Raw genomic sequence first — 53,043 nt, 5'->3', positions numbered from 1 at the left:
CCTGGGTTTTCAGACCTTTGTCGTTCAGCTCTTTGATAACGTAGGTGGTACGCGCTTCAGCATCCGGATGGCCGGGTTCGCCTTTCAGCAGCACGAACTGAATCTGACCGTCTTTGTTCAGGTCCCAGTTCGGGTTTGCCGCCCAGTGTTTCGCGATCAGATCGCCCTGAATAATGCCGGACTCTTTGGAGTCGGTACCGACGTAATACGCTTTGTCGTAGCTGTCCAGCGCTTTACGGGAAGGTTCTTTGTTGAAGAAGACGATCGGCACGTTCTGGCCGCGCGCTTTTTCAATCACCGTGCCTGCTGCCGCCGGGTCAACCAGGTTGATAGCCAGAGCTTTCACGCCTTTCGCCAGCAGAACGTCGATCTGGTCGTTCTGTTTGGACTGGTCGTTCTGGGAGTCATTCATCAGCAGCTGAACGTCTGGCGCTGCTTTAGCATCTTTCTCAATTGCTTTACGCACAACAGACATGAAGTTGTCGTCGTATTTATAGATGGTCACACCAATACGGGTATCCGCAGCGTGCGCTGCTGCACCAAAAAGCATGCTTGCCATTACAGCAGACAGAGTCAACACCTTCTTATTCATGGTATCTCCGGTTTTTTTTATGCAGGGTAGTTCTTGTGAATAACGATCGGCGGGCAGGTGTTAATAAAACGTTACTGACAGCCGAAGTTCACTTATAAAATTTCTATCTTCCGTGTTCGGTAACGCTCCAGAAATGCGTTTTATTCGTTGTTTGCGGCACGTTGGCTATAGTGAAAGTGAATAATCACTGTTACATAGCGTTTCAGCCCCTAAAACGCTGACATCATAGTCAGCGCCTTGTTAAGATACTGTGAATTTACTCACAGATTGAAAACGGTTACATCACCCCATGTAATCAGTTAGTGATCGGAACCACAATTTGCCGGGCCGCAACGGAGTGACGACGTACTAAAGTCGGCATGAAACAATGTGTTGCCCCCGGATCCAGCAGCCCTGCTGCCCCCTGTAACGCCAGTTCAGTCGCCAGTTTCGCCATAGAGGCTATCGGGTAACGCACCGTTGTCAGCTGCGGGTCGGTGTAACGGGCAATCGGAATATCGTCAAAACCAATGAGTGATAAATGCTGTGGCACCGCAATGCCGTTATCCTTCAGCGCCGTCAGGGCCCCGGCCGCCATGCTGTCGTTATAGGCAAAGACCGCTGAAAGCTGGAGATTGCGGCCCAGCAGCTCAACCATTGCCGCCTCACCGCCCTGCATATCCGGCGTACCGGTTCCTACCCAGCTCTCGGATGGCGTAATGCCGTGCTCTTTCAGGGCGTTCTGCCACCCCTCGCGCCGCAGTTCGTCATCTTCTATCTGGTGGCTGGAGGCCAGATAACCGATCCGCTGATGGCCGTTGTTGATAAGCATTTTGGTGGCCATCATTGCGCCGCTGACGTTATCCAGCCCGACGCAGCGGTGGGCATAGCCCGGAACGATGCGGTTAATCAGCACCATGCCCGGGATCTGATCCATAAACCCGATTAATTCTTCGTCGCTCAGGGCTTTAGAGTGAACAATCAGGGCATTGCAGCGCTGACGGATCAGCACTTCGATGGCATAGCGCTCTTTTTCCGCCTCATGATAGCTATTGCCGATCAGGACATATTTCTGATGCTGCTGGGCGACCACATCGACCGCTTTCACCAGCGCACCAAAAAAGGCGTCCGATACATCCATCACCACCACGCCGATGGTGTCGCTGACCTGCGTCGCAAGCGCCTGGGCATTGGCATTTGGCCGGTACCCAAGCTGAGTCACGGCTTTCATTACGGTTTCACGGGTTTCAGGGCTGACCAGCGCGCTGTTGTTCAGGACACGCGAGACGGTAGCCACAGAAACGCCCGCCTGACGGGCGACGTCACGAATGGTGATCATATTCACCATCCTTCAAAGGATTGCAGCAACTCACAGACACCCCCTGTGTTTAGCAAGGTGGCTATTTTGGCAGTGAGAGAAATGGGACTACGTGAAGAAGCTCACACTCATGAAAACGCTTACATCCGTTTTGTTAATGATTGTGATCCAGATCGTTATCTGGATGTATTTTTCAATGATATCCCTGAAGCACGTGCGGTTAACTGACGCCATACCCACTCCAGCGGCCCCTGGCGGAAATAGCGTAGCCAGAGCACAGAAAACGCCAGGTTTACCGCCCAGACCGGGATAACAAACGCCAGCAGTTCGAGGCGGTCGAATTTCATAAACAGACCAAAGCGATAGAAAAGCGTGGTGCAGATAAGCGTTTGCAGGAGGTAATTGCTTAACGCCATGCGCCCCACGCAGGCGATAGCGCTGACCATCCACAGGCGAGAAAGCGTCGGCCAGAAGCCATAGATCAGCGCCGCATAGCCGATGGTCTGGAACGGTGCGCTCAGCTCACGTGGTACCTGGAGCAGGAAAGCGCACCAGCGATAATCCCAGTGAAGGTGCCACTGCGCCATCACCGCCGGAAGGTTAATCAGCACGCCGAGCAGCACCAGCCCGGTGCCGGTGCGGCGATAGTGGCGCAGGCTGAATTCGCCTTTCAGCCAGCCGGTGCGCATCAATGACGCGCCCATCAGCATCATTCCCGCCAGCTGCCAGCCGTATTGCGCGCCCAGCGCAAGGAGGCTATCGCCCAGCATATCCGCACGGTTGCTTATTGCTTCCGTACCGCCCTTTAGCTTCCAGTATTGCTCGTACTGCAGGTTAGCGGCATCCGGGATCCAGGAACGGTTTGTCGCCTCGCCCGAGATCATCCCCAACAGCAGCAGCACTGCCAGCCCCATAACATAGAGCATTACGCCGGTGTTAAAGAGGCTTTTTACGCTGTGCGCATCGCGTATGAGACGCCAGCAGATGAGCCCGACTAAGCCATACGCGAGGAGAATATCGCCATCCCAGAAGAACAGCCCGTGGATAAACCCCAGAATAACCAGCAGCGTCAGACGCGACTGGATCCAGCGCGTGCCGCGCCTGAGGAGGAGCTGCAGGCCTGCGCCAAACAGCAGGGCAAAGAGCGTAAGAAATTTGACCTGCGCGAAGAGATCGAGGATCGCCCACGTCCAGGCATCACTGCGCGTGATGTCGCCATACCACGCAGGGTTAAGATAGGCCGCCTTCGGCAGACCGAAGGCGCTGATATTAAGCAGCAGGATACCGAGAATGGCGACGCCGCGAACAAAATCGAGCGTGACGTTTCGCTCCATGGTCCCTGCCCTGTAAGACTTAGTTGTGGTGACGAACGGCGCGCAGGAACTCCTGGCGGGTATTCTGGCTCGATTTAAACAGCCCACCCAGCGAGGTAGTGGTAGTCGCACTGGTGGCATCACGCACGCCGCGCGCTTTCACGCAGTAGTGAACCGCGTCGATTGAGACGGCCACGTTATTGGTGCCGAGCAACGTTTGCAGCGCGGTCAGGATCTGCTGCGTCAGACGCTCCTGCACCTGTGGACGCTGCGCAAAGAACTGCACGATGCGGTTGATCTTCGACAGGCCAATCACCGTATCTTTGGGGATATACGCCACGGTCGCTTTACCGTCGATAGTGACGAAATGGTGTTCGCAGGTGCTGGTCAGCGTGATATCACGCACCGTCACCATCTCATCCACTTTCATCTTATTTTCGATGACGGTAATTTTCGGGAAGTTGGCGTAATCCAGGCCAGAGAAAATTTCGTCGACGTACATTTTCGCGATGCGGTGCGGCGTCTCCATCAGACTGTCGTCACTCAGATCGAGATTCAGCAGCTCCATGATATCGGTCATATGACCGGCAATCAGACGCTTGCGGGTTTCATTGTCCATATCCTGAACGGGCGGACGCAGTGGCGTTTCAAGACCGCGCGCAACCAGGGCTTCATGGACCAGGGCAGCTTCTTTACTGAGTGATGACATTTTATTCTCCTGCAGGTGTGGCGTCTTTTGCCCTCGTTGTGGCAAAAGTATGCGCTCATTGTGCGTGAGGCCGCGCACATAATCCAGTATTCACGACGATAATTATTGCAATTGCTGTTGCCTTTCAGCGTGACGATTCCACACCAGGGCACCGCCGACGAACAGCGCAACGCCCGCCAGGCCCAGTGCAGGCTCCAGCCGGTGGGTAAGCCAGGTCGATAACGCTGAGGTTACCGGCCCTACCAGCTGGCCTATGGCATACCCGGTCGTGAGCAAACCGGCCATATACCGCGTGTGCTCCGGAGCCAGTTCGCGGCCGTACAGCAGCGAGAGCTGAACGGCGCAGAGGAACCCGCCGCCCACCAGTAGCCCGCCTGTCAGCAATCCGCCAATTCCGGGTAGCAGCCAGGCCGCCAGCACGCCGGCCCCCTGGAGCCACAGCACGATAGCCAGCCGGCGGTTAGCCGTTGAGGTATGGCGCAAAAGAATGCTGAGCGCAATGCCCACCACGGCGGCGAGACCAAAAATCGGCCAGACAAACTGGGCAAACAGGCTGCCGGGAAAACGTACGGCCGCCATTTGCGATAAAAAGGTCGCCGGCAGAATGTACCCAAACCCGGCCAGGCTGTAGCTCCAGACCAGGCATTTTAAATCTGCGGTCAGCACCAGCGGCTCCGGTGCGGTGCCGGGTCGATGAAGTTGTCCGGCTCGCGGCAGGTAGCGCGCCACCAGCGCAATCAGCACCAGCGCCAGTACGCCGTAAATTTGCCATGCCGCACCAGCCGAAAGGGATTTCGCCTGAATATAGACGGCGAGCAGCCCGCTCAGGGCAATGCCTGCTCCGGGTCCAGCAAAAACGGCGGCGCTCAGGCCAGGTTTGCCAAGCTGGCCCAGGCGTTCGTTGGTCCAGGCAGCAATCAGCACCATCGACCAGCCGCTCATACAGCCAATCACAAAGCGCAGCAGGCCGTGTACAACGGCGTTATCCGCCGCGGCGGAGAGCAGCGTCAACGCCACCGCCCCCGCGATGCCCAGCCAGAGACGCATTTCAACAAAGCGGTGGGCGCGCATCGCATCCCACGCACCCACCAGATAGCCCAGATAGTTCATCGCCGCCACCAGACCCGCGCTGGTCAGCGTAAGCTGCCCGGCAGCTATCATCAGCGGCACCTGAGGCGTAAAGGCAAAACGCCCGATTCCCATTGCCACCACCAGAACGACGAACCCACTGAGCGCAATACGCAGCGCCATGAACGCTCCAAATGTTAAAGAAAAGTAAATTTATGATGCAGCATCTCGTCGTCTGACGAAAGTGAAAGTTGCTCACAGGTTAATGAAAACGCTGTATTATGGGTTCTATGACGGCACATTTTCATTAAGGAGCCCAGCATGGAACTGCTCGAAGAGCACCGTTGTTTTGAAGGTCGACAGCAGCGCTGGCGGCACGACTCCACCGTTCTGAACTGTGCGATGACGTTCAGCATTTTCCTGCCCCCGACGGAAAACCCGCCGGTTCTGTTCTGGCTTTCCGGCCTGACCTGCAACGATGAAAACTTCACCACCAAAGCGGGCGCGCAGCGTATTGCTGCCGAACTGGGTCTTGCGCTGGTCATGCCGGACACCAGCCCGCGTGGCGATGATGTGGCCGACGATGCGGGATACGACCTGGGCAAAGGCGCCGGCTTTTATCTGAATGCCACCGAACAGCCCTGGGCGCGCCACTACCGTATGTATGATTACATTCGTGATGAACTTCCTGCCCTCGTGCAGTCTGAGTTTGCGGTCAGCCAGCGCTGCGCGATCAGCGGCCACTCGATGGGCGGTCACGGGGCGCTGATCATGGCGCTGAAAAACCCGGGAAAATACGTCAGCGTGTCGGCATTTGCGCCTATCGTGAACCCTACCCAGGTGCCATGGGGGCAGAAAGCCTTTACCCACTATCTGGGTGACGATGCGGAAAAATGGCTGGCATGGGACAGCTGTGCGCTGATGCTGAACAGCAAACCGGAAGATGCCCTTCCCATCCTTATCGATCAGGGAGATGCGGATCAGTTCCTTGCCGGACAGCTACAGCCCGCGGTGCTGGCAGAAGCGGCACGCCAGAAAGACTGGCCGCTGACGATGCGCATTCAACCGGGATACGATCACAGCTATTACTTCATCGCATCCTTTATTGAGGATCATCTCCGCTTCCATGCGGAGCATTTGTTCGGGTAAGTGCGGCCTTTTTTGCCCGGTGGCGCTTCGCTTACCGGGCCTACAAGCTTGTGCCTTTTTGTAGGCCGGGTAAGGCGCAGCCGCCACCCGGCACCTGACTGGGTCAGAACCTGTAATCCACACCCACGAAGTAGCGACGGCCATCTTCTGTATAGCTGTAATCGTCACGGCTCAGGTCTTTATCCAGCAGGTTCTGCACGCCCGCGCGCAGCTTAACGGCTTTCGTTGCCTGCCACGCCGCACCGGTATTCCAGATGACATAGCCACCCGGCGTAGGGGCACTGCTGGTCAACGCGCGTTTCTCGCCGGTGTAGTTGCCCTGAACGTAGAACGACCAGTCCTGGGTCGCCTGCCAGTCAACGGTACCGTTGGCCGTGTGGAATGGCAGATCGGACAGCGGTTTGTTGCCGCCGTTACTGATATCACGACCATCGTTATAGGTGTAGTTCAGCGTCACTTTCCACTCTTCCGCCAGCGGGAATTTCAGCTCCGTCTCCACCCCGCGGATACGCGCCTTGTTAACGTTGTAATAGCGGAAAATCGGTTCACCGTCCGCATTCAGGCCAACATAGTTAGGGTAGCTCTGGGCCTGCTTCACATTGGCCGTACGGCTAATGCTGATGCGGTCATCCACATTATTCTGGAAGGTGGTAATGCTGGCCTGCACGCCCTCTAACCAGCCCTCTTCCCCGCTGTAGTAGAGACCGAATTCGAAGCTCTCACTGGTTTCCGGTTTCAGGTCCGGGTTACCGACAATCTCACAGGCACCGCGGCATGAGCCGCTGACCCAGTCCGGGCTCAGCTGCAGCAGTGATGGCGCTTTAAACGCGGTAGCCCAGCCCCCTTTCACTGTTACGGTATCGGTCGCGTTATACACCAGATACGCCCGCGGACTCCAGTGATCGCCATAGGTGTCATGGTCATCCATACGGATACCGGTGGTCAGCGCCAGAGGTTCAAAGATACGCCACTCATCCTCCAGGAACAGAGCATACTGGCTTGTCGAGGTACTGCTGCTGGAACCGCCAGTCAGGTTGACCGGATCTTTCAGCTTATCGTGACGCCATTCACCGCCGAAGGTCAGGAACTGATTGATTTCGCCCAGAGGCAGCACGTATTTCCCGTCCACTGCGTTGCTCTCGGAGGTGATAGGATTACTGTTGCCCGGGTTTTTGTTGTCAACCTTCTCGCCGTATACCTTCAGCTCACTGTTGCCGATGCCCCAGCGACCGTTGTGACTGAGGGAGTAGTTCTGACGCTCAAGGCGGTTTTTGTCGAGGGAATCCGAGTCGCGATCCTGACGGTCGAAACCATAGCCCGCCGTAAAGTCGTGATTTTCTGACGGCGTCCAGGCGAATTCGACATTAGCATCGCGGCTCGTGAAGCCTTCGATGCGCGGCGTTTCACCGCTCGCCGTGGTAGAGGATTTCTGCTGGCCGTCTTTCTCACGCTTCGCGAGGCTACCGTAGGCTTTCAGCCCCAGCAGACCGTCCACCAGCGGACCGCTGGTGTAAAACTGACCGTTGTAGGTGTCTCCACGGTCGCGATGTTCCTGAATCGTGGAATCGGCGCTCAGGGTGCCCGTCCACTTCTGACCGATTTTTTTGGTGATAATGTTCACCACGCCGCCCAGCGCGTCGGAGCCATAAAGCGAGGACATCGGCCCGCGCACCACTTCGATTCGTTCGATGGCGTCAACCGGCACCCAGCTGAGGTCGAAATCATTATGGCGGAAAACCGCGTTGCGGGAGTTAACGCGCTTGCCGTCGACCAGGATCAGCGTATAGCTGCTGTCCAGACCGCGAATACTTACCCCTTTACGGTTGTCCCCTTCGCTCGTGAGTTGTACGCCCGGCACATCCCGTAACACATCTTTCAGGTTCTGAACGGGTTTGCGCTGCAAATCTTCCTGCGTAATCACGCTGATGCTGGCTGGCGCATCTCTCAGGTTTTGCTCGGTCGCGGAGGCCGTTACAACCAGAGTGTCGCCGGATTCTGCTGCGATAACAGGCAGGGCCAGGGACATTGCGGACGCACAAAGTCCTCCCCTGACGAAGGGATTCAACCTAAACATTCCATATCTCCATGAGGTAAATACAACTACATCAAATCATCACTCACAGCGTCTTCCTTGCCGCCCACATCTGCGGTGGGTCGGTGACACGCTTACTTTTGATAACGATAAAGCAAACGATAATTATTATCAATTAAATTGTTAAAAAATATATCTTTGTTTCAGCCTACAGGGATAAAAAAACCCGCTCGAATGAGCGGGTTAAAAGAGAGGGAGTGCGGTTATTGTTTAAATCGTTCCGGGAATTCCATTTCACTGTAGCGAACGAAGTGTGTGCCTTTCGTCAGTTTGTAACCAAACCAGATGACGAGGAACAGCGGAATACCAATGTAGGTTGCCGTGACGGCGCCCCAGTCAATGGTATCCGCCAGGAACGCTTCATAGTTCTGTCCCAGCGTAATAATCAGGCACAGAATGAAGGCGAAAATAGGACCCAGCGGGAAGAAGCCGGAACGATACGGCAGCGAGTTAATGTCATAGCCCTGTTTGACATAGCCACGGCGGAAACGGTAGTGGCTAATGGCAATCCCCAGCCAGGCAATAAAGCCCGTCATCCCCGAGGTGTTCAGCAACCACAGGTATACCGTCTGGTTGCCAAACATGGAGGTCAGGAAGCACAGACCGGCGATTACCGTTGTTGCGTACAGCGCGTTACGTGGAACGCCGCCGCGGGACAGTTTCGCGAAGATACGCGGGGCTTTACCGTCGCAGGCCAGGGTGTAGAGCATACGGGTGGACGCGTACATCCCGGAGTTACCGGCAGAAAGCACGGCGGTCAGGATCACGGCGTTCATCACTGCCGCCGCAGACAGCAGACCGGCGTGCTGGAAGACCAGCGTGAACGGGCTGACGCTAATGTCTTTGACGTCATTGCGCAGCAGGCTTGGATCGGTGTACGGAATGATCAGGCTGATAATCAGGATCGCGAACACGTAGAACAGCAGGATACGCCAGAAGACCTGACGAACCGCACGTGGAATATTTTTTTCCGGGTTCTCAGACTCACCGGCAGCGATACCAATCAGTTCAGTCCCCTGGAAGGAGAAGCCGACAATCATTGCCACGCCAATCATTGCCGAAAGACCACCGGCAAACGGCGCATCGCCTGTTGTCCAGTTGCTCCAGCCCGCAGGTTCAGCACCTTTGAAAATACCAACGATCATCGCCACACCGACGACGATAAAGATGATGACGGTTGCCACTTTGATCAAAGAGAACCAGTATTCTGCTTCGCCGAAACCGCGCACGGAGATGTAGTTCAGCAGGAAAATGACGGTCAGGAACAGTGCGCTCCAGATCCAGCCCGGCGTATCCGGGAACCACCAGTTCATCACCAGTTGTGCGGCGACGAGGTCAACGGCGATGGTGACCGCCCAGTTGTACCAGTAGTTCCAGCCCAGCGCAAAGCCGAAACCTTCTTCAACGTATTTTTGACCGTAGGTCGAAAACGAACCTGACACCGGCATGTACGCGGCCAGTTCGCCCAGACTGGTCATCAGGAAGTACACCATCAGGCCAATCAGGATATATGAGAAAAGCGCCCCACCCGGGCCTGCTGCCGAAATCGTTGCGCCAGAGGCAACGAAAAGACCTGTACCGATTGAACCGCCAATGGCGATCATCGTCAGGTGACGCGCCTTGAGTTCACGACGGAGCGTGGGCGCTTCTGTGGTTTTAATTTCTGAAACCATATGAAAATGCTGTCCATTTAATAAATGAGGCGCGATTGTAGCAGACGATCCGGATTCCTTCCGGCAGAAATGCTCAGTTATAAGAGAGCTTCATGACGCGGCCAGGATTATAAGTAAAGGATAATTTTTCCCTCTCCCCTTTGGGGTGAGGGACGCGTTTAGATTTCGCAATAGCGCAGAAAACGCTGCAGCGAGCTGGAGAGGTGTTTCTGACGATGGTGAATGCGCCACAGCGTGCGCACCAGTTTCGGGAGCGGAACGGCAATTTCCACCAGCGACCCCGTCTCAAGTTGCTCAGAAATGACCCGCCGTGAAAGGCAGCTGATGCCCAGCCCATGACGCACCGCGTGCTTAATCGCCTCTGAGTTCCCCAACTCCATCCCCAGCTGGAAATGCGGCAGGTGGGACAGCAGCAGGTAATCGACAATTTCCCGCGTGCCGGAGCCCTGCTCACGCAGGATCCACTGCGCCTGCGCCAGCCGCTCCAGCGTCACTTCGCCCTGCAATAAAGACGAGGCCGGGGACGCAAAGACCACCAGCTCATCCTCCAGCCAGGGCTCGGCAATGATATCGACGTTATGGCAGGGACCTTCGATGAGACCGATATCCACGCGGAAATCGATCACCGCGTTGATGACGTCCTGGCTATTACCGACGCTCATTTCCAGCGGCAGGGTGGGAAAATCCCGACGGTAGCGGGCAATCACTTCCGGCAGGATGTAATTCCCGATGGTGCTGCTGGCGTAGACGCGGATCGCGCCGTTGTCTTCGCGGAACAGCTGTTCGATTTCGATAGCCTGCTCCAGCAAGGCCAGCGCGCGCGGGTAGAGAAGGCGCCCGTGCTCGTTGACCACCAGGCGCTTCCCTACCCTGTCGAAAAGCTGAACGCCCAGCTGACCTTCGAGGTCGGTCAGGGCTGCGCTGACCGCAGATTGCGAGAGCGCCAGCATCTGCGATGCCTGCGTCGTCGACCCGCTTTTCAGCACTTCGGCAAAGACTTCCAGCTGGCGCAATGTAATGTGCATGGTTGCTTACCACTTATATAGATTGATTATAAGTATATAATCAATTTTATTTTTAAGCCAGAGCGCCGTAACCTTTAGCCAGACAAAGGAGAAGGTTATGTCAGAACTCACCTTACAGCATCATCGTACATTGTGGCACTTCGTGCCGGGTCTTGCGCTCAGCGCCGCGGTGACCGGCGTGGCGTTATGGGGCGGAAGCATTCCCGCCGTTGCCGGCGCAGGTTTTAGCGCCTTAACGCTGGCGATATTGCTCGGCATGGTCGTGGGTAACACCGTTTACCCACATATCTGGAAATCCTGTGACGGCGGCGTGATCTTCGCCAAACAGCACCTGCTGCGTCTCGGGATCATTCTCTACGGCTTTCGTCTCACCTTTTCGCAGATTGCCGACGTTGGCGTCAGCGGGATCGCCATCGATGTCCTGACCCTGACCAGTACCTTTTTACTGGCCTGCTTTATCGGCCAGAAAGTCTTTGGTCTGGATAAGCAGACCAGCTGGTTAATCGGCGCAGGCAGCAGTATTTGCGGCGCTGCGGCGGTACTGGCAACGGAACCTGTCGTGAAGGCCGAAGCCAGCAAAGTGACCGTGGCGGTGGCGACGGTAGTGATCTTCGGTACGGTGGCGATTTTCCTCTACCCGGCGATGTATCCGCTGGTGGCCCACTGGTTTAGCCCGGAAACCTATGGCATCTATATTGGCTCAACCATGCACGAAGTGGCTCAGGTGGTCGCAGCAGGTCATGCGATTAATCCGGAAGCTGAAAACGCGGCGGTGATTGCAAAAATGCTGCGCGTGATGATGCTCGCGCCGTTCCTGATTTTCCTGGCCGCGCGGGTTAAACAGCTGGCTCCGGCGGGCGGCAGCGAGAAAAGTAAAATCACCATTCCGTGGTTTGCGATCCTGTTTATCGTGGTGGCGATTTTCAACTCCTTCCACCTGCTGCCGAAAGCCGTGGTCGATATGCTGGTGACGCTGGATACCGTGCTGCTGGCGATGGCCATGGCGGCGCTGGGGGTGACCACCCACGTCAGTGCGCTGAAAAAAGCCGGTGCGAAACCGCTGCTGATGGCGCTGGTGCTTTTCATCTGGCTGATTGTCGGTGGCGGCGCGATTAACCTGCTGGTGCACTGCGTGATGCGTTAATGCATTGATTCCAAAAACATTAATAAAATCTGAAAAATTCCTAATTGCCATCAACAGCTCAGTAGAGATGAATAATCTCTGCTGAACTGTTTGTCTTTGTGTCATTTTAAGGAAAAAGTCATTTTCGGAACTGGATATTCTTCCACCGGTAAAGATCTTGACTTCTGGAGGTGCATGGATCGTGCGTTTCGTTAATTTATTATTCACCCTCCTTGTAATAACGTCGACACGACAAGCATACGCTAATCCAGTTGATGATCTTGAAGCAGCACAACTTCGCGCCAGAGAAGTACTTGAGCATCGCCTAAATGTCTGCGATCGGTTTAGAAAAATTGAAGCCAACTGGTTTGACTTCTGGCTTCAATCACAGTCGGTTGAGGTTAGAAAAAAAGCAATCTGGGATTTATACAGAAGAGCCAACGAACGATGCTACGGTGCGGAGCGTGACGCCTACTCAATAGCGCTTATTAATTACACGGCTATAACGGGCGATAGAACACTGCTGGATGACTGGATATCGTTCTATGATGATCCAGGGCTAAAAAGGGATATCCAACTCCCCATTCCTGAAATCGAATACGAGAAACAACTCGAACGGCTTACACTGCTTCCTGCTTTCTACATGCCGTTTGATACGATCTCATCCAGAGACGCCATTGCCCCCGATCAAGAATGGCTACTGGACCAAACTGTCCAGCAGACATTCCAACGAACGCCCTATCTTAAAGGTCTCATCATCAACGGACTGCACATTCAATAACGTAAACCCCTTTTAGATCCGCTATTATTGCCCTTTTCGATGGTGGGTTTAACAGGAGTCCCTTTATGAAATATGTTGGAGCGCACGTCAGCGCTGCAGGTGGCCTTGCCAATGCTGCCATTCGCGCCGCCGAAATTGAGGCGACCGCTTTCGCCCTGTTCACCAAAAACCAGCGCCAGTGGCGCGCCGCGCCGCTCACCACGGATGTGATTGATGATTTCAAAGCCGCCTGTGAGAAATACCACTACGGGCCGGGTCAGATCCTCCCCCATGACAGCTACCTGATCAACCTCGGACATCCGGTACAGGACGCGCTGGAGAAGTCCCGCGAAGCGTTTCTCGATGAAGTACAGCGCTGCGAACAGCTGGGGCTGACGCTGCTGAACTTCCATCCGGGTAGCCATCTGATGCAGATCGACGAAGATGCCTGTCTGGCGCGCATTGCCGAATCCATCAACATCACCCTGGATAAAACCAAAGGCGTGACGGCGGTGATTGAGAATACCGCCGGTCAGGGCAGCAACCTCGGCTTTAAGTTTGAACATCTGGCGGCCATTATTGACGGGGTGGAAGATAAATCCCGCGTGGGCGTGTGCATTGATACCTGCCACGCCTTTGCCGCCGGTTATGACCTGCGCACCACCGAAGCCACGAAAAACACCTTCGACGAGTTCGGGCGCATTGTTGGCTTTAAGTATCTGCGCGGTATGCACCTGAACGATGCGAAAAGCGCCTTTGGCAGCCGCGTTGACCGCCACCACAGCCTGGGCGAGGGTAATATCGGCCATGATGCGTTCCGCTTTATCATGCAGGATGCCCGTTTCGATGGGATCCCCATGGTGCTGGAAACCATTAACCCGGATATCTGGGCGGAAGAGATCGCCTGGCTGAAGGCACAGCAGACAGAACAGGCGGTTGCGTAAGAATGAACGAAAGAGAGAAGCAGATACTCAAGATCCTGCGGCGTAATCCCCTTATTCAGCAAAACGAAATCGCCGATATTTTGCAGATCAGCCGTTCGCGTGTCGCGGCACATATTATGGATCTGATGCGCAAGGGGATGATCAAAGGTAAAGGATATATCCTCACCGAACGGGAGTATTGCGTGGTGGTCGGCGCCATCAATATGGATATTCGCGGCACGGCGGAAATCCACTATCCGCAATCTGCCTCTCATCCGGGCAGCATTCACTGTTCCGCTGGCGGCGTGGGCCGTAATATCGCGCATAATCTTGCCTTGCTGGGAAGAGACGTCCATTTAATTTCAGCGGTAGGCAGTGATTTTTACGGCGAAACACTGCTTGAGCAAACGCGTCAGGCGGGGGTAAATGTCTCCAGCTGTATCCGCTTACACGGACATAACACGTCAACCTACCTCTCCGTCGCAAACCAGCAGGATGAAACGGTGCTGGCGATAAACGATACACAGATTCTGCAAAAGCTGACGCCGCAACTGCTGGACAACTCGCGGGATCTGCTCCGTCACGCCGGGGTGATACTTGCCGATTGCAACCTCACCCCGGAAGCGATGGAGTGGGTCTTCACCATAGCGGATGATATTCCGGTCTTTATTGATACCGTTTCTGAATTCAAAGCGGAAAAAATTAAGACCTGGTATTCACGGATCCATACCCTAAAGCCGACCCAAAAGGAAATTGAGATCCTCTGGGGCAATCCCGTTATTACCGATGCTGACCTGGCCCGCGCAGCGGATTTTCTGCATCAGCAAGGGGTTCAGCATGTTTATGTTTACATGAAGGATGAATCGGTTTTTTGTAGCCAGAAGAATGGCGAACAATTTCGTCTCTTCCCGCCTGCGCATCCTGTCGTGGACGGTTTTGGCGCGGATGACGGTTTTATGGCGGGCCTTCTCTATAGTTTTCTGGAAGGGAGCGATTTTCGTGACGGTGCGAATTTCGCGATGGCGTGTGCTGCCTTATCACGCGCCAGCGTCAGCCTCAATAATCCTGCCCTTTCCGCTAATAACGCACTCTATCTGCTCAATACAACCCAGGCATAATGCCTGGGTCATTCTTTATAAACTGATGAAGAAACCCGCAATCGTCGCGCTCATGAGATTGGAAAGCGTGGCTGCTGCCAGGGCCCGCATTCCCAACTGCGCTATTTCGGGCGCCCGCTGTGGCGCAATGGCGGAAAATGCGCCGACGACAACGCCAATGGATCCAAAATTGGCGAAACCGCAGAGGGCGAAAGAGATAATAGCGATGGTTTTTACATCCAGAGAGCCTGCCGTTTGCAGATACGGTGAGAAATTGAGGTAGGCCACAAACTCATTGATTGCCAGCTTCTGACCGATCAGGCTTCCGGCAAGCGTTGCTTCATGCCAGTCAACCCCCATAATCCAGGCCAGAGGAGCCAGAACATAACCAAAAATCCCTTCAAGCGTGGCGTGTTCGTAACCAAACCAGCCACCAATGCCGCCAATCATGCCGTTGATCAGTGCAATGATAGCGACAAACGCCATCACTACCGTTGCAACACCCGCAGCAATTTTTAGCCCGGTCATCGCCCCGCTCGCGGCAGCTTCAATAATGCTTTTCGGTGGGGTTTCAGTGAATGACAGGTTATCAAAAGTGACGTTTGACGCTTCCGTAGCCGGACTGAGTATACGCGCAAACAGGATCCCCCCCGGAATGGCCATCAGCGATGCGGCGAGCAGATAATCAATCGGCACGCCCATTCCGGCATAACCAATCATCATCGAGCCAGCAATCGATGCCATACCGCTACAGATCGCGGTGAACAGTTCATTGCGGTTAAGACGCTCAATAAACGGCTTCACAATTGCCGGGATCTCGTTTTGCCCAAGAAAGATGGTGGTCACGGCAACAAAGGATTCGATCTTACTGATGTGCAGTGCTTTCTGGAAAATACCGCCAAGAAACCGGATAAGCAGCCCCATCACGCCGATGTAATAGAGCAGGCTGATCAGGGCGGTGACAAAAATAATGGCAGGTAACACACGAAACGCGAAGATGAACCCCGCCCCATCAAACAGAACATCCATTTTCGGCCCTACCAGCGAGCCAAAGATAAAGGCGCTCCCTGCATCACTGTAGGACATGACTTTGTGTACGCCCAGCGCGGCCTGCTCAACAAGCCATTTACCGGGAGGAAAATAGAGCATAATCCCACCGATGGCGATCTGCAGAACCAGCGCAGCCCCCACGGTACGCAGGCTGATACGCTTTTTATTGACTGACAACAGGAACGCAATTGCCAGTAAAATTACCATCCCCACAACACTTCTCATGATATCCATAACGAATTCCCTTCATGCCAGTAAACCCGGCGTTGTCGCCGGGCCTCAGTTGTGTTTGCCCCTGGTGGTCGACAGCATGCTGACTGAACGGCTTTAACAGGCGAGACGTTGATAGGCTTTCGCTATCTCGCAGGCCAGCACGGCGTTGTTGAAGACCAGTTGGATGTTGGACTTCAGGCTGTCGCCACCGGTCAGATCGGCCACCCGGGCCAGCAGGAAAGGCGTGCTTTCTTTGCCCACGATGCCCTGCTCTTCAGCTTCTCGTACCGCCTGATCGATGGCTGCGTTAATTTTGCCTTCTGCCATAGCGAACGATTCAGGAATCGGATTGGCCACCACCAGTCCGCCGTTCAGACCCGTCTGCCACTTCACGAGCATGGCGCGGGCAATCTCTTCTGCGGTATCGAGACGAATGCTCACGTCAAATGGACTGGTACGACAGAAAAATGCCGGAAGAGAGGTTGTCTGGTAGCCAATTAGCGGGACACCAAAAGTTTCTAAATATTCGGTGGTGAGCCCCAGATCGAGAATAGATTTCGCGCCCGCACACACCACCGTGACATTGGTATGTGCCAGCTCCTGAAGATCGGCAGAAATATCAAACGTGCGTTCAGCACCACGATGAACACCACCGATTCCCCCGGTTGCAAAAACTTTAATTCCGGCCAGCGCCGCAATAATCATGGTGGAGGCAACCGTTGTTGCACCATTTTTTTTGGCTGCTACGACAAACGGTAAATCCCGGCGACTGACTTTTGTGACGCTGTGCCCTTCGCGCCCCAATAACTCAATTTCATCTTTACTCAAGCCTACTTTCATTATTCCGCCAATAATGGCAATAGTTGCCGGAACAGCGCCATGCTGACGAATGGTTTGTTCGACCTCAATTGCCGTTTGTGCATTTTGTGGGAAAGGCATCCCATGAGAAATAATGGTGGATTCGAGCGCGACGACCGGCTTTTTATTTTTAAGCGCGTCCTGTACCTCTGGTGAGATTTGCAGTAATTCAGCATTCAGTGTTAATTCAGACATGCGGATTTCTCCAGTAAGGAAATAACGTTTTCAACAGATAAATCAGGGTTATTGGTATATTCACAGGCAAGCGCCATGGATGAGCAACCCTGCGCGAAACGTACGGAATCAATAAATGACAAACCATCCACCCAGCAGGAGACCAGCCCGGCCATCATGGCGTCGCCTGCACCGGTCACATTAATGACCTGCGTTTTAACAGGTAATGCCCACCCATGCTCCCCGTTGGCGTGACTGTAGTAAACACCATCCCCCCCCATGCTGAGTACCAGCCGCGTTAGCCCATGCGTATGGAACCAGGCGGCAACATCCGCAGCGTCGTCACGTCCGGAAAGCGCAATCCCACTGAGGGTTTCGGCTTCCAGTCGGTTGGGTTTCAGCGTGTGGATTTTGTCGAGATGATTGCGAATTTTGATACATTTCCAGGCGGATACCGGATCTACAAATACCGGTACGCCGCCGGCATTTTCGAGTATCCAGACCAGTGCCTCCTCACTGATATTACAGTCGGCAACAACTGCTGATGCGTGATGAATGAAATCGGCATGTTGCGTTAAAAAACGGGCAGAAATATGTTCGGAAATACTCATATCATTGATAGCTACTAACATTTCACCCGTGTTATCGAGCAGTGATAAATAACAGGATGTATTTTCACCGGGCACACACAGACTTTTTTCTACGTGGACACCACTCTGACTGGTTTGTGTTAATAACATTTCACCGTAAAAATCCTGGCCTACGGCAGTGAGTAGCCATGATGCTTTACCCAGCAATGAAAGATTATGGGCAATATTTCTTCCCACGCCGCCGGGAGAAAATTTTATCCGCCCTGGATTGGAGTCAGCATAATTGAGTGAATCATGTGAATATCCGGCCACATCCATATTGGCTGAACCGATTGTTACTATGTATTCCTTTTTGCGCATAGCACACCCTCCGGCAAAGCATTGCCATAGTAATGATGTCGCGATTAACGACACCAAAATCTATTAGAGCTTATGTTTGTAAACAAACATCTGTTTGTATTGCGCATGTTTTGATCAAACGGAATCTGGCTGCAAGCGCTAAAGCGAGTAGTTATGAACAGAATCACATTTTTTAGCGGATATAATTCGGGAAGGCAGGAAAACCTGAGAGACAGGGCACAAAATGCAGAAATAAAAAAGGGCAGAGAATTCTCTGCCCTGGGAGAGGGGATTTATATCACGCCGCTTTCGCCACCACGTCCGCTTCAGGACGTTTGAGCACCGCGTAAGAGAGACCTGCCACCAGCGTACCCGCAACAATCGCCAGCAGGTAACCCAGTACCGGTGTGATGGCGCCAGGGATCAGCAGGACAAACAGACCGCCGTGTGGTGCCATCAGTTTTGCGCCAATCGCCATGGAGATAGCGCCGGTCACCGCGCCACCAACGATACAGCACGGCAGAACACGCATTGGATCACGGGCGGCAAATGGAATCGCCCCTTCGGTGATAAAGCACAGACCCAGTACCAGCGCCGCTTTACCCCCTTCCTGCTGCGCTTTGTCGAATTTACGACGCGCGATAATCGTGGCCAGACCCAGTGCCAGCGGAGGCACCATACCTGCGGCCATAATGGCAGCCATCGGCGCGTAGGTCTGGGTACTCAGCAGGCCAACACCGAAAGCGTACGCCGCTTTGTTCACCGGGCCACCCATATCGGTACACATCATGCCCCCGAGGATCGCACCCAGCAGTACCGCATTCGCGGTACCCATGGTTTGCAGCCAGTGAGTCAGGCCCGCGAGGATACCTGCAACCGGCTTACCAATCAGGTAAATCATCGCCAGCCCGACCACCAGACTGGAAATCAGCGGGATAATCAGGATCGGTTTCAGCGCTTCCATACTCTGCGGCAGCTTCAGCTTCGCGCTGATAAGCTTCGCGACGTAACCCGCCAGGAAACCGGCAATGATACCGCCGATAAATCCGGAGCCGGTGCTGACGGCCAGCATACCGCCGATAAGTCCCGGCGTCAGGCCAGGACGGTCAGCGATGGAGAAGGCAATAAAGCCCGCCAGAACAGGTACCATCAGCGCGAACGCAGAACCACCACCGATCTGCATCAATGCTGCAGCCAGCGTCCCTTGTTCTTTAAACGCGGTAATACCAAATGCGAATGACAGCGCAATACACAAACCACCCGCGACCACCATTGGCAGCATGTAAGAGACACCGGTCAGCAAGTGACGATAGGCGCCTGCTGACTCTTTCTTCCCTTCCGTCGCGGTCTGCGCGGTACCGGTAGCCTGATACGGCTTCGCTTCCACCAGTGCTTTATCAAACTCCTGCGCGGTTTTTTTCAGCGCCAGGCCGGTTGAGGTACGGTACATCGGCTTACCGGCAAATTTCGCCAGATCCACTTCGATATCCGCCGCCACAATCACCAGATCGGCTTCCGCCACTTCTTCAGGGGTGATAGCGTTGCCCGCGCCCACAGAGCCACGCGTTTCAACTTTTACCCACCAGCCGCGTTTTTTCGCTTCGGTTTCAATGGCTTCAGCCGCCATGAAGGTGTGAGCCACCCCCGTCGGACAGGCCGTCACCGCGACAATGCGTTTCGGTCCTGCTGCAGCAACCGGTGCAGTGGCGACAGGCGCGCTGTAAACAGACGCATGACCTTTCGCTTCACTCAGGAACAGTTCCGGGTGGGCCACCGCACGATTAATATCGCCCAGCCACACTTTTTTGCCATTCAGCGCACTGTCAGCCGGGATTTTATCGCCCAGGACAATGGCCAGTTCTGCATCACCTGGATTATCGATAATCTCCAGATGCGCTTTTTGTGCCGCCGCGCCCAGCAGGGTCTTCGCCATATAGGCGCGAGCCTGTCCGAGACCGGAGTCAATGATCAGCAGCGTTTTCATTATTCCTCTCCTGCTGTTAGTTAAAAGGTTTTAAGTCAACGCGCGCCATCATCGCGGCTAACTGGGTACGATCGGTAATACCGACATTGCTCTGGCTGACGGCCAGGGCTGCAACGGCGGTGGCAAGACGTAAAGTATGTTCACTGGATTCACGCATCAGCAGACCATAAATCAGGCCGCCAACCATGGAATCCCCTGCACCAACGGTGCTGACAACGTCAACCGATGGCGGTTTGGCGATCCATTCGCCGGACGCGTTAACCCACAACGCCCCTTCAGCCCCAAGCGAAATCACCACATGAGCGATACCCTGCTCGCGCAGCGCATGGGCAGCGTCAATCACATCTTTTAATTCTGGCAGCTTACGACCGGCCCAGATCTCCAGTTCACGGCGATTTGGCTTCACCAGCCATGGAGAGGCTTTCAGACCCGCAACCAGCGCGTCGCGACTGCTGTCAAAAATAATGCATGGGCACTGGCTGCGCAGGCGCGTCATCCAGTCGGTGAACGCTTCCGGGCTCACGCCGGACGGCAGACTGCCGCTGACGCATACCATGTCGAACTGGCCCAGCCAGGTCAGGGAATCGTTCACAAAACGCTCCCAGTCGGACGGAGTCACCTCAAAGCCGGAGAAGTTCAGATCGGTCACTTCACCGTCTTTCTCCGTCAGCTTAACGTTGATACGGGTACGGCCCTGAACAACCTGAAAACGGTTAGCAATGCCCAGCTCGCTGAACAGCTGCTGGAAACCATCCTGGTTATCTTTACCGAGGAATCCCCCCACGGTGACATCGATACCGAGATCCTTGAGCACTTTCGCGACGTTAATCCCTTTACCCGCAGCATGCAGGCCAGTGGTACGCACGAGGTTTACTTCGCCGCGCTCAATTTCCGGGCAAAACCCCACCAGGTCATAAGCCGGGTTCAGCGTAATAGTCGCAACACGTCTGCTCATTATGCGCCCTCCCCCAGACCCGCGGCGATGGCATCGCCAATCGCTTTCAACGCCTGTTCAGCATCCGCACCCTGCGCGGTGAAGCGCAGACGGTGACCTTTCTTCACGCCCAGCGCGACAACTTTCATCAGACTACGGCCGTTGGCCGGTTTGCCCGTGCCATCAAGATTCGCCACGGTGATCTCACTTTCGAATTGTTTAATGGTATTCACCAGCATGGTGCCGGGACGGGCATGCAGGCCGTGTTCGTTACGCACCACGAACTCTGCGGTCAGCACGTCATCCGTCAGCGCATCATCACTGGTCAGCAGTGCCAGCAAGGTGGAGGCATCAGCGTTCAGCAGTTTTTCAGCTTTGTTGTTCAACAGCAGATCGCCCAGACGTTTCAGCACGGAAACCGGCTGTTCATCGTTCATCGCCACGGTCACCAGCATGGCCGCACGTTCGCCGTCTACGTCAAACGCGCTGGCCGCGCGGCTCACGGCGATAGCACTGCGCAAGTTGCCTTCAGCACTGTCGTTCAGCCAGATACCCTGCCCCAGATTCAACGGCTTATCGTTGATCACACGCGTTACGAAGGTGGCATCCGCCGCGCCGGCTTCCTTCAGGCGACCCGCGTTTAGCGCCTGCAGCGTCACCAGGTCGGAGGCAACCACGTCCAGCGTTAGCGTTTCATTATCCAGTTTCAGCGCTTCACTCTGTTTTTCGCCCATCAGCAAGGCGCGCAGCTCTTCCGCTGTCGTGGCGGATTTGAGCTGTTCAGCCACCGCGTCATCGCTCAGGACGTGCGTCAGCTGACGCAGCAGGCCTAAGTGTTCGTCGCTGCTGGCCGCGATACCGATAGCCACATAGGCCACCTGCCCCTCGCCCCAGAGCACGCCCTGCGGGAACTGATAAACCTTAACGCCGGTTTTCAGCACCTGATCGCGGGTGTCCGTCGTGCCGTGCGGAATGGCAATGCCGTTGCCGAGGAAGGTTGAGGTCTGCTGCTCGCGCGCCAGCATGCCGTTTACGTAGCCGTCCGCGACGTTACCCGCCTGCACAAGTGCAGCGGCAACCTGGCGAATAGCCTCTTCTTTATCCCCGGCCTGAGCGCCCGGGTGGATATCCTGAACAGATAACTGGAACATGGTTCTCCTCTCCTGCTGAACTTGAATCGTTTCAGCTTAAATGAGAAAAAATGCGCTAGCCTGCTCCGTTTGTTAAAACAAGATAGCGCTGAAACGTTTCAAAAAGTCTTGCGCTTTCTGCAATTCCTTGCAAGTAAACTCGTATTTCTGATGTCAGAATTTAGAGATACAGCACATTTCTTATTCCTTCAGCTGAATTTTGCTGAAGTTCAGCAAGTCAGTTTCAGCTAAGGTCAGCCGGGGAGGATGCAAGATGAAATGCCATTTTGATTTTTCGTGGCATCATTGACCGCAGCCACTGTTTATTTTTTAGCTGACGGCGTAAACTCCGCTCCCTCTCTGTTACTCGCTAATTATAAAACATGCATAACACCCCTGCGGCTGCCTCGCCGAAGCCCTTTGATTTGACCTCTGCGGCATTCCTCATTGTTGCCTTCTTCACGGGTATTGCCGGTGCGTTACAGACGCCGACGCTGAGTTTATTTCTGACCAATGAAGTCCACGCCCGTCCGGCAATGGTCGGCTTCTTTTTTACTGGAAGCGCCATCATCGGCATCCTCGTCAGTCAGTTTCTGGCAGGGCGCTCCGACAGAAAAGGCGATCGTAAAAGCCTGATCGTTTTCTGCTGCCTGCTCGGTGTACTGGCCTGCGTTCTGTTTGCCTGGAACCGTAACTATTTTATTTTGCTGTTCATCGGCGTGTTCCTGAGCAGCTTTGGCTCGACGGCGAACCCACAGATGTTCGCCCTTGCCCGCGAGCACGCCGACCATACCGGACGCGAAGCGGTGATGTTCAGCTCTGTTATGCGTGCTCAGGTGTCGCTGGCATGGGTGATAGGGCCGCCGCTGGCTTACGCGCTGGCGATGGGTTTTGGCTTTACGGTGATGTACCTGAGCGCGGCCGTTGCGTTTGTCGTCTGCGGCGCGCTGGTGTGGTTCTTTCTGCCGTCAATGCGCAAAGAGCCCAAAGTGTCAACGGGCGTGTTGGAAGCGCCGCGCCGTAACCGCCGCGATGCCCTGCTTCTCTTTATTATCTGCACGCTGATGTGGGGCACCAATAGCCTGTATATCATCAACATGCCGCTGTTTATTATTGATGAACTGCATCTGCCGGAAAAGCTGGCGGGCATTATGATGGGCACCGCCGCCGGGCTTGAGATCCCAACCATGCTCATCGCGGGTTACTACGCGAAGCGTTTCGGAAAGCGTTTTTTAATGCGTATCGCCGCCGTCGCTGGCCTGCTGTTCTATATTGGTATGTTGACGGCTCACACGCCGGGGCTGTTGCTGGCTTTACAGCTGCTGAACGCCATTTATATCGGCATTCTCGCCGGGATAGGCATGCTCTACTTCCAGGATCTGATGCCGGGCCAGGCAGGCTCCGCCACGACCCTGTATACCAATACCACCCGCGTGGGCTGGATTATCGCCGGTTCAATGGCCGGCGTCGTGGCTGAGATCTGGAACTATCACACCGTGTTCTGGATTGCGCTGGTGATGTGCACGCTGACGCTTGGCTGTCTGGCGAAGATTAAAGACGTTTAAGGCGCGGTGAGCGCTTCCAGCTCAAGCAGGTACGTCATCGCCTGCTCACGCGTGGTGCCGCACATTTCGGCTGAGGGCTGAAGCCCGGAACAGACCTTCGGGCGCAACGGTGAGCCAAAGATCATACACAGGTTAGTCTCTGAGAGCTGAACGCAGCGGGTATTGGCAGGCTTGCCTTCGGGCATTCCTGGAATGGGACTTGAAATGGACGGTGCAGTACAGCACGCGCCACAATCTGGACGGCAATCCATAAATGCTCTCTTCGCTGACGAACGCCCGCTCAGTCGGGCATCGCGCGCACAGTAACACCTTTTGTGTATTGATAGCAAAAGCCACGAATTCCTCTTGCCTGAAAGGCCGCGCACGAGTAATTTGGCGCGATATTTTTTACCTCCCGTAAACAGGATTACTGCAATGCCAAGAGCGAACGAAATTAAGAAAGGTATGGTACTGAATTACAACGGCAAATTGCTGATTGTGAAAGATATCGACATTCAGGCCCCGAGCGCCCGTGGCGCAGCAACGCTGTACAAAATGCGTTTCGCCGATGTCCGTACCGGCCTGAAAGTGGAAGAGCGCTTTAAAGGTGACGATATCGTTGATACCGTCACCCTGACCCGTCGCTACGTTGATTTCTCCTACATCGACGGCAACGAATATGTGTTCATGGACAAAGAAGATTACACCCCGTACATCTTCACCAAAGATCAGATTGAAGAAGAGCTGCTGTTCATTCCTGAAGGCGGTATGCCTGATATGCAGGTTCTGACATGGGATGGCGTGCTGCTGGCGCTGGAACTGCCTCAGACTGTCGATCTGGAAATCGTTGAAACGGCACCAGGCATCAAAGGCGCATCTGCGAGCGCCCGCAACAAACCGGCTACCCTGACAACCGGTCTGGTTGTGCAGGTACCGGAATACCTCTCCGCGGGCGAGAAAATCCGCATCCATATCGAAGAAAAACGTTATATGGGTCGTGCTGACTGATTGCGGCTTTTGCCCGGTGGCGCTACGCTTACCGGGCCTACGAAAAACCGGCCCTGAAGCCGGTTTTTGTGTTTTTGTAGGCCGGGTAAGGCGAAGCCGCCACCCGGTAATTTCGCTTACAGAAGCTCCGGATACTTCGTCATCTTCAGCGCCAGCTCCACACCGCGCACTTCCGCCATCCCTTTCAGACGGCCAATTGCCGAATAGCCAGGGTTGGTTTTCTTACGCAGATCGTCGAGCATCTGGTGGCCGTGATCGGGACGGAATGGAATAGGACGTACATCGCCCGCCTGCTTACGACGCGCCTCTTCCGCCAGAATAGCGTCCACCACCGCAACCATATTCACATCACCGCCCAGGTGCGCGGCTTCGTGGAAGGTTTTTGGGTTCTCTTCACGACAGGTCGCACGCAGATGCGTGAAGTGGATACGATCGCCAAAGGTTTCAATCATCCGCACCAGATCGTTATCCGCACGCACGCCGTAGGAGCCGGTACACATGGTAAAACCGTTGTAGATGCTGTTAACCGTCTCCTTCAGCCACTGCATATCTTCAATCGTGGAGACGATACGCGGCAGGCCGAGGATCGGACGCGGTGGATCGTCCGGGTGTACGGCCAGGCGAACCCCAACCTCTTCCGCCACAGGAACAATGGCGCGCAGGAAGTACGCCATGTTTTCACGCAGCTGGTGCTTATCAATATCGCCGTACTCCGCCAGACGCGCGCGGAACTGATCCAGCGTGTATCCCTCTTCCGCACCCGGCAGGCCAGCAATAATATTGCGGGTCAGCTTTTCAATGTCCGCGTCGCTTGCCGCGTTAAACCACGCCAGCGCCTGCTGCTGCTCTTCCGCGGTATAGTCCGCTTCGGCGCCCGGACGCTTCAGAATGTGCAGTTCGAATGCCGCAAAGGCAATCTGATCGAAACGCAGCGCTTTTGAACCGTCCGGCATCTGATATTCAAGGTCAGTGCGCGTCCAGTCCAGGATCGGCATGAAGTTATAGCAGACGGTATCAATGCCGCAGGCCGCAAGGTTACGAATGCTCTGCTGATAGTTCGCAATCCAGGTCTGATACTCCCCGGTATGGGTTTTGATATCCTCATGAACCGGAATACTTTCCACGACAGACCAGGTTAATCCCTTCTCCGCCAGCAGGGCCTGGCGCTGTTTAATTTCCTCCACCGGCCAGACCTGACCGTTAGGAATGTGATGCAGCGCCGTGACAACACCCGTTGCGCCAGCCTGACGCACATCATCAAGAGAAACCGGATCGTTCGGCCCGTACCAACGCCAGGTTTGTTCCATTACCCCACCCCTCAAGTTGTTATACCAATACATGTTAATGCGATGACGACTACCATACATGTTTGCCATAAAGGGTCAATACACCGCCACACATTGATTGATCAAACTCACAGAACCGGGATATTTACGGCTCACCAATTTTATTTGTTGTCATATAACTTTACACTGGCATTGTTAATTAATGGTTAATCAGGTGTGTATTTCATGAAGACAATTGCCTCCACCTCGCTGCCTGCTCACGTTCAGCAACCTCGCTACGATCGCGCGCAGTTACGCTCCCGCATCGTTCATTTTGGCTTTGGCGCCTTTCACCGCGCGCATCAGGCCTTGTTAACAAACCGGGTGCTGAATGAAAAAGGCGGCGACTGGGGGATCTGTGAGATCAGCCTCTTTAGCGGTGATGTGCTGATGAGCCAGCTGCGCGCGCAGGATCATCTGTTTACCGTGCTGGAGAAAGGTGCAGACGGCAATCAGCCGATTATCGTCGGCGCCGTCCATGAATGCCTGAACGCAAAGCTGGACTCCCTGTCCGCCATTATTGAGAAATTTTGTGAGCCGCAGGTCGCGATTGTGTCGCTCACCATCACCGAGAAAGGCTATTGCATCGATCCTGCGACCGGTAAACTGGATCTGCACAACGCGCGAATCGTCCACGACCTTGAAAATCCGACTGAACCGCATTCTGCCCCGGGGATTCTGGTCGAAGCGCTCCATCGCCGCCACGAGCGTGGCCTGCCCGCCTTTACCGTGCTCTCCTGCGACAATATCCCGGATAACGGGCACGTAGTGAAAAACGCGGTGCTGGGCATGGCGCAAAAACGTTCCGCTGCGCTGGCGGAGTGGATCGAAAGCCACGTCAGTTTTCCGGGCACGATGGTCGACAGGATTGTCCCCGCCGCGACTGACGCTTCGCTTGCGGAAATCACCGAAGCGCTCGGCGTTGAAGATCCGTGCGCCATCAGTTGCGAACCGTTTATTCAGTGGGTGGTGGAAGATAACTTTGTCGCGGGCCGTCCCGAGTGGGAAGTGGCAGGTGTCCAGATGGTGCAGGATGTACTGCCGTGGGAGCAGATGAAACTACGCATGCTCAACGGCAGCCACTCTTTCCTGGCGTACCTCGGGTATCTCGCGGGCTATGCGCACATTAATGAATGTATGGAGGATCCCTCTTTCCGTAATGCCGCCCGTCGGCTCATGCTCGACGAACAGGCGCCCACATTACGTATTCAGGATGTCGACCTCACCGCCTACGCCGATAGCCTGCTCGAACGCTTTGCTAACCCGGCTCTCCAGCACCGTACCTGGCAAATCGCGATGGACGGTAGCCAGAAATTGCCCCAGCGCATGCTGGACGGGATCCGCATCCATCTTGAGCGAAAAACGCCGTGGCCACTGCTGGCGCTCGGCGTGGCCGGCTGGATACGCTACGTCAGCGGCACCGACGACCGTGGCAACGCGATTGATGTTCGCGATCCCCTCAGCGATAAAATTCGTACGGTTGTTGATGCCAGTGACGAGGCCGATCGCGTCAACGCGCTGCTGGGGCTGAGTGAAGTCTTTGGCCACGATCTGGCGCAAAACCACGTTTTTGTTGAGGCGGTTAACCAGGCCTACCAGCGAATCAGCCGCCACGGCGCGCGTCAGGCTGTTATTGAAACGTTAAATATTTAACGTTTATTGCGCTTAACGCGAACGGAAAGGGTCTCCGTTCGCCCTTCCCCTTCTCATTGGTCACGTTTTTCGTCAGGATAAGAGAACAGTGTTATCGCATCACCCTTCTCTCCCGGAGCGCACGTGACCAAAACCAACCTCATCACCGGTTTTCTCGGCAGCGGAAAAACCACCTCCATTCTTCACCTGCTGGCAACTAAAGATCCGGCCGAGAAATGGGCCGTGCTGGTCAATGAATTTGGCGAGGTAGGCATTGATGGCGCACTGCTGTCATCCAGCGGCGCGATGATTAAAGAGATCCCCGGCGGATGCATGTGCTGCGTCAATGGCCTGCCAATGCAGGTGGGACTCAACACGCTGCTGCGTCAGGGCAAACCCGACCGCCTGCTGATTGAACCCACCGGACTGGGCCACCCGAAGCAGATCCTCGATCTACTGACCGCCCCGGTTTACGAGCCGTGGATCGATCTGCGCGCCACCCTGTGTCTGCTCGATCCACGCCAGTTGCTCGATGAAAAAGCCGTCGCCAATGAGAACTTCCGCGACCAGCTCGCCTCGGCTGACATTATCGTCGCCAATAAAGAAGATCGCGCCACGGCTGAAAGTCAGGCGGCACTGGAAGCGTGGTGGCAGCATTTCGGCGGTAATCGTACGCGGGTACAGACCACCCAGGGGAAAATAGACAGCGCCCTGCTTGATCTTCCTCGTCTGAACCTCACCGAGCTGCCCGCCAGCGCGGAGCACGCGCACAGTCATCCGGTTAAGCAGGGTCTGGCTGCCCTCAGTCTGCCGGAGCATCAGCGCTGGCGCCGCAATCTGAATAGCGGTCAGGGATATCAGGCCTGCGGCTGGATCTTTGATGCTGAAACAGTCTTCGACACCATTGGGATCCTGGAGTGGGCCAGACTTGCCCCCGTCGATCGCGTGAAAGGGATTATGCGCACGCCGGATGGACTGGTACGGATTAACCGCCAGGGCGACGATTTCTTCATTGAAACGCAAAACGTGGCGCCGCCGGACAGCCGTATAGAGTTAATTAGTGCGGTTAACACCGACTGGAATGCCCTGCAGTCCAGCCTGTTGAAGATTCGTTTAAGTTCGGGCGGCTAACGTTGCCCCAGTTTTCACTCTATGCTGAATGTTATGACAACGCGATTTCCCCTGATATTACTGCTTAATGTCGCCGGTCTGGCGCTTTTCTTCTCCTGGTATATCCCGGCGAATCATGGTTTCTGGTTCCCGCTGGATTCGACCATTTTTCACTTCTTCAACCAGGAGCTGGTTAAGAGCAACGCCTTCCTGTGGCTGGTGGCTCTCACCAACAACCGCGCCTTCGACGGCTTCTCTCTGCTGGCCATGGGCTGCCTGATGCTCTCATTCTGGCTGAAAGCCGATAACGCGGGACGTCGACGCATTCTGATTATCGGTCTGGTGATGCTGCTGTTCGCGGTCATCATTAACCAGCTGGCTACCGCGATTATTCCGGTTAAACGTTCAAGCCCAACGCTATTCTTCACCGATATTTATCGCGTCAGCGAGCTGCTGCATATTCCGACAAAAGACGCGTCGAAGGACAGTTTCCCCGGCGATCACGGGATGATGTTGCTTATTTTTTCCGCAATAATGCTTCGCTATTTCGGCAGAAAAGCCTTTGCAATAGCCCTGATTATTTTTGTGGTTTTTGCATTCCCGCGCGTAATGATTGGCGCCCACTGGTTCAGCGATATTGCCGTCGGTTCGCTCTCCGTTGCGCTGATTGCGTTGCCGTGGTGTCTGATGACGCCACTGAGTGACAGAATAATAGCCCTGTTCGATCGCTATCTTCCGGGCAAAAAGCAACAATAATTAAACAAACATCTAACTCAAATTAACGTTAATCATCAGGGATCGACATGATCCCTGATAGCCTTCCCGCCACGATCGTTTCGCGCTGTCATATTCCTGTCATCAGTTTCATGATAAAAATGAAGCAATTGCGCGATAACGCGTCGGATCTGACCGTATTTTAAGCAATTACGGATTTTTACTTTCTGTATCACAATTTCTTATAAAAAAAAGGCTTTTTTTACTCGCAATACCCCGGGCAATCGGTTAATCTCGAACTCGTTTTGCCCCATAGAGATAATGATTTCGCTGGTGAATAATTTTGTGCGCTGTGCCACAAATGTGATCAGAAAGAATTGTCTCAATGTGAACAGATAATTAGTCTCGTCACGTTTGGCATTTTTATAACGATATTTGTCGTTAAGGACTTCAAGGGAAAATAAACAAAATGGTCAAATCTCAACCGTTTCTGAGATATATCTTACGGGGGATCCCGGCGATAGCAGTCGCGGTACTGTTGTCTGCATGTAGTACATCGAACACCGCAAAGAATATGCATCCTGAGACGCGTGTTGTGGGAATGGAAGATTCCTCGTCACTGCAAGCCTCTCAGGATGAATTTGAAAATATGGTACGTAATCTGGACGTGAAGTCCCGCATTATGGACCAGTATGCTAGCTGGAAAGGCGTGCGTTATCGTCTTGGCGGCAGCACAAAAACAGGTATTGATTGTTCCGGTTTTGTACAGCGTACGTTCCGTGAGCAGTTTGGGTTAGACCTTCCGCGTTCAACGTATGAACAGCAGGAGATGGGCAAGTCGATTTCACGTACGAAACTGCGCACCGGTGATTTAGTTCTGTTCCGCGCAGGTTCTACAGGTCGTCATGTTGGCATCTACATTGGTAATGACCAGTTTGTACATGCCTCCACCAGCAGCGGTGTGACCATTTCCAGCATGAACGAACCGTACTGGAAGAAGCGTTACAACGAAGCGCGCCGTGTTCTGACCCGCAGTTAAGATGACAATTGTATCGTTGGTTATCCCTTGGCTGGCGATACGATGAAAAAAGCACTGCTTCGGCAGTGTTTTTTTTTGCCCGTTACACTGAATACATCCAGCGGCATTTCAGGAATCACGACGTCTATGTTCACCCGCTACTTTTCCAGCAATCGCAAGATTCTGTTCATCAGCATTATCACGGGTCTTATCGCCGCCCTGCTCCTCGGGTCATTGCAGTTTTTCTGGAGCTACCACAAGCGGGAAACCAAATTCGACACCCTGATTCACGATATCTCCATCTATATGGAGAGCTATTTCGATGAGTTAAAAAACGCTGTCGATATTCTCCAGCCGCTCACGTTGAACACCTGCCAGGAGGTCAATCAGGAGCTCACCTCGCGCGCCGCCTTTAGCATTAACGTTCGCGCCTTCCTGCTGGTAAGAGACAAAATGGCATTTTGCTCATCGGCCACCGGCCCGATGAATGTTCCGATGGAGGAGCTGATACCGGAGCTGCACATCGGTAAACCGATCGATATGGCGTTGCTACCGGGCACCCCGATGTTGCCCAATAAACCCGCGATTGCCATCTGGTACCGTAACCCGTTAGTGAAGGATGGCGGTGTGTTCACCTCGGTGAATATCAATCTGACGCCTTACCTGCTCTATACCGCGCGTCAGGACGAGTTTGCGGGCATTGCCATCATTATTGGTGATAATGCGTTGTCAACGCGATCCAGCAGGCTAGTCAAAGCGCATGATTTACATGATATCCCGGCCCGCACCGCGACGCTGAAAGAGGTCCCCCTGACCATAAAACTGTATGCGGACGCGTGGACCAGCGATGAAATTCTCTATGCCCTGTTCTTCGGGCTGGTATGCGGTATTGCTGCCGGATCGCTCAATTACTACATCCTCAGCATTCGGCTCAATCCGGGTAAAGAGATTTTAAGCGCCATTAAGCGTGGTCAGTTTTATGTGGTTTATCAGCCCGTCGTTGATGCCAAATCGCTCCGGATGACCGGGCTTGAAGTGCTGATGCGCTGGAAACATCCGACAATGGGAGAAATTCCGCCAGATGCATTTATCAACTTCGCTGAAGCGCAGAAGCTGATTGTCCCGCTGACGCTGCATCTCTTTGATCTGATTATTCACGATGCCCCCGTGTTACAGACCCTTCTTCCCCCTGGAGCAAAAGTGGGGATCAACATTGCGCCCGGACATCTGCATGCGGAAAGCTTCAAAGACGATATGCGCACCTTCAAAGCGCTACTGCCGCCGGATTACTTCCAGATCGTGCTGGAAATTACCGAGCGCGACATGCTTAACCATCGGGAAGCCAACAGCCTCTTCGAGTGGCTGCATAATGAAGGCTTTGAGATAGCCATTGATGATTTTGGTACGGGCCACAGTGCGCTAATTTATCTTGAGCATTTCACCATGGACTATCTCAAAATCGACCGCGGTTTCGTGAATGCCATTGGTACCGAGACCGTAACCTCGCCGGTGCTGGATGCCGTGCTCACGCTGGCAAGGCGACTGAATATGTCGACCGTCGCCGAAGGGGTGGAAACGCCGGAACAGGCCGCCTGGCTGCGTGAACATGGCGTCAACTTCCTGCAGGGATACTGGATTAGCCGCCCGATGCCGCTGGCACAGTTCCGTGAATGGCGACCGGACGTGTCACCCGACGGTGAATAATTTCACATTGCCTGCGGCGTCACTTATTATTCAGCTTAACCGAGCCGGTCTGTAAAAGAGGGAGCCGCCGCGAGATGCTTATGCGCGTTATGTTGCTGATGTTGGCATTCACGAGCCTGTCCAGCCAGGCGCAAGCCATCAAAGAAAATATCGCCTTCGCGGTGATTGGCGAGCCGAAATACGCCGTCAATTTTACCCACTTCGATTACGTTAACCCTGACGCGCCGAAAGGCGGAAAGGTCACGCTTTCCGCCACGGGAACGTTCGACAACTTTAACCGCTTCGCCCTGCGTGGGGTGGCGGCGGCGCGAACGGAATCGCTTTACGATACGCTCTTTGTCACGTCTGATGATGAGCCCGGCAGCTACTATCCGCTGATTGCCGGGAATGTGCGTTATGCCGATAACTTCGCCTGGGCGGAAATCACCCTGAACCCCCGGGCACGTTTTCACGATGGCACACCGGTTAAGGCCAGTGACGTCGCCTTCACCTTTCATAAATTTATGACCGAAGGCGTTCCCCAGTTCCGCATTGTCTATAAGGGGGCGTCAGTCAGAGCCATTGCGCCGCTGACCGTACGCATTGAGCTGAGCGAACCGAACAAAGAGAATATGCTTAGTCTGTTCTCGCTGCCCGTGATGCCTGAATCGTTCTGGAAGAATCATAAGCTAAGCGACCCGCTCTCGACGCCACCGCTGGCAGGCGGTCCCTATCGCATCACCGACTGGCGCATGGGGCAGTATGTGGTCTACTCCCGCGTTAAAGACTACTGGGCGGCTGACCTGCCGGTAAACCGCGGGCGCTGGAACTTCGACACCCTTCGCTATGACTACTACCTTGACGATAACGTGGCGTTTGAGGCGTTCAAAGCCGGTGCCTTCGATTTACGCGTAGAGAGCAGCGCCAAAAACTGGGCGACCCGCTATATCGGGAAAAATTTCGCCAAAGGCTATATCGTTAAGGACGAACACAAAAATGCGTCTGCCCAGGACACGCGCTGGCTGGCGTTTAATATTCAGCGTCCGGTATTTACTGACCGCCGGGTGCGGGAAGCCATTACCCTGGCCTTTGATTTTGAATGGATGAACAAAGCGCTGTTTTATGGCGCTTACAGCCGCGCTAACAGTTATTTTCAAAATACCGAGTATGCCGCGCGTGATTATCCGAAAGCGGACGAACTGGCCCTTCTGACGCCGCTGAAAGCCGAGCTCCCCCCGCAGGTGTTCACCCGTGTCTTTCAGCCGCCCGCGTCAAACGGTGACGGTTACGATCGCGACAACCTGCTGAAAGCCAGCAAGCTGCTGGATGATGCAGGCTGGCACCTGAAGAATCAAAAACGGGTTAATGCCAAAACGGGTCAGCCTCTCAGCTTTGAACTGCTGCTTTCGTCGGGGGGTAACGATCAGTGGGTACTGCCGTTTAAGCATAATCTTGAGCGTCTGGGCGTAACCATGAACATTCGCCAGGTCGATAACGCCCAGATCACCAGCCGCATGCGCAGCCGGGATTACGACATGATGCAGCGCCTGTGGCCCGCGCACCCGTGGCCCAGCTCGGACCTGCAAATCTCCTGGGCCTCCCGCTACATCGACTCCTCGTACAATGCTCCGGGCGTAAAAAGCCCGGCGATTGATGCGCTGATTGCGAAAATTGTGGCGGCGCAGGGAGATAAAGAAAAGCTCGTGCCGCTTGGGCGCGCCCTCGACAGAGTGTTAACCTGGAATTACTACATGCTGCCGATGTGGTACATGGGCGAAGACCGCCTCGCGCGCTGGGACAAGTTCTCCGTGCCTGCCGTGCGCCCGGTCTATTCCCTCGGCTTTGATACCTGGTGGTATGACGTCAACAAAGCCGCCAGACTTCCCGCTGAGCGGCGATAAGGAATCATCATGGGTGCGTATCTTCTCCGCCGTCTGCTGCTGGTCATCCCCACCCTGTGGGCCATCATCACGATTAACTTTTTTATCGTGCAAATCGCCCCCGGTGGGCCGGTCGATCAGGCGATTGCCGCCATTGAATTTGGCAACAGCGGCGGCATGCCCGGCGGGGGCGGTGAAGGCATGGGCGCGAGCCATGCGCGAACCGGCGTGGGGAATATAAGCGAAAGCCATTACCGCGGCGGACGCGGTCTGGATCCGGAGGTGATCGCCGAGATCACCCATCGCTACGGCTTTGACAAACCGATTCACGAGCGCTATTTCAAAATGCTCTGGGATTACATCCGCTTTGATTTCGGCGACAGTCTGTTTCGCAGCGCGTCAGTGTTGACGTTGATTAAGCAGAGCCTGCCGGTTTCGATAACGCTGGGGCTATGGGGAACGCTGATCATCTATCTGGTCTCGATTCCGCTCGGGATCCGCAAAGCAGTTTATAACGGCAGCCGCTTTGATATCTGGAGCAGCACATTCATCATCATCGGCTATGCCATTCCGGCGTTTCTGTTTGCCGTCCTGCTGATCGTCTTTTTTGCCGGGGGAAGTTATTTTGACCTCTTCCCACTGCGAGGGCTCGTCTCCGCCGATTTCAGCACGTTGCCCTGGTACCAGAAAATAACCGACTATCTCTGGCATATCACCCTGCCGGTTCTGGCCACCGTCATAGGCGGGTTTGCCGCCCTGACCATGTTGACCAAAAACGCCTTTCTCGATGAAATTCGTAAGCAGTACGTCGTCACCGCCCGCGCCAAGGGCGTGAGCGAAAAGCAGATCATGTGGAAACACGTGTTCCGCAACGCCATGCTGCTGGTGATCGCCGGATTTCCAGCCACGTTCATCAGTATGTTTTTTACCGGCTCGCTGCTGATAGAGGTGATGTTCTCGCTCAACGGCCTGGGTCTGCTGGGCTATGAGGCCACCGTGTCGCGTGATTATCCGGTAATGTTTGGCACGCTCTATATTTTCACCCTGATTGGCCTGCTGCTGAATATTGTCAGCGATATCAGCTATACGCTGGTCGATCCTCGAATCGATTTTGAGGGCCGCTGATGCCGCGTTTAAGCCCCGTCAACCAGGCCCGCTGGGCCCGCTTTCGCCACAACCGCCGTGGCTACTGGTCGCTGTGGATCTTTGCCGTGCTATTTGTGTTGAGCATGTTTTCGGAACTGATCGCTAACGATAAGCCGTTGCTGGTGCATTTTAATGACCGCTGGTACGTGCCTGTTCTGGTCAGTTACAACGAAAGCGACTTTGGCGGCCCATTTGCCACGCCGGCGGAGTATCAGGATCCGTGGCTTCGCCAGCAGATTGAGCAACACGGCTGGGCGCTTTGGGCCCCGGTGCGCTTTGGCGCAAACAGCATTAACTTCGCCACGACGACCCCCTTCCCTTCTCCGCCCTCCGCGCAAAACTGGCTGGGAACGGATGCCAACGGTGGCGACGTGCTGGCGCGCATCCTGTATGGCACCCGTATTTCGCTTCTCTTTGGGCTGATGCTGACCATTTTCTCCAGCGTGCTGGGCGTCGTGGCGGGTGCCGTTCAGGGCTACTACGGGGGAAAAATCGACCTCTGGGGCCAGCGGGTGATTGAAGTCTGGTCAGGCATGCCAACGCTGTTTCTCATCATTCTGCTCTCCAGCGTGGTACAGCCCGGCTTCTGGTGGCTGTTAGGCATCACCGTCCTGTTCGGCTGGATGGCACTGGTAGGCGTCGTGCGCGCGGAATTCCTGCGTACCCGCAATTTCGACTATATTCGTGCCGCGCAGGCGCTTGGGGTCAGCGATCGCGGGATCATCTTCCGCCATATGCTGCCGAATGCCGTGGTAGCCACACTCACCTTCCTGCCGTTTATTCTGTGCAGCTCCATCACTACCCTCACCTCACTCGATTTCCTGGGCTTTGGTCTCCCGCTGGGTTCGCCGTCGCTCGGCGAACTGCTGCTGCAGGGTAAGAACAACCTGCAGGCGCCGTGGTTAGGCATCGCCGCTTTTCTCTCCGTGGCCGTGCTGCTTTCACTGCTGATTTTTATTGGCGAAGCCGTGCGCGATGCCTTCGACCCTAACAAGGCGGTATAAGATGACCCAGCCTCTTCTCAGTATTGATAACCTGTCGATTGCTTTTTCAACGCAGGGCGAGACGCGCACCGTGGTCACCGATCTGTCGCTGCAGATCCAGCGCGGTGAAACGCTGGCCCTGGTGGGGGAATCGGGGTCCGGCAAGAGCGTATCTGCCCTTTCCATCCTGCGCCTGCTGCCGTCTCCGCCGGTGAGCTACCCGCAAGGGGATATTCTGTTTCACGGCAGTTCACTGCTGCATGCCGATGAACACACCCTGCGGGGCATTCGCGGCAACAAAATCGCCATGATCTTCCAGGAGCCGATGGTTTCGCTCAACCCGCTGCACAGCCTGGAAAAACAGCTCTATGAAGTGCTCTCCCTGCACCGGGGGATGCGCAAAGAGGCGGCGCGGGGAGAAATTCTGGATTGTCTTGAGCGAACAGGCATACGCAATGCGGCCAAACGGCTCAATGATTTTCCGCACCAGCTCTCCGGCGGCGAACGCCAGCGCGTGATGATTGCCATGGCCCTGCTCACGCGCCCGGAACTGCTGATAGCCGACGAGCCCACAACGGCGCTCGACGTGACGGTACAGGCTCAAATATTAACGCTGTTGCGGGAGCTGCGTGACGAACTCAATATGAGCCTGCTGTTTATCACGCACAACCTGAGCATTGTGAAAAAGCTGGCCGACAGCGTCGCGGTAATGCAAAACGGGCGATGTGTGGAACAGAATATCGCCTCCACGCTGCTGAACGCGCCACAGCATCCTTATACGCAGCGCCTGCTCGACAGCGAACCCGCCGGCGATCCGGTTCCTCTCGATGCGGACAGCGCGCCGCTGTTGCGCGTTGAGGATCTGTCCGTCTCGTTCCCGATCCGCAAAGGTATTTTGCGGCGCATTGTCGATCGAAACCCGGTGCTGAAAAACCTCCGCTTCTCGCTGCGTCCTGGCGAATCCCTGGGGCTTGTGGGCGAATCCGGTTCGGGTAAAAGCACCACCGGTCTGGCGCTGCTGCGCTTAATTGCCTCGCAGGGCGAGATCCTCTTTGACGGCATGCCGCTGCACCGCTGGAACCGGCGGCAGATGCTGCCCGTTCGTCCACGCATGCAGGTGGTTTTTCAGGATCCCAACTCCTCGCTTAACCCGCGGCTCAGCGTGTTACAGATCGTCGAAGAGGGCCTGCGCGTGCATCAGCCCGCCCTGAGTGCTCAGCAGCGCGAGCAGGAGGTCATGCGGGTAATGGTTGAAGTAGGTTTAGATCCCGAGACGCGTCACCGCTATCCGGCTGAATTCTCCGGCGGGCAGCGCCAGCGTATCGCGATTGCCCGCGCGCTGATCCTGAAACCAGAGCTGATTATTCTGGACGAACCAACGTCCTCTCTGGACAGGACCGTACAGGCGCAGATCCTGGCGCTGCTCAAGGGGTTACAGGAAAAACACCGGCTGGCCTATATCTTTATCAGCCATGATCTACAGGTGGTGAGGGCGCTGTGCCATCAGGTGATTGTGTTGCGACAGGGAGAAGTGGTCGAGCAGGGTGAGTGCCAGCGCGTATTCACCGCGCCAACGCAGCGCTACACGCGCCAGCTGTTGTCGGCAGACTAGCGCTCAGAAGGGGTACTGGCCAGAGAAAGGCTCAGCAATAGCAACGCCAAAATTCTTCAGACGGCAGGTGGCTGCAAACTCGTCCTGGCTTTTCACAAACAGGCACGGCTCGCCTTCGCACTCCAGCACGGAGCTGTCCACTTCGATATCGGTCAGGGCCTGGCTCAGACGTTCCATCACCCGCCATGCATTTTCGTCGCTCGGGCTCAGCAGTTTGAGTGCCACCAGGCAATTCTCGCAGCCCGCGACGTTTTGCGGAATCGGTTCAACTTTCGAACCTGCAAAACCCGCCGACCAGCGATAGCTCTGAGGCAAGCGATGGACAATGGAGAGTTGTAATGTATTCACGTTCGTTCCCCGGAAGTAAAATTCACTTCACAATTTATTTACATTTATAGTAACACATCATCGCCAGCCTGCACTATTCAGCGCTTTTTATTCGTTTCCAGGCTCGCGTCGGCGCTATATGTACCCGTTTCTGCGATCTAACTCAACCTTTTTGAATACAATGATGTGACTTTTTACACAAATAGATTTTACATAAAATAAACAAACACGGGGTAAACGAACACGGGTTTGGTTGATATGTATCAACAAAAAAGGCCCTGCCGGGCCTTCTCTGTAAATCAGTGAGCCGCTTTTCGTGGTCGACTGGCGTAAAGATAGAAAAGGATTGAGCTGGTTGCGCAAAAAGCCATCGCCCACAGCATTGGCCATGCCGTACTGAAGGTGGCCATAGCCAGTAACGCCCCGACGATCGCACCGATACCGAAGCGGAATGTCCCCGCCAGGGATGACGCGGTGCCTGCCATGTGCGGGAACTCATCCAGGATCACCGCCATCGCATTCGATGACACCATCGCCACGCAGCCGACAAAGGCCGCCACGCCAACGACCAGCGCCCAAAAGCCCACGCCCAGAAACGCGCTCACGACCAGCCAGACGGCCATCACAAACTGGATCCACAGACCGGCGCGGAACATGTTCAGCGCCCCCACCCGCCGGACAAAACGGCTGTTGATGATGGTCATGATAAACAGGAAGACGATGTTGAGCGCAAAGTAATAGCCAAAGTGCTGCGGTGAGACGTGGTTCAGTTCAATGTAAACAAACGGTCCGGCGCTCAGGAAGGAGAACATACCGGCGAAGCTGAACCCGCTCGCCAGCATATAGCTCAGCACGCGCTTATGACGAAACAGCGAAGCAAAGTTGCCGATTGTAGTGCGAATATGGAATTTCTGACGGCGCTCGACTGGAAGCGTTTCATCAATAAAGAAGAAAATCATCGCCGAGGCCAGCAGCGCGGCCAGGGCCAGGATCCAGAAAATCATATGCCAGCTAAACCACACCAGTACCGCACCACCAGCCATCGGGGCCACCAGCGGCGCAATCGTCGTCACCAGCATCACAAACGACATCATGCGGGAGAACTCTTCTTTCGGGTAGATATCGCGCATCAGCGCATTAATCACCACGCTTGCTGCCGCCGCCGCCAGACCGTGGAAGAAGCGCATGATAATCAGATGATCAATCGTCTGCGCCAGCGCACAGGCAACCGCAGCAACCGCAAAGACCAGCGTCCCGCCCAGAATGACGGGCTTACGTCCAAGGCTGTCCGCCATCGGGCCATAAAACAGCTGGCCGAGGGCAAAGCCGAGAATATAGGTGCTGAGCGTCATCTGCGCACTGCCCGCCGGGACGCCAAACTGCGCCGAAATGACCGGCAGCGCAGGCAGGTACATATCGATAGACAGCGGCATCAGCATGGCCAGCAGGCCAAGAATGAAAACAATTTTGAACGACGAGTGTGGCCTGGTGGTCACAGAGTTCTCCTGAAATTAGTGCGAAGGCAGACCGACGCTGGCGATCTCTTCTTCCGTTAACGGGCGGTATTCGCCTGGCGCCAGGTCGGGATCAAGTTCAATCGCACCAATCCGTTCGCGATGCAGGCCCACGACGTGGTTCCCCACCGCGGCAAACATACGTTTTACCTGATGATAGCGCCCTTCACTGATGGTCAGGCGGACTTCGGTCGGCGTGATCACCTCGAGCACGGCGGGTTTGGTCAGATCTTTTTCATTATGCAGCTGGACGCCTTTCGCGAATTGCTCTGCCGTGCCATCCGCAACCGGAGACTCCAGCGTCACCAGATAGGTTTTTTCGCAGTGGTGGCGCGGAGAGGTGATGCGGTGAGACCACTGTCCGTCGTCGGTCATCAGCACCAGCCCCGTGGTGTCGATATCGAGTCGCCCGGCGGCATGCAGCTTATGCGCAACCGGTTCGTCGAGGAAATAGAGCACCGTCGGGTGATCCGGATCGTCCGTAGAGCAAACATAGCCTTCCGGCTTATTGAGCATGAAATAACGCGGGCCGTGCTGCTGGGTCAGCGGATTGCCGTCATACTCAACCTGATGGTCAGGTTGCAGTTTGAACGCGCTGTCTCTCACAATGTCGCCATCCACGGTAACGCGGCTGGCGCGAATTTCGCGCCCGGCAATAGCGCGGCTTACGCCGAGTTGCTGAGCGATAAACTTATCAAGTCGCATGAAATCTTTTTAGCCTTAATGGTGCTGGAACTCGGACAACAGGTCCGAAAAAGACGCAGTCTGGAACGGCTCAGTATAATGGTCTGGTTGCGCCACTCAAGGGAAAAAGTTTCGTGGCATACTATGTGCGGAATAACGAAACCGAGACCCCATGACTTTTACACTTCGACCCTATCAGCAGGAGGCCGTTGACGCCACCCTCGCCTGGTTCCGTAAACATCGCGAGCCGGCGGCGATTGTGCTGCCGACCGGTGCAGGCAAAAGCCTGGTGATCGCCGAGCTGGCGCGCCTGGCGCGTGGCCGCGTGCTGGTTCTGGCGCACGTTAAAGAACTCGTTGCGCAGAACCATGCCAAATATTGCGCACTGGGACTGGACGCCGACATTTTCGCCGCCGGACTCAAGCGTAAAGAGAGCCGCGGCAAAGTGGTCTTTGGCAGCGTGCAGTCGGTGGCCCGCAATCTCGACCTGTTTCGCAGCGAATTTTCGCTGCTGATTGTCGACGAATGTCACCGCATCAGTGATGATAACGACAGCCAGTATCAGCAAATCCTCACTCACCTCAAAGAGGTGAACCCTCACTTACGCCTTCTGGGCCTGACGGCAACCCCGTTTCGTCTCGGTAAAGGCTGGATCTACCGCTACCATTATCACGGCATGGTGCGCGGGGATGACAAGGCCCTGTTTAGCGACTGCATTTACGAACTTCCGCTGCGCTATATGATTAAACATGGCTACCTGACACCGCCTGAACGGCTGGATATGCCGGTGGTGCAGTACGACTTCAGCCGTCTGCAGGCGCAGAGCAACGGCTTATTCAGCGAAGCGGATCTTAACCAGGAGCTGAAAAAGCAAAAGCGTATTACGCCGCACATCATCAGCCAGATTGAGGAGTTCGCCGCGACGCGCAAAGGGGTGATGATCTTTGCCGCCACCGTTGAGCACGCACGAGAAATCACCGGCTTACTGCCCTCTGGCGACGCGGCGCTCATCACCGGTGAGACGCCCGGCCCGGAGCGTGACGGGCTGATTGAGGCCTTTAAAGCCCAGCAGTTCCGCTATCTGGTGAACGTGTCGGTGTTGACCACCGGCTTTGACGCGCCGCACGTCGACCTGATCGCCATTTTGCGCCCGACCGAATCAGTCAGCCTGTATCAGCAGATTGTGGGTCGCGGCCTGCGACTGGCGCCGGGCAAAACCGACTGTCTGATTCTGGACTATGCCGGCAACCCGCACGATATCTATACCCCTGAAGTCGGGGCGCCCAAAGGGAAAAGCGACAACGTCCCCGTACAGGTTTTTTGCCCCGCCTGCGGGTTTGCCAACACCTTCTGGGGCAAAACCACCGCTGACGGCACGCTGATCGAACATTTTGGCCGCCGCTGCCAGGGCTGGTTTGAAGATGATGAGGGGCACCGCGAGCAGTGCGATTTCCGTTTCCGCTTCAAAAACTGCCCACAGTGCAATGCCGAAAACGACATAGCCGCCCGCCGCTGTCGGGAATGCGACACGGTGCTGGTTGACCCGGATGACATGCTGAAAGCGGCGCTAAAGCTGAAAGATGCCCTGGTGCTGCGCTGCTCGGGCATGGCACTGCAGCCCGGCGCCGATGAAAAAGGTGAGTGGCTGAAAATCACCTATTACGACGAGGACGGGGCGGACGTGAGTGAGCGTTTCCGGGTCCAGACGCCCGCCCAGCGCACGGCCTTCGAACAGCTGTTTATCCGCCCGCATACCCGCACGCCGGGCATCCCCCTGCGCTGGATAACCGTGGCCGATATCGTGCGCCAGCAGGGGCTGTTGCGCCATCCGGATTTTGTGGTCGCCCGTAAGAAAGGCCAGTTCTGGCAGGTGCGTGAGAAACTCTTTGACTATGAAGGTCGCTTCCGTCGCGCTAACGAATTGCGCGGTTAGGGGACTTTTCATTGATGTGCGGGGCATTTGAGTATAAAATGCCGCCCGCTTCACATCCGTGAGGCAGAACACTCACCTGCTGCTGGGTCGCCTGTAGTAGGGTTTTAAATACAGAGAGAAATCAATGTTTACTATCGAAGCAGAAGTACGTAACGTGCAGGGTAAGGGTGCGAGCCGCCGCCTGCGTGCCGCTAACAAGTTCCCGGCTATCGTTTACGGTGGCGAAGCTGCTCCAGTTGCAATCGAACTGGATCACGACAAACTGTGGAACCTGCAGACCAAAGCTGAATTCTACAGCGAAGTTCTGACCATCGTTGTTGGCGGTAAAGAAGAAAAAGTGAAAGTTCAGGCTGTTCAGCGTCACGCGTTCAAGCCAAAACTGACTCACATCGACTTCGTTCGCGCGTAATCGCAAACCTGTCGAAAAAAACCCCGCTTCTGCGGGGTTTTTTTATGGCTGTTATTTCCCGCCAGAGGTGCGGCGCTGAAGCTGATCGCGCAGGTTCGGCGGCGTCCCTTTGATGGTCAGCGTATCGGTGGCCGGATCCCAGAAAATGCGTTCACCCAGCAGCATCGCGTCAAAGTTGATGGTTAACCCACCGCCGCTGCCGGCAAATTTGGTTAACTGACGCAACGTGCTGCGATCCGCCGGGAAGCTCTCTTCAAGCTCATAGCCTTTATCCGCAGTGAATTCCTGGAAGCTGACTTCACTCACACCTGCCAGCTCTTTGGACAGCGACTCCAGCTCAATTTCTTCCCCTGCCTGCAGCTGTTCGTTGCAGTAGCTGTAAACCTGCTGACGTACGTTCTGACGCTCAGATTTATCAAGCTGTGCTTCAGCCGTGAAGTCGTCAACCGCCTGGAGCAGCCCTTTGTTTTGCGCTTTGGCGTTAAGACCTTCGCTGGCACCGAGGAAGTCCATGAAGAAATCCGCCACTTTGCGGCCCACACGCCCTTTCAGGAAAGTCAGGTAGCGGGTCGATTCCGGGTTCGTTTCCCACTCGGTCAAATCAATGCGCGCCACAATATCCGCATGGTTGATGTCCAGATAATGGGTGGAGCTGATATCCAGCTGCTCGTTCACGCGCATGCTGCTTAAGTTATTCAGCACGGTGACCAGCAGATACTCAACCGCCAGGTAGCGGTAGTGGCAGAACAGAACGATCCCGCCGTCGGCGAAGGGATATTTGGCCAGTTCGTCGCGCAGACGCCCGGTTGCGGCGCGGCTAAACGCCAGGAAATCCTCTTCGCCCTGACGCTGCAGACGCAGGCTATCAGCCAGTTCACTCTCTTCGCTGAACAGACCGTAGGCTTTATTTTTGGCGCTGTAGACGCGATGCAGCTCTGCCATCATCTCCACAACGGTCGCCGTGGGTTCCAGTAACGAATCGCGCAGCACCACTTCAAGGGTTTGCTCATCACGCTTGATAAGCTGGTGCAAGGCAATCTGGTTGATTTCCAGACTCATGATAAACTCTCCTTTTAGACCGGGCGGTATTCAACCACCACCAGGGCATGTGTGCAACAACAGATAAAAAAGGGGAAAAAAAGCTGTTGCTACGGTAATATGTTGCCCTTTCATCAACAAACTGATTTTGATTTATGCCACAACATTCCCGCTACAGTGATGAACACGTTGAACAACTGCTCAGTGAGCTGGTCAACGTACTGGAAAAACATAAAACACCGACCGATCTCTCCCTGATGGTTTTGGGAAATATGGTCACCAACCTTATTAACACCAGCGTTGCTCCGGCTCAGCGTCAGGCGATCGCAAAATCTTTCGCCCAGGCTTTACAGTCATCCGTCAGCAACGACCAGGCCCATTAAGGGATACGAACAACAGTTTATGGTGACGAATCGTCAGCGCTACCGTGAAAAAGTCTCCCAGATGGTCAGCTGGGGGCACTGGTTTGCCCTGTTCAACATTCTGCTGGCGACGGTGATTGGCTGTCGTTATCTGTTTGTCGCAGACTGGCCCACAACGCTAACCGGGCGGATCTACTCCTGGATGAGTGTTGTTGGTCACTTTAGCTTTTTGGTTTTCGCCACCTATCTGCTGATCCTGTTCCCCCTGACGTTTATCGTCATGTCGCAGCGTCTCATGCGGTTCTTGTCCGCCATCCTTGCGACGGTGGGGATAACGCTGCTGCTTATCGACAGTGAAGTGTTCACCCGCTTCCACCTGCATCTTAACCCCATCGTCTGGGAACTGGTGATTAACCCCGACCAGAACGAAACGGCCCGTGACTGGCAACTGATGTTTATCAGCGTCCCGGTGATCCTGTTGATTGAGATGCTGTTTGCCACCTGGAGCTGGCAAAAACTTCGCAGTCTGACCCGGCGACGCCATTACGCGAAGCCTGTCGCCACGCTCTTTTTCGTCTCGTTTATCAGTTCGCACATCATGTATATCTGGGCGGATGCGAACTTCTATCGCCCTATTACGATGCAGCGCGCCAACCTGCCGCTCTCCTATCCAATGACGGCCCGCCGCTTCCTCGAGAAACACGGCCTGCTTGATGCCCAGGAGTATCAGCGCCGTCTGGTCGAACAGGGGAATCCGGAAGCCGTCAGCGTTCAGTATCCTCTGAGCGATCTGCGTTATCGTGATATGGGTCGCGGGCAAAACGTCCTGCTGATCACCGTCGATGGCCTGAACTACTCCCGTTACGAGAAGCAGATGCCTGCGCTGGCTGAATTCGCCAGTCAAAACGTCACGTTTACTCAGCATATGAGTTCCGGTAACTCAACCGATGCGGGCATCTTTGGCCTCTTCTATGGTATTTCAGCCGGATATATGGATGGCGTGCTGTCGAGCCGCATACCTGCGGCGCTGATCACCGGGCTGAATCAGCAAGGTTATCAACTGGGGCTGTTCTCATCAGATGGCTTTAACAGCCCGCTCTACCGCCAGGCGCTGCTGTCAGATTTCTCACTGCCGCCAGCGCAGGACCAGTCCGATGCGCAGACCGCCAGCCAGTGGATAAACTGGCTGCAGCGCTACGCTCAGGAAGATAACCGCTGGTTCTCATGGGTGGCCTTTAACGGCACCACGCTTGCCAACAGCAATAAAAATGACTTTACGCGCCGCTATGGCCGCGCGGCGGGCAATGTTGATGCGCAGATAGCTCGCGTACTTGACGCGCTACGTGAGTCGGGCAAGCTGGAGAACACCGTGGTGATCGTGACCGCTGGCCATGGCGTCCCGCTGGGTGACGAAACGAAGAGTATGAACTGGTCACGTCCGAACCTGCAGGTTCCGCTGGTGATCCACTGGCCGGGCACCCCGGCTCAGCGCATCAATATGCTCACCGAGCATAAAGATGTCATGACCACCCTGATGCAACGTCTGCTGCACGTCAGCACGCCTGCAAACGAGTATTCGCAGGGGCAGGATCTCTTTAGCGCCGCGCGCCGCCATAACTGGGTCACGGCTGCCGGGAATGACACGCTGGTGGTAACCACACCGAAGCTGACGCTGGTGCTGAACAGCAACGGCAATTATCAGACCTATAATCTCGAAGGGGAGCGGTTGAAAGACCAGAAACCGCAGTTGAGTCTGCTGCTGCAGATCCTGACGGATGAGAAGCGCTTTATCGCTAACTGATTAATTATAAACCAGTTAGCGACAGATTCCCTTGCATTCGAAACGGAATCGAGTAGTATGCTTTCTATGCGTCGGCACGTAGCGCAGCCTGGTAGCGCACCGTCATGGGGTGTCGGGGGTCGGAGGTTCAAATCCTCTCGTGCCGACCAAAAATACATTGAAAACCAGCCTTTTATGGCTGGTTTTTTATTGCGCCTCGTCCGGCGTTTTGCGCAGATACACCAGTGTAACCAGGCAAATCACCGCTCCGGCATAAAATGTATATTCCGCACCAAACGTTTCCCAAATAACACCGGCTAGCACGCTGGCGATTAACAACCCAACACCGCTGACCAGGCTAAAAATACCGAAAGCCGTGCCGCGCAAATCCGCTGGCGCAGTTTTCGCAATCATTGCCGCCAGCAATCCTTGCGTCATCCCCATATGCACGCCCCAAAGCGCAACCCCTAAAATAATGCCCGCCCAGTGGGTGCTCAGCGCAAGCACAATGTCCGCCCCTATCAGCACCACCAGTCCCCACTGCAGTAACCGGGTGTGGCTCATGACGTCGGATAACTTGCCAAACGGATAGGCTGAGAGGAAATAGAGCAGATTCATGGCCACCATCACCAGCGGAATGAGCGCCAGCGGCACCCCGGACTGCTGGGCACGAAGGACCAGAAATGCCTCACTGAAACGGGCGAGTGTGAAGACAGCGCCTAACCCAATCACCCACCAGCAGCCTTTACCCAGGCGCCTGAGGTTCTCTTTTTTGATGGGATTCGTGCGTTTATGTTCAACAGGCGTTTTCGGCTCATGCAGCCCGAAGAAAAGCAGGGCAACGGCAAGTACACCGGGGATAACCGCAATCCAGAAAATAGTTCGAAAATCATCATTCCACAGTAGCATCAGGCCTACGGCCAGCAGCGGGCCGAGAAATGCGCCGATGGTGTCCATCGACTGACGCAGACCAAAGGCCGCACCGCGGAGTTCCGGTGGCGTGACGTCAGCGACCAGCGCATCACGCGGTGCACCGCGTATCCCCTTCCCTACCCGGTCGATTAAGCGTGCCCCCAGAATCATGCCGGACGAAGACGCAATAGCAAACAACGGTTTACTTAGCGCGCCAAGACCATATCCCAGTACCGCCAGCCCTTTACGTTTACCCAGATAGTCGCTAATTGCCCCGGAAAACACTTTGATAAACAGCGCAGTGGCTTCGGCCAGCCCTTCAATCAAACCGATGAAAATCACGCTGGCTCCGAGCGTCGTCACCATAAACAGCGGGAGCAGGCTGTGAATGATCTCCGAGGAGATATCCATCAACATACTGACCCCACCGACAACCCAGACGCCTTTCGGGATCCGGCTGAGCGTTGCAAACCGGGATAACATTACGCATCTCCTGCTGTATGTAGAACATTTTGCTCAAAACAGAATATCCTGGAAGCGCAGGTAAAATATCGTCAGGCATAAAAAAAGCCACCCCGCAGGATGGCTTAGTTATCGTGAATCGGTACTTAGTGCTTCTCGCGTCCGCCCAGGAAAAAAATACCCAGCGGTATGGCCAGCAGAACGGTGAACACCAGGCTATAGACGAAGATCATTGCCGATTGCAGCACGTACATGCTGGTTGTCCAGGCTGAGAGGGGGATATTGTACTGTTCGATCACACCCACAATGGTTGCCCGCCCCACGCACGCAGCAGCAATCATAAAGACCACCAGCAGCGCCAGGAGGAACTTACGGCCTTCAGGTGTTTTCAGTTTTGCACGAACCATCTCTCTTCCCTTCACAGATGAATAACATTATGTGAGGAATAAAATAACACGATCTGCCGCCCGATTCCATTCCAGCACAAAAAACCAATTCTCTGGCAAAATCGTAGTTTATTACGCTACTCATATTGAAAATGTAAGTAAATGAAGCTAATCATTCAGAATTGTTATGCTAATCTGGTTCTGCTCGTTTTGACATAAAGGAATGACAATGAAAAACGCACCTAAATTTGCCATCGCTCTGATCGCCGCCGCGTGCGCCAGCGCCAGTGCTTTTGCCAGCGAAACCCCAAAAGAACAGCCGCTGGAAAAAGTCGCCCCGTATCCGAAAGCAGAGAAAGGGATGAAGCGTCAGGTGATTCAACTGCCGGTTCAGCAGGATGAAGCCAATTTCAAAGTGGAACTGTTAATTGGCAAGACGCTGGAAGTGGATTGCAACCAGCACCGTCTGGGTGGCCAGCTTGAAAGCAAAACGCTGGAAGGCTGGGGTTATGACTATTACGTCTTTGATAAAGTGACCTCTCCGGTCTCCACCATGATGGCCTGCCCGGACGGCAAGAAAGAGAAGAAATTTGTGACGGCGTATCTGGGTGATAACAGCCTGATCCGCTACAACAGCAAGCTGCCGATTGTGGTCTATACACCTGAAAACGTCGAGGTGAAATACCGCGTGTGGAAGGCTGAAGAGAATGTCGGCCAGGCGGTAGTACGTTAAAACCAGGTCGGGTGCGCTCTGGCGCCCTCACCGCAACCCTCTCCCACCGGGAGAGGGAGAAAACACGAAAAACGGCAACGTATGTTGCCGTTTTGCTTTTACCTTACAGCGCGATATCCGCAACCGGTTTGTTTTCCGGCTGAGCCTTCAGCTCCGCTTTTGGTGCGGCATCTGCAGCAGCCTGCGGTTTGACGTATTGCAGTTGCAGTACGCGGCTGGTGTATTCCAGCTCCTGCTCCGTCGCGTCCACGTTACCGTTCAGCTTCGTGCCGTAGGATGGAATAATCGTTTTCAGCTTCGCCTGCCATTCCGGGCTGGAAACTTTATCTTTAAACACTTTTTCCATCAGGTGCAGCATGATTGGCGCAGCAGTAGATGCTCCCGGGGACGCCCCCAGCAGCGCGGCAATGGTGCCGTCCTTATCGCTTACCACTTCGGTACCCAGACGCAGCACGCCACCTTCTTTCGGATCGCGTTTGATGATCTGTACGCGCTGACCCGCCTGCCACAAACGCCAGTCTTCTTTTTTCGCCTGCGGATAGTACTCTTTCAGCGCTTCAAAGCGTTCTTCGTCTGAGAGCATCACCTGGCTAATCAGGTATTTCACCAGGTCGAAGTTATCCAGACCGACATCCATCATCGGCTTGACGTTAGACGTGGTCGTGGCGCTCAGCAGATCCCACAGGGAGCCATTTTTCAGGAACTTGGTGGAGAAGGTTGCGAACGGTCCAAACAGCACCACGCGTTTGCCGTCAAGCATGCGGGTGTCGATGTGCGGCACGGACATCGGAGGTGCGCCTACGGAAGCCTGGCCGTACACTTTTGCCAGATGGCGATTCACCACTTCCGGATTATCGGACACCAGGAACTGACCGCCCACCGGGAAGCCCGCATAGTCGTCAGCTTCCGGAATACCGGACTCCTGCAGCAGTTTCAGCGCGGCACCACCCGCACCAATAAAGACAAACTTCGCCTTGATGACGTGCTCAGCTTCGTTATTTTTCAGATCGGCAACGGTCACGCTCCAGCTGTTGTCCGCGTTGCGCTTGAAGCCACGCACTTCGGTGCTGAGCTGCAGGTTGAAGTTCTCTTTCTTCTTCAGAGAGGCTACCAGCTGACGGGTGATTTCACCGTAGTTGACGTCGGTACCAATCTCAGTGCGGGTCGCCGCCACTTTCTGGTTCGGATCACGACCTTCCATGACCAGCGGAGCCCATTCTTTGATCTGCGCGTGATCTTCAGAGTATTTCATGCCGCGGAACAGCGTGCTCTGCTGCAGAGCAGCGTAGCGCGCGCGCAGGAAGTTGACGTTCTGCTCGCCCCACACAAAGCTCATGTGCGGTACGGTGTTGATGAAGGAGTGCGGATCGTGCAGCACGCCGTTGTTGACCTGGTGAGACCAGAACTGGCGAGAAATCTGGAATGCTTCGTTGATCTCTACCGCCTTCTCGATACTAATGGAACCGTCCTTTTTCTGCGGCGTATAGTTCAGTTCCATGAGTGCCGAATGTCCGGTACCGGCGTTATTCCAGCCGTTCGAACTCTCCTGCGCCACGCCATCGAGGCGCTCGACCATGGTCATTGACCAGTCCGGCTGCAGTTCCTGCAGATAGGTTCCCAGCGTGGCGCTCATGATACCGCCACCAATTAAAAGGACGTCCGTTTCCTGCTCTTTTGGTGCGTCAGCTTTCGCCGCCATAGAGACGGTGTTAAGCCCCACGGCCAGAGAAAAGAGCATGGCAGTCATTTTTTTCATAATTTATGCCTTAGTGTAAAAGTGCTTGATGCGTGGAAATTGCAGGTGAAAAAAGCTGCGGGGGCACGGTAACAACTTTTAAATATTGTTTAAAGGTTACGAAATTATTGTAATTGTGAAATTTAATGATGGATTGTTTGTGGGGGATTACGCTGGCGGCTGGCAATAGGCGCTTTTTCTGGCTACTATCCTGCACTTTGTGATCGCGCGCACGGAAGCCTGCCCTAACCAGCGAAGTGTTATGTCCTTACCCCAACCTGCTTTACCCCGCGAAGGCCACGTCAGCACGGTCCTCAGCTCACCCAAACGTCTGATGCGTGAAACGCTGGCGGGGGTGATTACCGCTCTGGCGCTGATCCCTGAAGTGATTTCATTTTCCGTGGTTGCGGGCGTTGATCCAAAGGTCAGCCTTTTTGCCTCTGTGGTGCTGTGTCTCGCCCTGTCCGTACTGGGTGGTCGTCCGGCGATGGTCACGGCAGCGGCCGGCTCCGTCGCGCTGGTCATTGGCCCAATGGTGCATCAGCACGGCGTGCAGTACATTCTGCCGGCGGTGCTGATGGCTGGCGTGATTCAGATCCTGTTCGGGGTATCGGGCATGGCCCGTCTGATGCGCTTTATCCCGCAGGCCGTCATGACCGGGTTTGTTAACGCGCTCGGTATATTGATTTTCTTCGCCCAGGTTCCCCACTTCTGGAGCCGAAGCCCGCTGATTGTAGGCCTGTTTATGCTGACGGTGCTGATTGTGCTGTGGGTACCGCGCTACATCAAAAGTGTCCCTTCGCCGCTGATCGCCATTGTGGTGTTGACGCTGTATACCGTGAGCACCGGTCAAATCCTGCCGACCGTGGGTGATGAAGGCGCGATAAGTGGCGGTTTACCGGGGCTTACCGAATTGCGGGTACCGCTGAATTTACAGACGCTGAGCATTATCTGGCCGTGCGCGCTGAGTATCGCCTTCGTCGGCCTGCTGGAATCCCTGCTTACGGCAAAGCTGGTGGATGAGCTGACCGCAACGCCGTCGAGCAAGCGCCGTGAGAGCATCGGGCTGGGCGTGGGGAATATTCTGTCCGGTTTTTACGGTGGCATTGCGGGCTGCGCGATGATCGGACAAACCATCGTCAACGTCGAGATGGGGAAAGGACGAAGCCGCATTTCAACCCTTGCGGCGGGCATCGTGCTGCTGGTTCTGGTGACAGCGCTCAGTGACGTAATGGCCAAAATCCCGATGGCGGTGCTGGCCGGGATCATGGCGATTGTCGCCATTAAAACGTTCAGCTGGCACAGCCTCCAGCCTGCAACCGTAAAAAATGCCCCGATTGCGGAAACGGTGGTCATGCTGGTCACCGTGGCCGCCACGGTATCAACGGGCAACCTGGCGATTGGCGTACTGGGCGGGATCATCGTTATGGCGCTGCTTCCCGCCCGCGTTAAGCGTCGGCTTAAAGCAGAAAAATCGTTGCCAGGCCAAGAAAAATAAAGAAACCGCCGGTATCGGTGATGGCGGTGATCATCACGCTCGACCCCACAGCGGGGTCGCGCCCCAGTTTGGTCATTGTTAACGGAATAATAACCCCCATCATCGATGCCACCAGCAGATTCAACACCATCGCCAGCATCATTACTCCACCTAACGCCATATCGTCATATAGCCACCAGGTGATGCCGCCCATAATGCCGCCCCATACCAGGCCGTTAATCAGCGCCACGCCCATCTCTCTGAAAATCAGAAAGGCGAAGTTACCCGGCTGAATGTTCTCCAGCGCCAGCGCGCGGACGATCATAGTAATGGTCTGGTTGCCGGTGTTACCGCCAATCCCGGCCACAATCGGCATCAGCGAGGCTAAAGCCACCAGTTGCGAAATGGTATGTTCAAAGCCATCAATCACGCGGGAGGCGATGAACGCGGTACATAAATTTATGGCAAGCCAGGCCCAGCGGGTTTTGACCGCCTTGCCGACGGAGGCATGGACATCGTCTTCGGCGCTGATCCCCCCAAGGGCGCGCAGGTCGTTATCGGTTTCTTCATAAACAACGTCAACGATCTCATCGATGGTCAGACGCCCCATCAGTTTGCCGACGGAATCGACAACCGCCGCGCTCACGAGGTCATCACGTTCGAAGGTACGCGCCGCTTTTTCCGCATCGTCTTCCGGGGAGAAGACCATCGGCTCGTTTTCCATCACCTCGCTCACCTTCCGCTGGGTGCTGTTAAGCAGGATGGTTTTCAGCTCCAGCTCGCCGAGCAGGGTTTTATCCCGCGAGGTGACAAACAGTTTATCGGTGTTGTCCGGCATCCTGCCCAGGCGACGCAGGTAGCGCTGGACGGTACCGAGCGTGACGTCAGGACGAACGGTGATAACCCCGAACTCCATAATCGCGCCGACGCTGTTTTTCTCATAGTGCATCACCTGACGTACCCGCGCCCGTTCATCGGCAGGCAGGGAAGCCAGCAGGCGACCGGTCAGGTTTCGCGGCAGGTGCTGGACCAGGTAAATCTGCTCGTCGATATCCAGCGTTTGCAGGGCGTCGAGGATGTCCCGGTCGCTCATCTCATCAATGAGGTCATCCCAGACGTTTTCCGAGGCCTCAAGCAGCACCTGCCCGCGCTCGTGGTCCTGTACCAGCCGCCACAGAGCGTGACGCTCTTCCGAGGGAAGCGCTTCCAGGGTGTCCGCCAGGTCAGGTGGGGGTAAATGCGCAACCAGCGCCCCTACCTCAGCAATATCGTCGGCTAACGTGCCGACATCATATTGCTCAGCCAGGGTGAGTTTGCCTAATAACGTAGACGTGACCGCCTTATCGGTCGTGAGAAGCCAGATAAGTCGCGCGCGTTCCTGGTCGCGCTGTCTGGCGCTGTTTTTCTTTAATACCGACATCAATCATAAATCCATGAAATAAGTTGGTATTAAGCATAGCGCGGGGATATGTAAATAAGAATAAACAACGGGTCGGGATGGAGAAAAAATCGGCATTACGGCCATGATCTATCCCCTCTCCCT

47 protein-coding genes and 1 tRNA gene are annotated in these 53,043 nt (G+C 55.0%); 23 read left to right on the top strand and 25 right to left on the bottom strand.

From position 1 onward, the window contains the following. The 5 genes from C5687_RS16695 to C5687_RS16675 form a co-directional block, all read right to left on the bottom strand. A partial coding sequence (locus tag C5687_RS16695) for a substrate-binding domain-containing protein (protein WP_104557404.1) occupies positions 1 to 592 on the bottom strand: 592 nt, incomplete at its 3' end. Positions 593 to 887: 295 nt separating this feature from the next. Continuing rightward, positions 888 to 1,910, bottom strand: a complete 1,023-nt coding sequence (gene galS, locus C5687_RS16690) for an HTH-type transcriptional regulator GalS (RefSeq protein WP_047959102.1) — start codon at positions 1,908 to 1,910, stop codon at positions 888 to 890. Positions 1,911 to 2,065: 155 nt separating this feature from the next. Further along, positions 2,066 to 3,223, bottom strand: a complete 1,158-nt coding sequence (yeiB, locus tag C5687_RS16685) for a DUF418 domain-containing protein YeiB (protein ID WP_025756262.1) — start codon at positions 3,221 to 3,223, stop codon at positions 2,066 to 2,068. Between the two features lie 19 nt (positions 3,224 to 3,242). After that, positions 3,243 to 3,911 carry a GTP cyclohydrolase I FolE gene (gene folE, locus C5687_RS16680; RefSeq protein WP_025756263.1) on the bottom strand — a complete coding sequence of 223 codons (669 nt, stop codon included), beginning with the start codon at positions 3,909 to 3,911 and terminating at the stop codon, positions 3,243 to 3,245. A 102-nt stretch (positions 3,912 to 4,013) separates the two neighbouring features. Then, entirely contained in the window at positions 4,014 to 5,162 is a 1,149-nt protein-coding gene (locus C5687_RS16675; protein WP_104557403.1) for a YbfB/YjiJ family MFS transporter, read from the bottom strand. Between the two features lie 138 nt (positions 5,163 to 5,300). On the opposite strand from C5687_RS16675, the gene fghA reads away from it, so the two are divergent. Next, positions 5,301 to 6,128 (top strand): S-formylglutathione hydrolase, encoded by an 828-nt coding sequence (fghA, locus tag C5687_RS16670; protein WP_104557402.1) that lies wholly within the window; start codon positions 5,301 to 5,303, stop codon positions 6,126 to 6,128. 103 nt (positions 6,129 to 6,231) lie between these two features. Here the strand turns inward: fghA and cirA are convergent, their stop codons facing one another. The 3 genes from cirA to yieE all read right to left on the bottom strand — a co-directional run bounded on the left by cirA (position 6,232) and on the right by yieE (position 10,918). Next, a complete protein-coding gene (gene cirA, locus C5687_RS16665; RefSeq protein WP_104557401.1) occupies positions 6,232 to 8,202 on the bottom strand; it encodes a catecholate siderophore receptor CirA in 1,971 nt (656 codons plus the stop codon). Between the two features lie 221 nt (positions 8,203 to 8,423). Next, positions 8,424 to 9,893, bottom strand: a complete 1,470-nt coding sequence (locus C5687_RS16660; protein WP_025756267.1) for an amino acid permease — start codon at positions 9,891 to 9,893, stop codon at positions 8,424 to 8,426. Positions 9,894 to 10,051: 158 nt separating this feature from the next. Continuing rightward, positions 10,052 to 10,918 carry a DNA-binding transcriptional regulator YeiE gene (gene yieE, locus C5687_RS16650; RefSeq protein ID WP_104557400.1) on the bottom strand — a complete coding sequence of 289 codons (867 nt, stop codon included), beginning with the start codon at positions 10,916 to 10,918 and terminating at the stop codon, positions 10,052 to 10,054. A 97-nt stretch (positions 10,919 to 11,015) separates the two neighbouring features. On the opposite strand from yieE, the gene C5687_RS16645 reads away from it, so the two are divergent. From C5687_RS16645 to C5687_RS16630, 4 genes are all read left to right on the top strand, one after another. Then, positions 11,016 to 12,062 (top strand): YeiH family protein, encoded by a 1,047-nt coding sequence (locus C5687_RS16645; RefSeq protein WP_104557399.1) that lies wholly within the window; start codon positions 11,016 to 11,018, stop codon positions 12,060 to 12,062. Between the two features lie 181 nt (positions 12,063 to 12,243). Continuing rightward, positions 12,244 to 12,822 (top strand): hypothetical protein, encoded by a 579-nt coding sequence (locus C5687_RS16640; protein ID WP_104557398.1) that lies wholly within the window; start codon positions 12,244 to 12,246, stop codon positions 12,820 to 12,822. 65 nt (positions 12,823 to 12,887) lie between these two features. Beyond that, positions 12,888 to 13,745, top strand: a complete 858-nt coding sequence (gene nfo / locus C5687_RS16635) for a deoxyribonuclease IV (RefSeq protein WP_094919131.1) — start codon at positions 12,888 to 12,890, stop codon at positions 13,743 to 13,745. 2 nt (positions 13,746 to 13,747) lie between these two features. Further along, positions 13,748 to 14,842: a sugar kinase gene (locus C5687_RS16630; RefSeq protein ID WP_104557397.1), complete on the top strand. Its 1,095-nt coding sequence runs from the start codon at positions 13,748 to 13,750 to the stop codon at positions 14,840 to 14,842. A 15-nt stretch (positions 14,843 to 14,857) separates the two neighbouring features. Here C5687_RS16630 and C5687_RS16625 read toward each other — a convergent pair whose 3' ends face one another. From C5687_RS16625 to fruB, 6 genes are all read right to left on the bottom strand, one after another. Then, a complete protein-coding gene (locus C5687_RS16625) occupies positions 14,858 to 16,105 on the bottom strand; it encodes a NupC/NupG family nucleoside CNT transporter (RefSeq protein ID WP_045285156.1) in 1,248 nt (415 codons plus the stop codon). Between the two features lie 93 nt (positions 16,106 to 16,198). Then, positions 16,199 to 17,137, bottom strand: coding sequence for a pseudouridine-5'-phosphate glycosidase (locus C5687_RS16620; RefSeq protein ID WP_025756272.1), 939 nt, complete (start codon positions 17,135 to 17,137; stop codon positions 16,199 to 16,201). Then, positions 17,125 to 18,066 carry a pseudouridine kinase gene (locus C5687_RS16615; RefSeq protein WP_104557405.1) on the bottom strand — a complete coding sequence of 314 codons (942 nt, stop codon included), beginning with the start codon at positions 18,064 to 18,066 and terminating at the stop codon, positions 17,125 to 17,127. Before C5687_RS16615 ends, C5687_RS16620 begins: the two co-directional genes overlap by 13 nt. A gap of 277 nt (positions 18,067 to 18,343) precedes the next feature. Next, the gene (fruA, locus tag C5687_RS16610; RefSeq protein WP_059385231.1) at positions 18,344 to 20,029 is read right to left on the bottom strand and encodes a PTS fructose transporter subunit IIBC; all 1,686 of its coding nucleotides are present in this window, start codon (positions 20,027 to 20,029) and stop codon (positions 18,344 to 18,346) included. 16 nt (positions 20,030 to 20,045) lie between these two features. Further along, positions 20,046 to 20,984 carry a 1-phosphofructokinase gene (gene fruK, locus C5687_RS16605; protein ID WP_014170919.1) on the bottom strand — a complete coding sequence of 313 codons (939 nt, stop codon included), beginning with the start codon at positions 20,982 to 20,984 and terminating at the stop codon, positions 20,046 to 20,048. Next, positions 20,984 to 22,114, bottom strand: coding sequence for a fused PTS fructose transporter subunit IIA/HPr protein (gene fruB, locus C5687_RS16600; protein WP_104557396.1), 1,131 nt, complete (start codon positions 22,112 to 22,114; stop codon positions 20,984 to 20,986). Before fruB ends, fruK begins: the two co-directional genes overlap by 1 nt. Positions 22,115 to 22,476: 362 nt before the next feature. Here fruB and setB point away from each other — a divergent pair, with 362 nt between their 5' ends. Continuing rightward, positions 22,477 to 23,658, top strand: a complete 1,182-nt coding sequence (gene setB, locus C5687_RS16595) for a sugar efflux transporter SetB (protein WP_104557395.1) — start codon at positions 22,477 to 22,479, stop codon at positions 23,656 to 23,658. On the opposite strand, the gene C5687_RS16590 is transcribed toward setB, so the two are convergent. Further along, on the bottom strand, positions 23,655 to 23,909 hold the full coding sequence (locus C5687_RS16590; RefSeq protein ID WP_025756276.1) for a YkgJ family cysteine cluster protein: 255 nt from the start codon (positions 23,907 to 23,909) through the stop codon (positions 23,655 to 23,657). The two genes, setB and C5687_RS16590, sit on opposite strands and share 4 nt — an antisense overlap. Positions 23,910 to 24,072: 163 nt before the next feature. Between C5687_RS16590 and yeiP the strand changes: the two genes are divergently transcribed. Then, a complete protein-coding gene (yeiP, locus tag C5687_RS16585) occupies positions 24,073 to 24,645 on the top strand; it encodes an elongation factor P-like protein YeiP (RefSeq protein WP_008500940.1) in 573 nt (190 codons plus the stop codon). A 116-nt stretch (positions 24,646 to 24,761) separates the two neighbouring features. Here the strand turns inward: yeiP and uxuA are convergent, their stop codons facing one another. Further along, a complete protein-coding gene (gene uxuA / locus C5687_RS16580; protein ID WP_025756277.1) occupies positions 24,762 to 25,952 on the bottom strand; it encodes a mannonate dehydratase in 1,191 nt (396 codons plus the stop codon). Between the two features lie 204 nt (positions 25,953 to 26,156). On the opposite strand from uxuA, the gene C5687_RS16575 reads away from it, so the two are divergent. From C5687_RS16575 to yejF, 9 genes are all read left to right on the top strand, one after another. Then, entirely contained in the window at positions 26,157 to 27,623 is a 1,467-nt protein-coding gene (locus tag C5687_RS16575; RefSeq protein ID WP_104557394.1) for a mannitol dehydrogenase family protein, read from the top strand. Between the two features lie 123 nt (positions 27,624 to 27,746). Continuing rightward, positions 27,747 to 28,733 (top strand): CobW family GTP-binding protein, encoded by a 987-nt coding sequence (locus C5687_RS16570; RefSeq protein ID WP_104557393.1) that lies wholly within the window; start codon positions 27,747 to 27,749, stop codon positions 28,731 to 28,733. A gap of 33 nt (positions 28,734 to 28,766) precedes the next feature. Next, positions 28,767 to 29,468, top strand: coding sequence for a phosphatase PAP2 family protein (locus C5687_RS16565; RefSeq protein WP_176472026.1), 702 nt, complete (start codon positions 28,767 to 28,769; stop codon positions 29,466 to 29,468). Between the two features lie 427 nt (positions 29,469 to 29,895). Continuing rightward, positions 29,896 to 30,465, top strand: coding sequence for a bifunctional murein DD-endopeptidase/murein LD-carboxypeptidase (mepS, locus tag C5687_RS16560; protein WP_047346578.1), 570 nt, complete (start codon positions 29,896 to 29,898; stop codon positions 30,463 to 30,465). Between the two features lie 126 nt (positions 30,466 to 30,591). After that, on the top strand, positions 30,592 to 32,148 hold the full coding sequence (locus C5687_RS16555; RefSeq protein ID WP_025756280.1) for a cyclic di-GMP phosphodiesterase: 1,557 nt from the start codon (positions 30,592 to 30,594) through the stop codon (positions 32,146 to 32,148). A gap of 74 nt (positions 32,149 to 32,222) precedes the next feature. Next, entirely contained in the window at positions 32,223 to 34,028 is a 1,806-nt protein-coding gene (locus C5687_RS16550) for an extracellular solute-binding protein (protein ID WP_104557392.1), read from the top strand. A 9-nt stretch (positions 34,029 to 34,037) separates the two neighbouring features. Then, positions 34,038 to 35,132, top strand: coding sequence for a microcin C ABC transporter permease YejB (locus tag C5687_RS16545; protein WP_059385226.1), 1,095 nt, complete (start codon positions 34,038 to 34,040; stop codon positions 35,130 to 35,132). Beyond that, entirely contained in the window at positions 35,132 to 36,157 is a 1,026-nt protein-coding gene (locus C5687_RS16540; RefSeq protein ID WP_025756283.1) for an ABC transporter permease, read from the top strand. Before C5687_RS16545 ends, C5687_RS16540 begins: the two co-directional genes overlap by 1 nt. A gap of 1 nt (position 36,158) precedes the next feature. Beyond that, entirely contained in the window at positions 36,159 to 37,748 is a 1,590-nt protein-coding gene (yejF, locus tag C5687_RS16535; protein WP_059385225.1) for a microcin C ABC transporter ATP-binding protein YejF, read from the top strand. 3 nt (positions 37,749 to 37,751) lie between these two features. On the opposite strand, the gene C5687_RS16530 is transcribed toward yejF, so the two are convergent. The 3 genes from C5687_RS16530 to rsuA all read right to left on the bottom strand — a co-directional run bounded on the left by C5687_RS16530 (position 37,752) and on the right by rsuA (position 40,294). Then, positions 37,752 to 38,096 (bottom strand): YejG family protein, encoded by a 345-nt coding sequence (locus C5687_RS16530; protein ID WP_008500952.1) that lies wholly within the window; start codon positions 38,094 to 38,096, stop codon positions 37,752 to 37,754. A 278-nt stretch (positions 38,097 to 38,374) separates the two neighbouring features. Beyond that, positions 38,375 to 39,571: a Bcr/CflA family multidrug efflux MFS transporter gene (locus tag C5687_RS16520; protein ID WP_045285143.1), complete on the bottom strand. Its 1,197-nt coding sequence runs from the start codon at positions 39,569 to 39,571 to the stop codon at positions 38,375 to 38,377. A gap of 15 nt (positions 39,572 to 39,586) precedes the next feature. Next, a complete protein-coding gene (gene rsuA, locus C5687_RS16515; protein WP_047959126.1) occupies positions 39,587 to 40,294 on the bottom strand; it encodes a 16S rRNA pseudouridine(516) synthase RsuA in 708 nt (235 codons plus the stop codon). 151 nt (positions 40,295 to 40,445) lie between these two features. Here rsuA and radD point away from each other — a divergent pair, with 151 nt between their 5' ends. Together radD and rplY are read left to right on the top strand one after the other, a co-directional pair. Then, a complete protein-coding gene (gene radD / locus C5687_RS16510) occupies positions 40,446 to 42,206 on the top strand; it encodes a DNA repair helicase RadD (RefSeq protein ID WP_047959127.1) in 1,761 nt (586 codons plus the stop codon). Between the two features lie 124 nt (positions 42,207 to 42,330). Then, positions 42,331 to 42,615 (top strand): 50S ribosomal protein L25, encoded by a 285-nt coding sequence (gene rplY, locus C5687_RS16505; RefSeq protein ID WP_025756288.1) that lies wholly within the window; start codon positions 42,331 to 42,333, stop codon positions 42,613 to 42,615. A gap of 51 nt (positions 42,616 to 42,666) precedes the next feature. Here the strand turns inward: rplY and yejK are convergent, their stop codons facing one another. Next, positions 42,667 to 43,674, bottom strand: a complete 1,008-nt coding sequence (gene yejK, locus C5687_RS16500; RefSeq protein WP_047346586.1) for a nucleoid-associated protein YejK — start codon at positions 43,672 to 43,674, stop codon at positions 42,667 to 42,669. Between the two features lie 134 nt (positions 43,675 to 43,808). Between yejK and C5687_RS16495 the strand changes: the two genes are divergently transcribed. The 3 genes from C5687_RS16495 to C5687_RS16485 all read left to right on the top strand — a co-directional run bounded on the left by C5687_RS16495 (position 43,809) and on the right by C5687_RS16485 (position 45,965). Continuing rightward, a complete protein-coding gene (locus C5687_RS16495; RefSeq protein WP_014884596.1) occupies positions 43,809 to 44,036 on the top strand; it encodes a YejL family protein in 228 nt (75 codons plus the stop codon). A 19-nt stretch (positions 44,037 to 44,055) separates the two neighbouring features. Next, complete coding sequence (gene yejM / locus C5687_RS16490; protein ID WP_104557391.1) at positions 44,056 to 45,816, top strand: LPS biosynthesis-modulating metalloenzyme YejM; 1,761 nt, start codon at positions 44,056 to 44,058, stop codon at positions 45,814 to 45,816. A 72-nt stretch (positions 45,817 to 45,888) separates the two neighbouring features. After that, positions 45,889 to 45,965, top strand: a tRNA-Pro gene (locus C5687_RS16485). A 37-nt stretch (positions 45,966 to 46,002) separates the two neighbouring features. Here the strand turns inward: C5687_RS16485 and C5687_RS16480 are convergent. Together C5687_RS16480 and C5687_RS16475 are read right to left on the bottom strand one after the other, a co-directional pair. Next, a complete protein-coding gene (locus tag C5687_RS16480; RefSeq protein ID WP_025756295.1) occupies positions 46,003 to 47,190 on the bottom strand; it encodes an MFS transporter in 1,188 nt (395 codons plus the stop codon). Positions 47,191 to 47,315: 125 nt separating this feature from the next. Further along, positions 47,316 to 47,576, bottom strand: a complete 261-nt coding sequence (locus tag C5687_RS16475; RefSeq protein ID WP_008500962.1) for a DUF2534 family protein — start codon at positions 47,574 to 47,576, stop codon at positions 47,316 to 47,318. Between the two features lie 208 nt (positions 47,577 to 47,784). Between C5687_RS16475 and eco the strand changes: the two genes are divergently transcribed. Continuing rightward, positions 47,785 to 48,288 (top strand): serine protease inhibitor ecotin, encoded by a 504-nt coding sequence (gene eco, locus C5687_RS16470; protein ID WP_025756296.1) that lies wholly within the window; start codon positions 47,785 to 47,787, stop codon positions 48,286 to 48,288. Between the two features lie 103 nt (positions 48,289 to 48,391). On the opposite strand, the gene mqo is transcribed toward eco, so the two are convergent. Beyond that, complete coding sequence (gene mqo, locus C5687_RS16465; RefSeq protein ID WP_025756297.1) at positions 48,392 to 50,044, bottom strand: malate dehydrogenase (quinone); 1,653 nt, start codon at positions 50,042 to 50,044, stop codon at positions 48,392 to 48,394. Positions 50,045 to 50,231: 187 nt separating this feature from the next. On the opposite strand from mqo, the gene C5687_RS16460 reads away from it, so the two are divergent. Beyond that, on the top strand, positions 50,232 to 51,521 hold the full coding sequence (locus tag C5687_RS16460) for a SulP family inorganic anion transporter (RefSeq protein WP_104557390.1): 1,290 nt from the start codon (positions 50,232 to 50,234) through the stop codon (positions 51,519 to 51,521). On the opposite strand, the gene mgtE is transcribed toward C5687_RS16460, so the two are convergent. Both mgtE and C5687_RS25090 read right to left on the bottom strand, forming a co-directional pair. Further along, complete coding sequence (gene mgtE / locus C5687_RS16455) at positions 51,484 to 52,920, bottom strand: magnesium transporter (protein WP_025756298.1); 1,437 nt, start codon at positions 52,918 to 52,920, stop codon at positions 51,484 to 51,486. The two genes, C5687_RS16460 and mgtE, sit on opposite strands and share 38 nt — an antisense overlap. Further along, on the bottom strand, positions 52,841 to 53,043 hold a 203-nt coding region (locus C5687_RS25090; RefSeq protein ID WP_238380490.1), incomplete at its 5' end, for a hypothetical protein. The genes C5687_RS25090 and mgtE, both read right to left, overlap by 80 nt.

Source organism: Enterobacter sichuanensis (assembly GCF_002939185.1).
GTDB lineage: Bacteria > Pseudomonadota > Gammaproteobacteria > Enterobacterales > Enterobacteriaceae > Enterobacter > Enterobacter sichuanensis.
This window is presented reverse-complemented; position numbering and strand designations above follow the sequence as displayed.

Excerpts from the sequence above, each read along its gene's own strand:
- galS (WP_047959102.1), bottom strand. The coding sequence starts at position 1,910 with ATGATCACCATTCGTGACGTCGCCCGTCAGGCGGGCGTTTCTGTGGCT.
- yeiB (WP_025756262.1), bottom strand. The coding sequence starts at position 3,223 with ATGGAGCGAAACGTCACGCTCGATTTTGTTCGCGGCGTCGCCATTCTC.
- folE (WP_025756263.1), bottom strand. The coding sequence starts at position 3,911 with ATGTCATCACTCAGTAAAGAAGCTGCCCTGGTCCATGAAGCCCTGGTT.
- C5687_RS16675 (WP_104557403.1), bottom strand. The coding sequence starts at position 5,162 with ATGGCGCTGCGTATTGCGCTCAGTGGGTTCGTCGTTCTGGTGGTGGCA.
- fghA (WP_104557402.1), top strand. The coding sequence starts at position 5,301 with ATGGAACTGCTCGAAGAGCACCGTTGTTTTGAAGGTCGACAGCAGCGC.
- cirA (WP_104557401.1), bottom strand. The coding sequence starts at position 8,202 with ATGTTTAGGTTGAATCCCTTCGTCAGGGGAGGACTTTGTGCGTCCGCA.
- C5687_RS16660 (WP_025756267.1), bottom strand. The coding sequence starts at position 9,893 with ATGGTTTCAGAAATTAAAACCACAGAAGCGCCCACGCTCCGTCGTGAA.
- yieE (WP_104557400.1), bottom strand. The coding sequence starts at position 10,918 with ATGCACATTACATTGCGCCAGCTGGAAGTCTTTGCCGAAGTGCTGAAA.
- C5687_RS16645 (WP_104557399.1), top strand. The coding sequence starts at position 11,016 with ATGTCAGAACTCACCTTACAGCATCATCGTACATTGTGGCACTTCGTG.
- nfo (WP_094919131.1), top strand. The coding sequence starts at position 12,888 with ATGAAATATGTTGGAGCGCACGTCAGCGCTGCAGGTGGCCTTGCCAAT.
- C5687_RS16630 (WP_104557397.1), top strand. The coding sequence starts at position 13,748 with ATGAACGAAAGAGAGAAGCAGATACTCAAGATCCTGCGGCGTAATCCC.
- C5687_RS16625 (WP_045285156.1), bottom strand. The coding sequence starts at position 16,105 with ATGGATATCATGAGAAGTGTTGTGGGGATGGTAATTTTACTGGCAATT.
- C5687_RS16620 (WP_025756272.1), bottom strand. The coding sequence starts at position 17,137 with ATGTCTGAATTAACACTGAATGCTGAATTACTGCAAATCTCACCAGAG.
- C5687_RS16615 (WP_104557405.1), bottom strand. The coding sequence starts at position 18,066 with ATGCGCAAAAAGGAATACATAGTAACAATCGGTTCAGCCAATATGGAT.
- fruA (WP_059385231.1), bottom strand. The coding sequence starts at position 20,029 with ATGAAAACGCTGCTGATCATTGACTCCGGTCTCGGACAGGCTCGCGCC.
- fruK (WP_014170919.1), bottom strand. The coding sequence starts at position 20,984 with ATGAGCAGACGTGTTGCGACTATTACGCTGAACCCGGCTTATGACCTG.
- fruB (WP_104557396.1), bottom strand. The coding sequence starts at position 22,114 with ATGTTCCAGTTATCTGTTCAGGATATCCACCCGGGCGCTCAGGCCGGG.
- setB (WP_104557395.1), top strand. The coding sequence starts at position 22,477 with ATGCATAACACCCCTGCGGCTGCCTCGCCGAAGCCCTTTGATTTGACC.
- C5687_RS16590 (WP_025756276.1), bottom strand. The coding sequence starts at position 23,909 with ATGGATTGCCGTCCAGATTGTGGCGCGTGCTGTACTGCACCGTCCATT.
- yeiP (WP_008500940.1), top strand. The coding sequence starts at position 24,073 with ATGCCAAGAGCGAACGAAATTAAGAAAGGTATGGTACTGAATTACAAC.
- uxuA (WP_025756277.1), bottom strand. The coding sequence starts at position 25,952 with ATGGAACAAACCTGGCGTTGGTACGGGCCGAACGATCCGGTTTCTCTT.
- C5687_RS16575 (WP_104557394.1), top strand. The coding sequence starts at position 26,157 with ATGAAGACAATTGCCTCCACCTCGCTGCCTGCTCACGTTCAGCAACCT.
- C5687_RS16565 (WP_176472026.1), top strand. The coding sequence starts at position 28,767 with ATGACAACGCGATTTCCCCTGATATTACTGCTTAATGTCGCCGGTCTG.
- mepS (WP_047346578.1), top strand. The coding sequence starts at position 29,896 with ATGGTCAAATCTCAACCGTTTCTGAGATATATCTTACGGGGGATCCCG.
- C5687_RS16555 (WP_025756280.1), top strand. The coding sequence starts at position 30,592 with ATGTTCACCCGCTACTTTTCCAGCAATCGCAAGATTCTGTTCATCAGC.
- C5687_RS16550 (WP_104557392.1), top strand. The coding sequence starts at position 32,223 with ATGCTTATGCGCGTTATGTTGCTGATGTTGGCATTCACGAGCCTGTCC.
- C5687_RS16545 (WP_059385226.1), top strand. The coding sequence starts at position 34,038 with ATGGGTGCGTATCTTCTCCGCCGTCTGCTGCTGGTCATCCCCACCCTG.
- C5687_RS16540 (WP_025756283.1), top strand. The coding sequence starts at position 35,132 with ATGCCGCGTTTAAGCCCCGTCAACCAGGCCCGCTGGGCCCGCTTTCGC.
- yejF (WP_059385225.1), top strand. The coding sequence starts at position 36,159 with ATGACCCAGCCTCTTCTCAGTATTGATAACCTGTCGATTGCTTTTTCA.
- rsuA (WP_047959126.1), bottom strand. The coding sequence starts at position 40,294 with ATGCGACTTGATAAGTTTATCGCTCAGCAACTCGGCGTAAGCCGCGCT.
- radD (WP_047959127.1), top strand. The coding sequence starts at position 40,446 with ATGACTTTTACACTTCGACCCTATCAGCAGGAGGCCGTTGACGCCACC.
- rplY (WP_025756288.1), top strand. The coding sequence starts at position 42,331 with ATGTTTACTATCGAAGCAGAAGTACGTAACGTGCAGGGTAAGGGTGCG.
- yejK (WP_047346586.1), bottom strand. The coding sequence starts at position 43,674 with ATGAGTCTGGAAATCAACCAGATTGCCTTGCACCAGCTTATCAAGCGT.
- C5687_RS16495 (WP_014884596.1), top strand. The coding sequence starts at position 43,809 with ATGCCACAACATTCCCGCTACAGTGATGAACACGTTGAACAACTGCTC.
- yejM (WP_104557391.1), top strand. The coding sequence starts at position 44,056 with ATGGTGACGAATCGTCAGCGCTACCGTGAAAAAGTCTCCCAGATGGTC.
- C5687_RS16480 (WP_025756295.1), bottom strand. The coding sequence starts at position 47,190 with ATGTTATCCCGGTTTGCAACGCTCAGCCGGATCCCGAAAGGCGTCTGG.
- C5687_RS16475 (WP_008500962.1), bottom strand. The coding sequence starts at position 47,576 with ATGGTTCGTGCAAAACTGAAAACACCTGAAGGCCGTAAGTTCCTCCTG.
- eco (WP_025756296.1), top strand. The coding sequence starts at position 47,785 with ATGAAAAACGCACCTAAATTTGCCATCGCTCTGATCGCCGCCGCGTGC.
- mqo (WP_025756297.1), bottom strand. The coding sequence starts at position 50,044 with ATGAAAAAAATGACTGCCATGCTCTTTTCTCTGGCCGTGGGGCTTAAC.
- mgtE (WP_025756298.1), bottom strand. The coding sequence starts at position 52,920 with ATGTCGGTATTAAAGAAAAACAGCGCCAGACAGCGCGACCAGGAACGC.